Annotated in this window: 54 protein-coding genes (2 of these 54 cut by a window edge); 18 read left to right on the forward strand and 36 right to left on the reverse strand. The window is 62.2% G+C overall.

Features of this window, described 5'->3' with window-relative positions; genetic code table 11:
• Positions 1 to 656: the 5' portion of an SDR family NAD(P)-dependent oxidoreductase gene (locus U5A67_RS18370; protein ID WP_321815595.1), read on the reverse strand. It extends 109 nt beyond the left edge of the window; 656 of the gene's 765 nt are visible here — the first part of the coding sequence; its start codon is at positions 654 to 656; the stop codon falls past the left edge of the window.
• 149 nt (positions 657 to 805) lie between these two features.
• On the opposite strand from U5A67_RS18370, the gene U5A67_RS18375 reads away from it, so the two are divergent.
• The 3 genes from U5A67_RS18375 to U5A67_RS18385 all read left to right on the forward strand — a co-directional run bounded on the left by U5A67_RS18375 (position 806) and on the right by U5A67_RS18385 (position 3314).
• Positions 806 to 1726 (forward strand): LysR family transcriptional regulator, encoded by a 921-nt coding sequence (locus tag U5A67_RS18375; RefSeq protein WP_321815596.1) that lies wholly within the window; start codon positions 806 to 808, stop codon positions 1724 to 1726.
• Between the two features lie 143 nt (positions 1727 to 1869).
• Positions 1870 to 2871 (forward strand): alpha/beta hydrolase, encoded by a 1002-nt coding sequence (locus tag U5A67_RS18380; protein WP_321815597.1) that lies wholly within the window; start codon positions 1870 to 1872, stop codon positions 2869 to 2871.
• A 38-nt stretch (positions 2872 to 2909) separates the two neighbouring features.
• Entirely contained in the window at positions 2910 to 3314 is a 405-nt protein-coding gene (locus U5A67_RS18385) for a nuclear transport factor 2 family protein (RefSeq protein ID WP_321815598.1), read from the forward strand.
• Between the two features lie 95 nt (positions 3315 to 3409).
• On the opposite strand, the gene U5A67_RS18390 is transcribed toward U5A67_RS18385, so the two are convergent.
• The 6 genes from U5A67_RS18390 to U5A67_RS18415 are packed head-to-tail and all read right to left on the reverse strand — an operon-like array spanning position 3410 to position 11380.
• Complete coding sequence (locus U5A67_RS18390; RefSeq protein ID WP_321815599.1) at positions 3410 to 4078, reverse strand: PqiC family protein; 669 nt, start codon at positions 4076 to 4078, stop codon at positions 3410 to 3412.
• Positions 4075 to 5712, reverse strand: a complete 1638-nt coding sequence (locus tag U5A67_RS18395; RefSeq protein ID WP_205980827.1) for an intermembrane transport protein PqiB — start codon at positions 5710 to 5712, stop codon at positions 4075 to 4077. Before U5A67_RS18395 ends, U5A67_RS18390 begins: the two co-directional genes overlap by 4 nt.
• Positions 5705 to 7102, reverse strand: coding sequence for a paraquat-inducible protein A (locus tag U5A67_RS18400; protein ID WP_321815600.1), 1398 nt, complete (start codon positions 7100 to 7102; stop codon positions 5705 to 5707). The genes U5A67_RS18395 and U5A67_RS18400 overlap by 8 nt, the downstream gene beginning before the upstream one ends.
• Before the next feature lie 39 nt (positions 7103 to 7141).
• Positions 7142 to 8623 carry an efflux transporter outer membrane subunit gene (locus U5A67_RS18405; RefSeq protein WP_321959732.1) on the reverse strand — a complete coding sequence of 494 codons (1482 nt, stop codon included), beginning with the start codon at positions 8621 to 8623 and terminating at the stop codon, positions 7142 to 7144.
• A 17-nt stretch (positions 8624 to 8640) separates the two neighbouring features.
• On the reverse strand, positions 8641 to 10251 hold the full coding sequence (locus U5A67_RS18410; RefSeq protein ID WP_321815602.1) for an MDR family MFS transporter: 1611 nt from the start codon (positions 10249 to 10251) through the stop codon (positions 8641 to 8643).
• Complete coding sequence (locus tag U5A67_RS18415) at positions 10244 to 11380, reverse strand: HlyD family secretion protein (RefSeq protein WP_321815603.1); 1137 nt, start codon at positions 11378 to 11380, stop codon at positions 10244 to 10246. The genes U5A67_RS18410 and U5A67_RS18415 overlap by 8 nt, the downstream gene beginning before the upstream one ends.
• Between U5A67_RS18415 and U5A67_RS18420 the strand changes: the two genes are divergently transcribed.
• Both U5A67_RS18420 and U5A67_RS18425 read left to right on the forward strand, forming a co-directional pair.
• Positions 11379 to 12188 (forward strand): CerR family C-terminal domain-containing protein, encoded by an 810-nt coding sequence (locus U5A67_RS18420; RefSeq protein WP_241023119.1) that lies wholly within the window; start codon positions 11379 to 11381, stop codon positions 12186 to 12188. The two genes, U5A67_RS18415 and U5A67_RS18420, sit on opposite strands and share 2 nt — an antisense overlap.
• 95 nt (positions 12189 to 12283) lie before the next feature.
• Positions 12284 to 12940 carry a glutathione S-transferase family protein gene (locus tag U5A67_RS18425; RefSeq protein ID WP_321815604.1) on the forward strand — a complete coding sequence of 219 codons (657 nt, stop codon included), beginning with the start codon at positions 12284 to 12286 and terminating at the stop codon, positions 12938 to 12940.
• Positions 12941 to 12955: 15 nt separating this feature from the next.
• Here U5A67_RS18425 and U5A67_RS18430 read toward each other — a convergent pair whose 3' ends face one another.
• Entirely contained in the window at positions 12956 to 13351 is a 396-nt protein-coding gene (locus U5A67_RS18430) for a hypothetical protein (protein ID WP_205980834.1), read from the reverse strand.
• A gap of 264 nt (positions 13352 to 13615) precedes the next feature.
• Between U5A67_RS18430 and U5A67_RS18435 the strand changes: the two genes are divergently transcribed.
• On the forward strand, positions 13616 to 15205 hold the full coding sequence (locus tag U5A67_RS18435) for an aspartate:alanine exchanger family transporter (protein WP_321815605.1): 1590 nt from the start codon (positions 13616 to 13618) through the stop codon (positions 15203 to 15205).
• Between the two features lie 50 nt (positions 15206 to 15255).
• Positions 15256 to 16251 (forward strand): 2-hydroxyacid dehydrogenase, encoded by a 996-nt coding sequence (locus U5A67_RS18440; RefSeq protein WP_205980836.1) that lies wholly within the window; start codon positions 15256 to 15258, stop codon positions 16249 to 16251.
• On the opposite strand, the gene U5A67_RS18445 is transcribed toward U5A67_RS18440, so the two are convergent.
• The 5 genes from U5A67_RS18445 to U5A67_RS18465 all read right to left on the reverse strand — a co-directional run bounded on the left by U5A67_RS18445 (position 16239) and on the right by U5A67_RS18465 (position 18959).
• Complete coding sequence (locus tag U5A67_RS18445; RefSeq protein ID WP_321815606.1) at positions 16239 to 16568, reverse strand: hypothetical protein; 330 nt, start codon at positions 16566 to 16568, stop codon at positions 16239 to 16241. The genes U5A67_RS18440 and U5A67_RS18445 overlap by 13 nt on opposite strands.
• Positions 16565 to 16939: a phage holin family protein gene (locus U5A67_RS18450; protein ID WP_321815607.1), complete on the reverse strand. Its 375-nt coding sequence runs from the start codon at positions 16937 to 16939 to the stop codon at positions 16565 to 16567. Before U5A67_RS18450 ends, U5A67_RS18445 begins: the two co-directional genes overlap by 4 nt.
• A gap of 161 nt (positions 16940 to 17100) precedes the next feature.
• On the reverse strand, positions 17101 to 17961 hold the full coding sequence (locus U5A67_RS18455; RefSeq protein WP_321815608.1) for a mechanosensitive ion channel family protein: 861 nt from the start codon (positions 17959 to 17961) through the stop codon (positions 17101 to 17103).
• 218 nt (positions 17962 to 18179) lie between these two features.
• Positions 18180 to 18314, reverse strand: coding sequence for a hypothetical protein (locus U5A67_RS18460; RefSeq protein ID WP_277397883.1), 135 nt, complete (start codon positions 18312 to 18314; stop codon positions 18180 to 18182).
• Positions 18315 to 18482: 168 nt separating this feature from the next.
• Positions 18483 to 18959 carry a MarR family winged helix-turn-helix transcriptional regulator gene (locus U5A67_RS18465; protein WP_205980841.1) on the reverse strand — a complete coding sequence of 159 codons (477 nt, stop codon included), beginning with the start codon at positions 18957 to 18959 and terminating at the stop codon, positions 18483 to 18485.
• Between the two features lie 115 nt (positions 18960 to 19074).
• On the opposite strand from U5A67_RS18465, the gene U5A67_RS18470 reads away from it, so the two are divergent.
• The 4 genes from U5A67_RS18470 to U5A67_RS18485 all read left to right on the forward strand — a co-directional run bounded on the left by U5A67_RS18470 (position 19075) and on the right by U5A67_RS18485 (position 24327).
• Positions 19075 to 19902 carry a p-hydroxycinnamoyl CoA hydratase/lyase gene (locus tag U5A67_RS18470; RefSeq protein ID WP_205980843.1) on the forward strand — a complete coding sequence of 276 codons (828 nt, stop codon included), beginning with the start codon at positions 19075 to 19077 and terminating at the stop codon, positions 19900 to 19902.
• Between the two features lie 134 nt (positions 19903 to 20036).
• Positions 20037 to 21947 (forward strand): feruloyl-CoA synthase, encoded by a 1911-nt coding sequence (locus tag U5A67_RS18475; RefSeq protein ID WP_321815609.1) that lies wholly within the window; start codon positions 20037 to 20039, stop codon positions 21945 to 21947.
• Positions 21944 to 23728 carry an acyl-CoA dehydrogenase gene (locus U5A67_RS18480; protein ID WP_321815610.1) on the forward strand — a complete coding sequence of 595 codons (1785 nt, stop codon included), beginning with the start codon at positions 21944 to 21946 and terminating at the stop codon, positions 23726 to 23728. The genes U5A67_RS18475 and U5A67_RS18480 overlap by 4 nt, the downstream gene beginning before the upstream one ends.
• Before the next feature lie 20 nt (positions 23729 to 23748).
• A complete protein-coding gene (locus U5A67_RS18485) occupies positions 23749 to 24327 on the forward strand; it encodes a DUF3237 domain-containing protein (protein ID WP_205980848.1) in 579 nt (192 codons plus the stop codon).
• 132 nt (positions 24328 to 24459) lie between these two features.
• Here U5A67_RS18485 and U5A67_RS18490 read toward each other — a convergent pair whose 3' ends face one another.
• Together U5A67_RS18490 and U5A67_RS18495 are read right to left on the reverse strand one after the other, a co-directional pair.
• Positions 24460 to 24882 carry an organic hydroperoxide resistance protein gene (locus tag U5A67_RS18490; RefSeq protein ID WP_321815611.1) on the reverse strand — a complete coding sequence of 141 codons (423 nt, stop codon included), beginning with the start codon at positions 24880 to 24882 and terminating at the stop codon, positions 24460 to 24462.
• A gap of 80 nt (positions 24883 to 24962) precedes the next feature.
• Positions 24963 to 25211, reverse strand: coding sequence for a DUF4148 domain-containing protein (locus U5A67_RS18495; RefSeq protein WP_321815612.1), 249 nt, complete (start codon positions 25209 to 25211; stop codon positions 24963 to 24965).
• Between the two features lie 368 nt (positions 25212 to 25579).
• Here U5A67_RS18495 and U5A67_RS18500 point away from each other — a divergent pair, with 368 nt between their 5' ends.
• On the forward strand, positions 25580 to 26980 hold the full coding sequence (locus tag U5A67_RS18500; protein WP_321815613.1) for an amidase family protein: 1401 nt from the start codon (positions 25580 to 25582) through the stop codon (positions 26978 to 26980).
• A gap of 211 nt (positions 26981 to 27191) precedes the next feature.
• Positions 27192 to 28235, forward strand: coding sequence for an alpha/beta fold hydrolase (locus U5A67_RS18505; RefSeq protein WP_205980853.1), 1044 nt, complete (start codon positions 27192 to 27194; stop codon positions 28233 to 28235).
• Positions 28236 to 28334: 99 nt separating this feature from the next.
• Here the strand turns inward: U5A67_RS18505 and U5A67_RS18510 are convergent, their stop codons facing one another.
• Positions 28335 to 28901 carry a thioredoxin family protein gene (locus tag U5A67_RS18510; protein WP_205980854.1) on the reverse strand — a complete coding sequence of 189 codons (567 nt, stop codon included), beginning with the start codon at positions 28899 to 28901 and terminating at the stop codon, positions 28335 to 28337.
• Between the two features lie 353 nt (positions 28902 to 29254).
• On the opposite strand from U5A67_RS18510, the gene U5A67_RS18515 reads away from it, so the two are divergent.
• Both U5A67_RS18515 and U5A67_RS18520 read left to right on the forward strand, forming a co-directional pair.
• Positions 29255 to 31081: a cytochrome c biogenesis protein DipZ gene (locus U5A67_RS18515; protein ID WP_321815614.1), complete on the forward strand. Its 1827-nt coding sequence runs from the start codon at positions 29255 to 29257 to the stop codon at positions 31079 to 31081.
• Between the two features lie 144 nt (positions 31082 to 31225).
• The gene (locus U5A67_RS18520) at positions 31226 to 32218 is read left to right on the forward strand and encodes a dicarboxylate transporter/tellurite-resistance protein TehA (protein ID WP_321815615.1); all 993 of its coding nucleotides are present in this window, start codon (positions 31226 to 31228) and stop codon (positions 32216 to 32218) included.
• A gap of 71 nt (positions 32219 to 32289) precedes the next feature.
• Here U5A67_RS18520 and U5A67_RS18525 read toward each other — a convergent pair whose 3' ends face one another.
• From U5A67_RS18525 to U5A67_RS18545, 5 genes are all read right to left on the reverse strand, one after another.
• Positions 32290 to 32682 carry a 2-oxoglutarate dehydrogenase gene (locus tag U5A67_RS18525; RefSeq protein WP_321815616.1) on the reverse strand — a complete coding sequence of 131 codons (393 nt, stop codon included), beginning with the start codon at positions 32680 to 32682 and terminating at the stop codon, positions 32290 to 32292.
• Positions 32683 to 32758: 76 nt separating this feature from the next.
• Positions 32759 to 34573 (reverse strand): S10 family serine carboxypeptidase-like protein, encoded by a 1815-nt coding sequence (locus tag U5A67_RS18530; protein WP_321815617.1) that lies wholly within the window; start codon positions 34571 to 34573, stop codon positions 32759 to 32761.
• 563 nt (positions 34574 to 35136) lie between these two features.
• Positions 35137 to 36246 (reverse strand): S-(hydroxymethyl)glutathione dehydrogenase/class III alcohol dehydrogenase, encoded by a 1110-nt coding sequence (locus U5A67_RS18535; protein WP_321815618.1) that lies wholly within the window; start codon positions 36244 to 36246, stop codon positions 35137 to 35139.
• Positions 36247 to 36337: 91 nt separating this feature from the next.
• Entirely contained in the window at positions 36338 to 36613 is a 276-nt protein-coding gene (gene frmR, locus U5A67_RS18540; protein WP_205980862.1) for a formaldehyde-responsive transcriptional repressor FrmR, read from the reverse strand.
• Between the two features lie 82 nt (positions 36614 to 36695).
• Complete coding sequence (locus tag U5A67_RS18545) at positions 36696 to 37508, reverse strand: helix-turn-helix transcriptional regulator (protein WP_321815619.1); 813 nt, start codon at positions 37506 to 37508, stop codon at positions 36696 to 36698.
• Positions 37509 to 37705: 197 nt separating this feature from the next.
• Between U5A67_RS18545 and U5A67_RS18550 the strand changes: the two genes are divergently transcribed.
• Positions 37706 to 39466 carry an amidohydrolase gene (locus U5A67_RS18550; protein ID WP_321815620.1) on the forward strand — a complete coding sequence of 587 codons (1761 nt, stop codon included), beginning with the start codon at positions 37706 to 37708 and terminating at the stop codon, positions 39464 to 39466.
• A gap of 34 nt (positions 39467 to 39500) precedes the next feature.
• Complete coding sequence (locus tag U5A67_RS18555) at positions 39501 to 40688, forward strand: MFS transporter (protein ID WP_321815621.1); 1188 nt, start codon at positions 39501 to 39503, stop codon at positions 40686 to 40688.
• A 42-nt stretch (positions 40689 to 40730) separates the two neighbouring features.
• Here the strand turns inward: U5A67_RS18555 and U5A67_RS18560 are convergent, their stop codons facing one another.
• The 9 genes from U5A67_RS18560 to U5A67_RS18600 form a co-directional block, all read right to left on the reverse strand.
• Complete coding sequence (locus tag U5A67_RS18560) at positions 40731 to 41234, reverse strand: DoxX family protein (protein WP_321815721.1); 504 nt, start codon at positions 41232 to 41234, stop codon at positions 40731 to 40733.
• On the reverse strand, positions 41234 to 42016 hold the full coding sequence (locus U5A67_RS18565; protein WP_321815622.1) for a DNA-binding domain-containing protein: 783 nt from the start codon (positions 42014 to 42016) through the stop codon (positions 41234 to 41236). Before U5A67_RS18565 ends, U5A67_RS18560 begins: the two co-directional genes overlap by 1 nt.
• Positions 42006 to 42872, reverse strand: coding sequence for a DUF692 domain-containing protein (locus tag U5A67_RS18570; protein WP_415767869.1), 867 nt, complete (start codon positions 42870 to 42872; stop codon positions 42006 to 42008). The genes U5A67_RS18565 and U5A67_RS18570 overlap by 11 nt, the downstream gene beginning before the upstream one ends.
• Positions 42873 to 42935: 63 nt before the next feature.
• Complete coding sequence (locus U5A67_RS18575; protein ID WP_205980868.1) at positions 42936 to 43247, reverse strand: DUF2282 domain-containing protein; 312 nt, start codon at positions 43245 to 43247, stop codon at positions 42936 to 42938.
• Between the two features lie 249 nt (positions 43248 to 43496).
• Positions 43497 to 44681, reverse strand: a complete 1185-nt coding sequence (locus tag U5A67_RS18580) for a porin (RefSeq protein ID WP_321815624.1) — start codon at positions 44679 to 44681, stop codon at positions 43497 to 43499.
• 84 nt (positions 44682 to 44765) lie between these two features.
• The gene (locus U5A67_RS18585) at positions 44766 to 46904 is read right to left on the reverse strand and encodes a phosphocholine-specific phospholipase C (RefSeq protein ID WP_321815625.1); all 2139 of its coding nucleotides are present in this window, start codon (positions 46902 to 46904) and stop codon (positions 44766 to 44768) included.
• Between the two features lie 135 nt (positions 46905 to 47039).
• Positions 47040 to 47303 carry a hypothetical protein gene (locus U5A67_RS18590; protein ID WP_321815626.1) on the reverse strand — a complete coding sequence of 88 codons (264 nt, stop codon included), beginning with the start codon at positions 47301 to 47303 and terminating at the stop codon, positions 47040 to 47042.
• Between the two features lie 24 nt (positions 47304 to 47327).
• The gene (locus U5A67_RS18595) at positions 47328 to 49412 is read right to left on the reverse strand and encodes a LamG-like jellyroll fold domain-containing protein (protein ID WP_321815627.1); all 2085 of its coding nucleotides are present in this window, start codon (positions 49410 to 49412) and stop codon (positions 47328 to 47330) included.
• Positions 49413 to 49511: 99 nt separating this feature from the next.
• A complete protein-coding gene (locus U5A67_RS18600) occupies positions 49512 to 50405 on the reverse strand; it encodes a LysR substrate-binding domain-containing protein (RefSeq protein ID WP_205980876.1) in 894 nt (297 codons plus the stop codon).
• Positions 50406 to 50915: 510 nt separating this feature from the next.
• On the opposite strand from U5A67_RS18600, the gene U5A67_RS18605 reads away from it, so the two are divergent.
• Entirely contained in the window at positions 50916 to 51290 is a 375-nt protein-coding gene (locus U5A67_RS18605) for a DUF3331 domain-containing protein (protein ID WP_205980878.1), read from the forward strand.
• A 96-nt stretch (positions 51291 to 51386) separates the two neighbouring features.
• Here the strand turns inward: U5A67_RS18605 and moaD are convergent, their stop codons facing one another.
• From moaD to U5A67_RS18635, 6 genes are all read right to left on the reverse strand, one after another.
• Positions 51387 to 51644, reverse strand: coding sequence for a molybdopterin converting factor subunit 1 (moaD, locus tag U5A67_RS18610; RefSeq protein ID WP_321815628.1), 258 nt, complete (start codon positions 51642 to 51644; stop codon positions 51387 to 51389).
• 48 nt (positions 51645 to 51692) lie between these two features.
• Positions 51693 to 52238, reverse strand: a complete 546-nt coding sequence (locus U5A67_RS18615) for a molybdenum cofactor biosynthesis protein MoaE (RefSeq protein ID WP_321815629.1) — start codon at positions 52236 to 52238, stop codon at positions 51693 to 51695.
• Between the two features lie 53 nt (positions 52239 to 52291).
• Complete coding sequence (moaA, locus tag U5A67_RS18620) at positions 52292 to 53356, reverse strand: GTP 3',8-cyclase MoaA (RefSeq protein WP_321815630.1); 1065 nt, start codon at positions 53354 to 53356, stop codon at positions 52292 to 52294.
• Positions 53357 to 53544: 188 nt separating this feature from the next.
• Positions 53545 to 54552: a cytochrome d ubiquinol oxidase subunit II gene (gene cydB, locus U5A67_RS18625; RefSeq protein ID WP_205980885.1), complete on the reverse strand. Its 1008-nt coding sequence runs from the start codon at positions 54550 to 54552 to the stop codon at positions 53545 to 53547.
• A gap of 4 nt (positions 54553 to 54556) precedes the next feature.
• A complete protein-coding gene (locus tag U5A67_RS18630) occupies positions 54557 to 55945 on the reverse strand; it encodes a cytochrome ubiquinol oxidase subunit I (RefSeq protein WP_321815631.1) in 1389 nt (462 codons plus the stop codon).
• Positions 55946 to 56024: 79 nt separating this feature from the next.
• Positions 56025 to 56585, reverse strand: the end of a protein-coding gene (locus U5A67_RS18635) for an FdhF/YdeP family oxidoreductase (protein WP_321815632.1). The gene runs 1719 nt beyond the window's last position; the window shows 561 of its 2280 coding nt (coding positions 1720-2280); its start codon lies beyond the right edge, outside the window; the stop codon is at positions 56025 to 56027.

Consider the following 56585-nt stretch of genomic DNA (forward strand, 5'->3'; position numbering starts at 1 on the left):
AGACGGCCCATCGGGATCTGCGCGGCGAGGTAATCGGCGAGACCCTGGCGCTGGGCGGCGTCGTCGCCGGCGAGGTCGAGCAAACCAGGCGTGCGGGTCGCGCCGGGGCTGATCGTGTTCACGCGGATCTGGCGGTCCTTGAGGTCGAGAATCCAGTTGCGGGCGAACGAGCGCACCGCCGCCTTCGACGCCGAGTACACGCTGAACGCCGCCGTGCCCGCGCTGCCCGCCGTCGACCCCGTGAGGATCACCGATGCGCCTTTCGTCAGCAGCGGCAGCGCTTTTTGCACCGTGAACAGCACGCCCTTCACGTTGCGGTCGAAGGTGTCGTCGAAGTGCTCTTCGGTGATGTTGCCGAACGGCAGCATCGAACCGCCGCCTGCGTTGGCGAACAGCACGTCCAGGCGGCCCTGTTCTTCCTTGATCTGTGCGTACAGCGCGTCGAGTTCGTCGAGCTTCGTGGAATCGACGCGCACGCCGCTCGCCTTGCCGCCTGCTTCGCGGATGCTCTTCACGGCGGCATCGAGTTCGGCCTGACGACGGCCGGTGAGGTAGACGTGCGCGCCTTCGTCGGCGAAACGCTGCGCGGTAGCCAGGCCGATGCCGCTGGTTGCGCCGGTAACGAGTGCGATCTTGTTGTCGAGTTTGCGTGCCATGGTGTTGCTCCTTTCGTTTGGTTCGGTGTTCAGGGGAAGGGTGTGTTCGGTGTTGCGTGCTGCGATGTGAGAAGAATATCGACGGCCCAGGCATTTCGAAATAGAATTGATTGCAATCCAACGTTGCATAAATGAAAAGATGAGGGCAAATGGCGAAGCTGCCTGATTTCGAAGGACTGGCGATGTTCGCGAAGGTCGCCGAGGAGGGATCGTTCGCGGCGGCGGCGCGCGTGATGGGCGTGTCGGTGGCGACGGTCTCGCGCGGCGTGGCCCGGCTCGAGGACCGGCTGGGCGCGCGGCTTTTCAACCGCACGTCGCGCCAGCTCGCGCTGACCGAGTTCGGCCGCACGATCTGCGAAAAGGCCGGCGAGATTTATCGCCAGGCGGAGGAAGCGGAAAGCGCGGCGCGCGAGATGTCGGTGCAGCCGCGCGGGCTGGTGCGCCTGGCGGTGCCGATGTCGTTCGGGCTGCGCTGGGTCGCGCCGCTGCTGCCGGGCTTCTTTCGCGCCTACCCGGAGGTGTCGATCGACCTGCATCTCTCGGATGCATCAGTCGATCTCGTTGCCGATGGCTTCGATGCCGCGCTGCGTATCGCCGCGTTGCCCGATTCGTCGCTGGTGGCGCGGCGGCTGTGCGCGGTGACGCAATACGTGGTGGCGTCGCCTGAGTATCTCGCGCGCGAAGGGCGGCCCGCGCATCCGCGTGAACTGGTGGATCGGCCGTGCCTCTCGTACGCGTATCGCGCGCGTAGCGATGTCTGGCGTTTCACGAACGAGGCGGGCGAGGAAGAGCCGGTGATGCCGACCGGCCCGCTGCGCGTGACGAATTCCGATGCTTTGCTGCCTACGCTCCTGGAAGGACTTGCAATTGCCGAGTTACCCGAATTCATCGCCGGAGAATATCTGGCCGATGGCCGGCTCGAAGCGATCCTCACCGACTGGTCGCTGACGAAGGGCGGTTTGTACTTCGTCACGCCATCGGCGCGGGCGCGGCCCGCGAAGGTGTCGGCGCTGTCCGATTATTTCGCCGAGCATCTTTCCGATCCCACCTGGCGTTGGCCTAAAGTGTAATGCGAGGCCTATCATTGCATTTGTGCAACGATAGGTTTCAAACACTTCTATTTCGCAAATATCTCCCGATCCGTATTCTCCTTTCCATCGGCTGCACGACATCAGGTCGCTAGCCACTCAACCACCCGGAAAGGAGAATCACGATGACCACCCAAGCCACGCTGACCACGCCCAACACCCCGAACACGCCCGATACCGCAACCGTCGCCTTCCTCGCTGCGCTTAACAGCGGCACCGGCCCGGCCATCGAAACGCTCACGCCCGCCGAAGCGCGCGAGGTGCTGGCAGGCGCGCAGCGCAGTGTGGAAGTGGACGTTTCGGGTATCGACGTCACGCGTCGTGTCATCGAGCAGGACGGCCTGAGCGTGCCGCTCGTCATCGTCAAGCCGCAGCAGGCGCAAGGCGTGTTGCCCGTGTTCATGTTCTTCCACGGCGGCGGCTGGATTCTCGGCGATTACCCGACGCACGAGCGTCTCGTGCGCGATCTCGTGGTGCAGTCGGGCGCGGCGGCCGTGTTCGTCGAATACACGCTTTCGCCCGAAGCGCGCTATCCGGTTGCGATCAACCAGGCCTACGCCGCAACGAAGTGGGTCGCCGCGCATGGCGAGGCCATCGGCGTCGATGGGGCGCGGCTGGCGGTGGTGGGCAACAGCGTGGGCGGCAATATGGCTGCGGTCGTCAGCCAGATGGCGAAGGATCGTCAAGGCCCGGCCATCCGCTTCCAGGGCCTCATGTGGCCGGTGACGGACCACGCATTCGATAACGCCTCCTACGACGCTTTCGAAAACGGCTACTTTCTGAGCCGCGACATGATGAAGTGGTTCTGGAACGCCTACATCGCCGACGCGAGCGACGCAGGCGAGCGTAACCAGCGCAACGAGCGCTACGCATCGCCGCTGCGCGCCACGCTCGACGAGTTGAAGGGCTTGCCGCCCGCGCTGATCCAGACGGCGCAGTTCGACGTGTTGCGCGACGAAGGCGAGGCCTACGGTCATCGGCTCGATCAGGCGGGCAATGAAGTGACGACCACGCAGTACAAAGGCACGATCCACGATTTCGGCCTGCTCAACGTGCTCGCCACCGATGCCCCGACACGCGCCGCCATGCAGCAGATGGCAGCGGCATTGAAGACGCGTCTGCAATAAGAAGCGCCGCCATTAACGCCTTTTATATCGAGTCAATCATGAGTCATGCTAAACAACTGCTTGCCGCGTACGTCGAATCGATTCGCGACCCGCGTGCCGCCGCGGCCTTGTTCGCCGACGATGGCGTGCTGGAATTGCCGTATCTGAAATCGCTCGGCATCGATGGGCGTGCGCAGGGGCCGAAAGCGATCGAAGGTTTTATCGCCTCGCTACTCGCCAAAGTGCCGGATTTCGCGTTTAAAAACGTGCGCTATCTGATTGAAACGCCGGAGCAGGTTTTCGCCGAATATGAAGTCGAAGCGCTCGTGCCGTCGACGGGGAAAATCTATCGGCAGATGTACGCCGGGCGGCTGGTGGCGCGCGACGGCAAGATCGCGTTGTTGCGCGAGGCGCTGGATACGGTGGCGGCCGCCGACGCGTTTGCGATGACGCGCGCTGTTTGATGAAGCGAGCGCGCCGTCGATTCCGACAACGCGCTCGTGCGCGATTCACTACTGCCGATACTCAAACGCTTGCATCGTTAGCCGCGCGGATAGGACTAGACCGGACAGCGCAGCGATGCTCCTTTTGCCCGCCCGTCGCTCATTGCACGAATGCCGTGCGCAATGGATTGCGACAGCGCATCGACCGCATGACGATGACCCGCCACGAGGGCGTCGTAACCGTTGCTCACGGGCTCGTCGATTACGCTGCGGCAGGTCATCACCGTTTGCGTATCGAGTGCGCGCACGCTCCACACCGCGTCGACCAGCGCATGCGAGCCGGGCCACGATTCGAAGCGCTGCACGTTCACGCTCACGCGATAAACCGGCACGTTAGCCGGATGCGGCGAGCCATACACGTCGATGGTGTTCAACTGCCGCGTGAGATCGCCCGAGAGCGCGCGGCGGATTTCGTCGCCGGGCATCGACGCCCAGCGTTCCTGTTCCAGCACCTTCACCTGGGTGGCGTCGGTCTGCACGACAAGCTGCGTCTTCGCGACCTGCGGCGGTACATCGACCGGCGCAAGCTCGATGAGCCACGCCGGATTGCCCGCGCCAACCGGCGCGGCGGCCTGCGAAGTGCGTGCGCCATCGCCGCTCGGGCTCAGCGTGTAAAAGCGGCTGGCGGGCGAGGCGCAGCCCGCGAGCGTTGCCGCGAGGGCGAACGCCGAGGCGCACGTCGCAAGCGCGGTGGGAAGCCGCGGGTTAAGCCGGCGAAACGTCATGGCGTGTCTCCTGATTTGCCGCGCAGCAGCGATTCGGGGTGGCGCTCCAGATAATCCGAGAGCGAGTTGAGCGATTGCAGCGTGCGCGTGAGTTCCTGCAGCGCCTGATGCACGTCCGACTGCAACGGCGAGTCCTGCTGCAACGTGGACTGAGCGGCGCTGAAGGTCTTTTGCGCTTCGTCGAGCGTGCCCTTCATCTGCGGCAGCAGTTCGTTGTTGACCTTGCCGAACAACTGGTTCGCGCTCTTGAGCGACTCGTTCAGGTTATTGCCGATCTTGTCGAACGGAATCTGATTGAGCTTCTTCGTGATGTCGGCGACCTGCTGTTGCAGTTCTTCCAGCGAGTTCGGCACCGTCGGCAGTTCCATCGGGTCGCTGTCGAGGTTGTACTTCGCAGGCGGCGAATTCGGGAACACGTCGAGGGCGATGTAAAGCTGGCCCGTCAGCAGGTTGCCGTTACGCAATTGTCCGCGCAGGCCCCGCTCGACGAGGCGCTGAATGAACTCGCGACCTTGCGGCGATCCTGGCTGTGGCGTGGCGCCGCCGCGGTTCTTGCGCACGAGACGCAGCGGGTACAGATCCATCGTCACCGGCATGGTGAAATTGCGCTGCTTCGGATCGTATTCGATGCCGATATCCGTCACCTGGCCAAGCGCGATGCCGCGGAAATCCACCGTCGCGCCCACGGAAAGGCCGCGCAGCGACTGGTTGAAGTACATCACCACGCGTGACGGTGTGCCGTCGGGCTCACGCATGGCTTCGCTTTCGTCCGAGGCGAGCGTGAAGGTGGCGTTGTCGGGCGCCTGCGGGCCCATCGCGCGGCCAGTCGGCGCCTGAAACGCCAGACCGCCCGCCACGACAGTCGCGAGCGACTGCGTGTTGACCTTGAAACCGCTGGCGTCGAGCTTCACGTCCACGCCACTCGCGTGCCACCAGCGCGTATTGGTGCCCACGTACTGATCGTAGGGCGCGCGCACGAACACCTGCACGCTCACGCCCGCGCCATCCTTGTCGAGCGCATAGCCGGTGACCTGGCCGACCTGAATGCGCCGATAGAAAATCGGCGTGCCGATATCGAGCGAACCCAGATCCGCGCTATGCAGCGAGTAGCGATGACCTTTCTCGTCGATGGTCACGGCGGGCGGCGTTTCCAGTCCGGTGAAGTCGCTGGCGGTTTCGTCGGAACGGCCGGCATCGGCGCCAATGTACGAACCGGAAAGCAGCGTGCCCAGGCCCGATACGCCGCCCGCCCCCACGCGCGGACGCACCACCCAGAAGCGGCTGTCCTTGCGCGCGAAGTTCTCGGCGTCCTTGGTGAGCTCGACCGTCACCAGCACGTGCGAGAGGTTGGGCGAGAGCTTGATGGCGCGCACCGAGCCAATCTCGACTTCCTTGTATTTGACCTTCGTCTTGCCGGGTTCGAGCCCTTCGGCGGACAGGAACGTGATCGTGAGCGTCGGCCCGCGCATGGCGACGGACTTCACCACCAGCGCAATGCCGATCAGCGCCGCAATGAGCGGCACGATCCAGACGAGCGAGGGCAGCCAGCGTCTGGGCTGGACGATCTCGGGCTCGCTTGCGCCCGGAACGTGGTCGTCGCCGGAAGGCGTGTGGGTTCCTTTCGGACTAGTCATGCGGATGTTCCATGGTGTATTGCGAGGGTTCTTCAGCGACCGGCGCGGCGCGGGAAACCGGGTCCCAGATGAGTCGCGGGTCGAACTGCATCGACGCCAGCATCGTCAGGATGACGACCGCACCGAAGGCGATGGCGCCCGGGCCCGCGGTGACCGTGCCGAACGTGCCGAAGCGCACCAGCGCAACGGTGAGTGCGATGACGAAGATATCGAGCATCGACCAGCGGCCGATGACTTCGACAACGCGATAAAGCGTCGTGCGTTCCGCGGTGCGCCATCTGGAGCGCCGCTGCGAAGTCAAGGCGAGGAGCGCGAGCGCAGAAATCTTGAGCATCGGCACCATGATGCTGGCGATGAAAACGATGCTCGCGATCAGCCATTCGCCGGTCAGCCAGAAGTGGACGATGCCGCTCAGGATGGTGTCGCCGCGATCATGTGCGAGCGTCGCCGTGTTCATGATCGGCAGGACGTTTGCAGGAATGTAGAGAATCGCCGCGGCGCTCAGGAACGCCCAGGTGCGCCGCAGGGAGTCAGGCCGACGCAGGTGCATCGGCGCATGGCAGCGCGTGCAGCGCGGCTTGTGCTGCTTGTGTGACGTGTGAGGCGTGCGCGCGAGAAGCTGCCACGACTCCAGCTGACCGCAGACATGGCAGCAGGCCAGACCGGCGTCTTTGGCGGTGACGTGGCCCGCGGCACCATCGGCACCCTCGGCGCTGGAGTCGCGCGTTGAGCGCAACTTCGGCGCGTAATGGCCCGGGTCGTTATCGCCGCCGATTAGTGGTGCGCGCAACGAATCCGCTATCTCCCAGAGCCTGCGAAAATCGAACATCGCCACGACGGTCAGCATCAAGGTCAGCGCCGCGAAAGCGAACAGCGCGGTCTGCGGCATCACGCGCGAGATGCTCACCAGTTTGACGATGGCGACCAGAATGCCCACCATGAAGACTTCGAGCATGCCCCACGGCCGCACGAACCCGATCACGTGCATCACGTGGCGAAAGCCGGGCGGAACGACGCCTCGCCGGATCGGCAGCAGCAGATAGAGCAGCGCCACGATCTCGACGAGCGGAAACAGCACCGTCGCGCAGAACACCAGCGAGGCGACGGCGTACATGCCCTGGCTCCACAAGACCGCGAGCGCGCCGATCAGGCTCGATTCCGAGGTGATCCCGTTAGCGTCCAGCTCGATGATGGGAAACGCCTGCGCGATGATGAAGGTGACGAGCGCGGCGACGGTGATGGCGCACAGGCTGTCGAGTTGCGCGGCGCTTTCCCGGTAGAGCGTCGAGCCGCACCGCGAACAGCACGCGGTCTGGCCTCCGGGCAGGAGGCGAGGCCTGCGGAAAAGGGCGTCACAGTGGCGGCACGCTACGAGTGTGGGGTATGGCATCAAAGACAACGAAGGGCAAAATTCAACAACGGTCGGCGATCATGTTTGCGGCTGTTGCCAACCGAGGCCCAGGCTTTTCTGCAGCGAAACATAATCCTTGAGCAGTTCCGCTTGTCCCGCGACGACGTCCTGCTGGGCCGAAAACTCGGCACGCTGCGTGTCCAGCAGATCGACGAGACTGACGGTGCCCGCGCGATAGCGCTGCCGCGTCAGTTCCGCCGAATGCACCGCGGACTTCTGGACCTTCAGCAGCGTCGCCAGGTGTTCGCGCTGGTAGCCGTAGCGCGACAAGCCGTCGTTCGCATCCTGGAGCGCGCCCAGTACCGCCTTTTCGTAGTTCGCGATGGCTTCGTCACGCGACGCTTCTGCGCCGTGCACGGCGCCCAGCGTGCGGCCGAAATCGAACAGGTTCCACGAGAGATAAGGCGCACCCAGCCAGGTGGTGTTTTCCTTGCGGAACAGGTGGCCTGGATCGGCGGCGGAATAACTCAGATCGCCGTACAGCGTGACCTTCGGGAAAAAATCGGCGATGTGTTCGCCAATTTGCGCGTTGCTCGATGCGAGACGACGCTCCGCTGCGCGAATGTCCGGGCGCTGCGCGAGCATTTTAGCCGGATCACCCACGGCTACGTCAGTTGGCAGGTTCGGCAATGCACTCGCCTGCGCCAGTTCGGCGTCGAGCGCGCCCGGCGCCTTGCCCGTGAGCACGGCAAGCTCATCGAGCGAGATTTCCACCTGGGAGGCGAGCGGCGTGATGGTCGAGCGGGTGTTTTCGACCTGCGTCGTGAGGCGCTCGACATCGACATCGGCGGCCGTGCCGCCCGCGCGTCGCTGCTCCGTCAGCGTGAGACTTTTCTGCTGCAGTTCGGCCGTGCGCTGCGCGATGAGCAGGCGCTGCTGCTGGTCGCGCAAGCCGATATACGCCTGGGCGACTTCGGCGGCCAGCGAAACCTGGGCATCGGCGAGATCGGCATTGACGGCTTCGGACTGCGCATCCGCGGCTTCGATCGCGCGGCGCGTGCCGCCGAACAGATCGATTTCCCACGAGGCATCGAAGCCTGCGGTGTACAGCGAAAGCGGACCGCGTCCCGATGAACCCGCGCTCGAATCGGCCGACGACAGCGCGCTGAGATCGGGCTCGCGCATGCGTACTGTCGCGGCATCGGCGGAAAGCTTGGGCATTTCGGCCGCACGTTGCTGCTGCAACTGCGCGCGCGAGGCGCGCAGCCGTGCCTGCGCCGCGCGCAGATCCGGGTTATGGGCGAAAGCGGCCGCGATCAACGAATCGAGTTGCGCATCGTTGAGCGCCAGCCACCATTGATTCGGCGCGGGCGAGGTGGCGACGACGCCTTTCGCGGGAGCGCGCACGAAACTGGCGGCGCTGGCCGCTTCGGGCGCAACCGCAGGCGCGCCGTGATAATCGGGCCCAACCGTGCAGGCGGCCAGCAGGCACGCGGCGCATGCCACGGCGATTGCACTGACTGCGCTCACGCGAGGGCGGAGGGAATTGGTTGCCATCATGTTCGATTCAATACACTTCAATGAGCTTCTACCGGAGCCGCGCCGGGACGCGGATTCTTGAGCAGGAAGGCGAGCGGAATGCAGGCGAGCAAGGCGACGCCGAGCACCCAGAACGTTTCCGAATAGGTGATGACGATCGACTGCGTCTGGATCTGCGCAGCCAGTTGCCCCAGCGCCTGCAGCTTCGCGTAGGTCATGTCGCCGGTCTGCGCAAAAAAGCTCGCCGCGCTCGCGACGATATGTTCCTGTCCGATGATCGAGTTATTCGTGACGGCCTCGCGAAGCACGGCCGTATGGAAGGTTTCGCGCCGATCGATCAAGGTGCCGATAATCGCCAGGCCGACCGAGCCGCCGAGATTGCGCGCCATGTTGTAGATGCCCGCCGCGTCGCCGGATTCTTCGCGCGAGACGGTCGCCATGGCCGCCTGATTGAGCGGCATCATCGAGAGAATCTGCCCAATGCCGCGTAGAAGCTGCGACCAGGTGAAATCGTGGCCGACACTCAGCGCGGTCAGCGTGGTGTCGAGCATGCAACTCCACGCGAAGAGCAGCAGCCCCGTGATGACGAGCGCACGAATATCGAACTTGCCAAGCAGGCGCGGCAGGATCGGCATCGTCAGCATCGCGGGAATGCCGGAGAGCAGCATGACCATGCCCGATTGTTCGGCGTTATAACCGGCAACCTGACTCAGAAACTGCGGCAGCAGATACGAAATGCCATAGAGACCCGCGCCCACCATAAAGACAATCACATTCACGCTGGCGAAACGCATGTTGCGCATCAGCGAGAGGCGCAGTATCGGCTTTCTTGCGACATACTGCGAGATCCCGATCAGCACCATGCCGAAGAGCGACACAAAGGTGAGGCTGACGATCATCTGCGATTCGAACCAGCGTTCGCGCTGTCCTTCTTCCAGCACCACGGTGAGCGAACTGAGACCAATCGCGAGCCCGACGATGCCGATCCAGTCGGCCTTCAGGAATTCTTCCCAGTGCGGACGATCGGGGCCGAGCCCGTAAATCAGCAGGCCAATCAGCGCGAGGCACACGGGAAGGTTGACGAAAAAGCACCAGCTCCAGCTGATGTTCTCGGCCAGCCAGCCGCCGACCACCGGACCCAGCAACGGCCCGAGCAGCGCGGTCAGGCCAAACGCCGTCATGCCGATGGGCAACTGCGAAGGTGGCAGGCGCGTGCGGATAATGGTCTGCGCAGTCGGGATCATTGCGCCGCCCGTGAAGCCCTGGCCGATGCGCCCAATAATCATCACGGCGAGCGAGCCCGACCAGCCGCACATCATCGAAAAGCCGATGAACAGCGTCGCGTTGGCGAGCAGGAAGTTGCGCAGGCCGAACACGCGCGTGAGCCACGCGGCGAGCGGAATCATGACGATTTCGGACATCAGGTAGCCCGTGGAAATCCACGTGCCCTCGGTGCCGGTCGCGCCGATTTCGCCCTGAATCTGCGGCAGCGCCGAGTTCGTGATCGAGATGTCGAGCGTGGCGATCAGCGCGCCCAGCGCGCCCGCCGCAACCGCAATCCAGTCCGAGGCGCTTGCGCGCTCGCCCTGAGCATGCGGCGCGCTCGTCGTACTTACCGCACTTACCGAAGCCGTGCTTGCGTTACTCACGATGATTCTCGGCGTCGATGCGGTGCTCGTCGTCGCGCGAGGATCGGGTATCGACTTCGGCGGTCACGGACATGCCTGGCAGCAGCACCTTGCGCGTTTGCGGGCCGGTTTCCAGACGGATGCGCACCGGCACGCGCTGGACGATCTTCGTAAAGTTGCCGGTCGCGTTCTCCGCGGGCAACAGGGCGAACTGCGCGCCCGTGCCCGGCGAGAAGCTGTCGACGACGCCGTGCAGCTTGTGACCGGAAAGCGCATCGACGGAGATGTCCACCGGCTGACCGATGCGCATGCGCCCGATCTGCGTTTCCTTGAAGTTGGCTGTCAAATAGATGTCCGCGACGGGGACGACCGACAGCATCCGCGTGCCGGGCTGCACGAACTGCCCGACGCGCACCGTACGGTCGCCGACGCGGCCCGCGATGGAACTCGTCACCACCGTATGGTCGAGATCGAGCTGGGATTGTGCGGTGCTCGCTTTGGCGGCTTCGAGTTGTGCGCGCGCCTGACCGAGTTGCGCGGTCAGTGCGCCCACCTGCGAGCGGGCCGATTCGACAGCGGCGTGATCGGCGGCCAGCGTGGCCTGCGCCTGATCGCGCGAGCTTTTGAGTTCCGAGAGCTTTTCCGCGGTTTCCGCACCGGACGCCACGAGCGGCGTGTAGCGCGCGACTTCGTCCTGCGCATGGCGCAGGCTGACGCGCGCCACGTCTTCCTGGGCGAGCGCCTGGGCAATATTGGCGCGCTGCTGCGCGAGTTGGGCGTTGGCGTGTTCGATGTCGGCATTGCGCGCATCGACGGTGGCTTTGGCCTGTTCGAGCGCCGCCTGGTACTGCCGGGTGTCGAGCCGCACCAAAGGATCGCCGACCTTGACGACCTGGTTGTCCGCCACGAAGACATCGGTGATATAGCCGCTCACCTTGGGAGCGACCGTCACGCTATCGGCTTGCAGATAGGCGTCGTCGGTGCTCTCGATAAAACGCCCGACCAGCCACCAGTGGCCCGCCCAGCTTGCCCCGCCGATCAGCGCTACGACTGCGGCCCCAATCAGCATGCCGCGTTTCGAACCGCGCGTTTGCGCGCTTTGTTGTGTGTCCTGGCCTTCGCGGCCCGGCGCCCCTGCTGTCGTCGACATGGTGTGGAAAACCCCAATTTATTCCAATTGGACGAATTATTCCATCCGGAAAATATCTGTCAAGTGTTATATTTTGGAAGTTTTCCTACTGAATCTTTTTCCTATGTCTGAATCCCGGCGCCCGCGCCACCCGGCAGAAGGTGGCTACGCACGCGGCGAAGAAACCCGTAAAAAGCTGATCGACGCCGCCATTTCCCTGTTTGGCCAGTACGGATTCGCCGGTGCTTCGACACGGGACATCGCGGCCCGCGCGGGTGTCAACGCGCCTGCGCTGCAGTATTACTTCCAGAACAAGGAGGGCGTTTATCGGGCCTGCGCCGAGGCACTCGTCGACGATGCCCTGCAGGTTCTGGAGCCGGCGCTCGTGCAGGCGCAGGAGACGCTGAAAGGCGACAAGCCCCAGAGCGAACTGGTCGACGCCTTCATCGACCTTCAGTGCGCCATTGCCGATCTGATGTTCAGAAAGGGGCGCGAGACCGACCGCCGGCTTTTCTTTGCGCGCGAGCAAGGCGGCGGCGAGCCGGAAATTGGCTCGCAAGTGTTGCGCGATCGTCTGCGTACGCCGATGAACAAGGTGAACGCCGCCCTGATTGCGCGCATCACAGGACGTGAAGAAAACGATCCGCTGACCATCGTGCGCATGATCAGCATCTGGGGGCAGTTTTTTGCGTTCCATGTCGCGCGCGAGTCGACGTTGTCGATGCTTGGCTGGGACGAGATCGACGGTGAAAACGCGGAGTTTGTGAAAGCCACCGTGAGTGCGCAAACCCGCTCGCTGCTGCATTCCTGGCAAGTCGAGGCCAGATGAGCGGCGTTTCTCCGGTTCGTTAGATCGTGGAAGTTTTATGATGGAGAGCGGCAAATCCCGGATGCTTTTTGTGTTGCTGCACAGGAGATCTCACGATGTCGCTCGCGCTCTACGGTCATCCTTTTTCCTCGTACACGCAGAAGGCGCTGATTGCGCTGTACGAGAACGCCACGCCGTTTGAGTTTCGCGCCATCGGGCCGGACTCGCCGCATTCGGCCGAGTGGTTGCGGCGCTGGCCGCTGCGCAAATTCCCGCTGCTGCTGGACGGCGAACGCCATGTCGCCGAGTCCAGCATCATCATCGAATATCTTCAGCAGGCCCATCCCGGGCCCGTGACGCTATTGCCCGCCGACCCGCAAGCGGCGCTCGACGTGCGTTTTCTCGACCGTTTCTTCGATCTGCATGTGATGACGCCGATGCAGCGCGCCGTCGATGGCGCGTTGAGCGGCGACGCCGCGCGGCGTGAAGAAGGCCTGGCGTGGGCCGCGCAGAAACTCGATCTGGCCTACGCGTGGCTCGACGAGGAACTGGCTGGCCGCACGTGGGCGGCAGGCGAGGATTTCACGCTGGCCGACTGCGCGGCGGCGCCTTCCTTGTTCTACGCGGACTGGACCCATCGCATTCCCGAGGCGTTTGCGAATTTGCGCGCGTATCGGGCGCGCTTGCTGGCGCGTCCTTCGTTTGCGCGCGCGGTGGAAGAGGCGCGGCCGTATCGGCCGTTCTTTCCGCTCGGTGCGCCCGATCGCGATTGATGCAATGCGGCGACGCTAACCGACGAGACGCGCCCAGACATGGCGTAAGCGCCGCGCCCGGTCTTCGAACAGAAATGACGCGCCCAGCGTAATCAGCCCCGAAACCATGCCGGTGAGCAGCGCTTCGGGAAAGACGTAATGGCTGGGATGCGAGTAGGTATCGCCGATGGCCGTCAGCGCGCCCATGACCAATGCGTTGCCATAACGATTCGAATAGAGCTTTGCCAGCGGCGTGAACGTGAGCAGCACGGCCAGCAGGCCGGTGAAGAGGCCGGTCTTGAACGCCAGCGCCCAATGCGCGGCGCTCATGATGTTGGTCCAGCTGCCGGGCATGCAGGTCATGCAGGCGCTGGTCGGTTGCCAGAAACGCTGCACGAACAGGCGGATACGGCGCTTCCAGTCGGTGGACATCGGCAGGTCTCCAGGCGCGGGCTGGCGGCATGATCGATAAGCCATAAGCCGCCGTCCGACTTGAAGCATGCTACACCAGCGCGCGCCGCGCTCAAGCCGTGCACGTGTATGCAAACATCGGCAATCCGCATGCGCGCTGGGCGCGTCTTTCCAATTCCGCGCTTTCAATTGAGCGCTTTAAACGCAGCGCGCGAAAGAATGGTCTGTAATGCGAGGCAGCGAGAGGCGGTTTCAGCCTCCGGTTCGTCGACAAGGATGCCTTGCATGGACGCGATCAAGACGCTGCTGGAAACCCAGCCATTGCTCACGCTCTTCGTGACAGTGGCGCTGGGCTATGTGGTGGGCGAGTTGAGCATCAAGGGCGTGTCGCTGGGTTCCGGCGCGGTGTTGTTCGTCGGGCTTGCAATAGGCGGATGGGCGCCGAAGTCCGCGCCGCCTGCCTTGCTCGGCACGCTCGGCCTGCTGCTGTTTCTTTACGGCATCGGCATTCAATACGGCGACCAGTTCTTCAAAGGGCTGACGAGCGCCAACGGACTCAAGGCCAACGCGGCGGCGATCCTCGGTGTGATCGGCGCGGGTTTCGTGGCGATCGCACTGGTGCCCTTGTTCGGCGTGCGGCTCGATCAGGCGCTGGGCATGTTCGCGGGTTCGGGCACGAGCACCGCCAGTTTGCAGGCCGCCATGGCCGCGATGAAAAGCGATGGCGCGACGGTGGGTTACAGCGTTTCCTATCCTTTTGGCGTGGCCGGGCCAATTCTGTTTCTCTATGCGCTCGGCGCCGTGCTCAAGCCCAAAATCGTGCCGCCGCCGCCCAGGCTGATAGAGACTGCCGAAATCGCGCTCAGGAACCCCGATCTGATCGGCCTGAAGCTGTCGGAATTGATCCAGCGCCTGCCGCACGGCGTCTTTGTCGCGGCGGTGCGGCGCGCTCATCACAACCAGCAGCCCGAAGCCGATCTCGTGCTTCAGGCCGACGACGTGCTGCTCGCCACCGCCACCGATCCGCTGCTGCTACGCGACACCACGGCTTTATGCGGCGAGTTGCAGCCGGGCCGCATGACCAACCATCGCGAAGATCTGGCCTATATGCGGGTGTTCGCGTCGAGCCGGCTGGTGGTCGGGCATGCGCTGCGCGATCTGCGTTTTCCTGATGGCGTTGCCTGTTCGATTGCGCATGTGCGGCGCGGCGATGTGGACATGATGCCGGGCCAGGAGTTGATCCTCGAATTCGGCGACCGCGTCGGGCTGCTGGCCAATCAGGTTCACCACAAAAGCATGCGCGCGTTCTTCGGCGATTCGATCAAGGGGACCGCTGAACTGAGCTTTATTTCGATCGGCGTGGGCGCGGCGCTCGGGCTGATCGCGGGCGTGATTCCGGTGCCGATTCCAGGCGTTGGCCACCTGACGCTCGGTCTGGCGGCGCTGCTGCTGGTGGCGCTGTGTCTCGGACGCGTGCGGCGTTTTGGCCCGTTCGTCTGGACCATGCCGCTCACTGCCAATCTGGTGCTGCGCAATTTCGGCCTGACGATCTTTCTGGCGCAGGTGGGCATGGCGTCCGGGCCCAAGTTCTTTGCGACAGTCGGCACAACAGGCGTTTCGTTCCTGCTGTATGGGCTGGTCATTGTGCTAGCGTTGCTGATCATCACGGCGGTGTGCTGCCTGTGGATTTTCCGTCTGCCGTTCGACGCGGCGATGGGCGTACTCAGCGGCGCGACCGGCAACCCGGCGATTCTGGCGTTTGCCAACCGCGTGGCACCGACGGATCTTCCGGACGTCGGCTACGCGATGATTTTCCCGTCGATGACTATTGTGAAAACTCTGTTCGTGGAGATCGCCGTCGCGTTGATGCGCTGACGCATTGACGACGAAGCCGTATTTCACGAATCTTTATCCGGAGCAAGTAGATGGATATCGCCGTATTCAGTGCCAAACCTTATGACCGCGAGTTTCTCAATGCCGCGAATGCCGGTCACGGCCATAAACTCAGATATCTCGACGATCCACTCAATGAGGATACCGTAGGATTGGCGGCGGGCCATCGCGCGATCTGTATCTTCGTCAACGACAAGGCCGACGCCGGTATTCTCGAAACGCTCGCGCGCGGCGGCACGGAACTGGTCGCGTTGCGCTGCACCGGTTTCAATAATGTCGATCTCAAGGCCGCTGCGGATATCGGCATCAAGGTGGTGCGCGTGGTCGATTACTCGCCCAATTCGGTTGCCGAGCACGCCGTTGCGCTGCTGATGGCGATCAATCGCAAGGTTCATCGCGCCTATAACCGCACGCGCGATTTCAATTTCGCGCTCGACGGGCTGATGGGTTTCGACCTGTGCGGCAAGACCGTTTCCGTGATCGGCACGGGCAAGATTGGCCGTGCGTTTGCGCGCATCATGGTGGGCTTTGGCTGCGATGTGATTGGCTACGACGCCTATCCTTCGCCGGAATTCGAAGCGCTGGGCGGACGCTATGGGCAGCCGGGCGAAATTGGCCTGAACGCCGATATCGTTTCGCTGCATTGCCCGCTGACGCCACAGACCTACCACGTCATCAACGCCGATACGCTGGCGCGCGCCAAGCGCGGCGCGCTGCTCATCAATACGAGCCGTGGCGGACTGATCGACACCGAGGCGGCGCTGGCGGCGCTCAAGAGCGGGCAACTGGGCGGGCTGGCGATCGACGTGTACGAGCAGGAAGCGGATGTGTTCTTTCGCGATCTCTCCGGCACGATCATCGACGACGATGTCCTGCAACGCTTGATGACGTTCCCGAATGTGATCGTGACCGGGCACCAGGCGTTTCTCACGCGCGAAGCCGTTTCGACGATCTGCGAAACGACCTTGCGCAGCATTGCCGAGTTCGAGCAAGGTCAGCCTCTGACCAACGAAATTCACGCGGAATGATGCGGGCGCGTCGAACGCGCGGACTGGATGCGGACGTTGTGCGCGATCCAGCCCAGCCAGCCGGAGCGCGCCATCATCGGCAGGACGCGCTTCGGCCCGAACACCACCGTGCCGAGTAGCGCCGATCCCAGCAGCGTGACGCGCGGCGCGCCAGCCAGCGCGCGGCCAAGATTCGCGATCGACAGCGACTGACCGCGCGGCGCGGCAAGTCCCAGCCGCAAGCCGATATTGGCGAGCAGCAGTTCTGTGCGTGCCATTTCCATGCGGGTGAGCAAGGCGGCTTCGCGCGCGTGGCGCAGGCGGGTACGTCGATTCATTTGAGCGCCTCTTTGACCGTTTCGACATCGGCTCGCAACTCGTCGCGCAGTACTCCGAACGATTGTGCGTGCCGTTGTGCGCGGAAAATCAGCAGCGCGGCGAGCGAGAGCAGGAGCCAGACCGCAGCGATGCCCCAGACTACCGCGAGGAAATACGCCGTATTCCACGCCGAGGCAATCAGCGCGAAACAGAAGAACGACAGCGTGAAGAGCAGGGTGACCGCCAGTGCCACCAGCGCGAGCATTTCGCGCATGATGCGTGCACGTGTCTCGGCCAGTTCGATCATGAACAATTCCCCGTAGTCCGTCATACGGGCGATGAGGAACCGCGACACATTGCGCCAGCGGTCGAGCTTTGCTTGCATCGACATGGCCATCCTCCCGCAAAATGCTGCGCTGCGAATGCGCTGTTTAGCAGCGGGTCGCGCACCGGTCTTGCGCGACGCCCGAAACGGTCGCTATTGCCTCAACTGCCCCCAACGGCGCGGCGCTCCTGATGCGCGAGCGCGCGCTTTTTATACGGCGCTTCCCGTTACGAATGCGATAGCGCCGCGTTCATTTCATCGCGCTCATGCCGCGCGGGCGTGCCCGTCACCGCCAGTCCTGCGCTGTCCAGCGCCTCGCGTGCGTGGGCACGCAGATCGTCGGCGGCGTAGGCCGCATCGGCGTTGCGCACCCATGCGGCGATGCGCAGCCGCACGCCTCCCTTCGACGGATAACTCTCGACGGCAACGGTCGGCGCGAGCGTGTTGCCGGCCAGCACGCGCGGCTCGCCGGCAACCATTTTCTTGAGTTCGCCGATGGCGGAATCGACCTGATCGCGGCGCGCGAGATCGACCGTCACGTCGACACGCTGAGTGCCGCCGCTGCTGTAGTTGATGACGGGATTGCTCCAGATCTGGCTGTTCGGCACGAACACGTCGTTGCCGTCGCCGCGCTCGATGCGCGTGGTGAACAGGCCCACTTCGCGCACGATGCCCGCTGCCGCGCCGCTGCCTTCGATCACGTCGCCGGCGCGGAACGGCCGCAGCATCAGCAGCATGATGCCGGCCGCGATGTTCTGCAGCGTGCCCTGCAAGGCAAGGCCGATCGCCAGCCCGGCCGCGCCGAGCGCAGCCAGCACGCTGGCGGTTGCAATGCCGATTTCGCTCAGCGACGCGACGATTGCGATCACCCGCACGGCCCACGCGGCGATGCCGGCGAGCATGGGCGCGAGCGTCGGGTCCGCGTGCGAGCGGGCGAGCATATTGGCGAAAAGCTGGGCAATACGGTTCGAGATCCACCAGCCGATCGCGATGATGAGCACCGCGACGATCAGATGGAGAACGTCGTGCGTCACCGTCGCGAGCAGCGACGGTTGCAGATGGAAGAGCCGATTGAAGAATTCGTCCATGGTTCAGGGCCACCGTTGTGATGGCACTGACACAGCAGGCGGCGTGCCCGTGAACGGGGCCGCAACAATGGACAGGGCGCGCATGCGAATCTGCGCGCCCGAAAAACCGGCGTTCTACAGGCACACACGACGCAAACGCCAGAAGCACAACGCTTCCGGCGCGCGGTGATGCCTTACAGCAAGAGCACGAATACGGGCAGACTCTGCCCGCGGGCCGCTTAGTAGCGGCGCTGGGCTTCTGCGAGCAGTTCGCAGTATTCCAGGTGGCGGTTGAGCGCCTTCGTGCCAAGGCGGCTGAGCGCCTCAACAGCGTGATTCACGTTAGACGAAAGTGCAGCGATGAGCGCAGCCATGATGTCCTCGATTCGATCAGGGTGATTACCTAGGGGTTTTCCCTATTATAGGCTCCCCTTCCTGGAATGCAAGGACGATGTGTTGCAATGCGACATTCTTGCGCGTCGATGCGTCCCCAGAATGTCCTGCGCGGCGCGCGGCGACGCTGCACATCGCTTCGAGCCGCTTCAGGCCGCCCGCAGATTCCGCACGCACGCATGCAGCAAGCCGTGCAGCGCCTGCGCAGTCTGGGCATCCATATCGTCGAGCATGGCGCCTTCCACGTGATCGGCGGCGGCGTCGCAATCCGCGAGCAGTCGCACGCCCGCATCGGTCAGCGAGAGCAACACGATGCGGCGGTTCAGCGGATCGGCGGCGCGCGTGACCCAGCCCTGCGCTTCCATCGTCTTCACCACTTCGTTGGCCGATTGCGGCGTGATGAACGAGCGCTCGGCAATCTGCGCATTCGACGATTGACCGCGCGCGCGCAACACCGAAAGCGCCGTGTACTGCGGCAACGTGAGACCGTGGCGCGCGAGCGCTTCGGCGAGGCGGCGCGACACGATGCGGTCGAGCTGGCCAATCAGATAGCTCAGGCGCATGGGCGGCACGGCGTGCGGGCTGGGTTCGGCGACAGGGGGCGTGGGAGCAGTTTTACGGGTCATCGACGTGACGTTCAGGGTTTGTACCAACGACATCATATTCTACTTTACATATCAGGTAGCCTGATAGTAAATTGAGATCAAGCCGCGAGTGCGGCAATGTCCACGGAGAAAGACAATGAGCTACGAAGGTCGCTGGAAAACGGTCAATGTTACGGTGCAGGGCGGGATCGCGTGGGTGGCATTCAATCGCCCCGAAAAGCGTAACGCAATGAGCCCGACGCTCAATAAGGAAATGATCGACGTTCTCGAGACGATCGAACTCGACCCGGAAGCGCAGGTGCTCGTGCTGACCGGCGAAGGCGATGCCTGGACGGCCGGCATGGACCTGAAGGAATACTTCCGCGAAGTCGATGCGGGCCCGGACGTGCTGCAGGAACGTATCCGCCGCGACGCGAGCCGCTGGCAATGGCAGTTGCTGCGCATGTATTCGAAGCCGACCATCGCGATGGTCAACGGCTGGTGCTTCGGCGGCGGGTTCTCGCCGCTGGTGGCCTGCGATCTGGCGATTGCCGCCGACGAAGCCGTGTTCGGCCTGTCGGAAATCAACTGGGGCATTCCGCCGGGCAATCTGGTCAGCAAGGCGATGGCCGATACGGTGGGTCACCGCCAGGCGCTGTACTACATCATGACGGGCGAAACGTTCACGGGCCCGCAGGCCGCGCAGATGGGCCTAGTCAACAAGAGTGTGCCGCGTGCGCAACTGCGCGAGGAAACGCTGGCGCTGGCCGCAAAGCTGCTCGACAAGAATCCGGTAGTGCTTCGGAATGCGAAGCATGGCTTCAAGCGCAGCCGCGAACTGACGTGGGAGCAGAACGAAGATTATCTGTACGCCAAGCTCGATCAGGCGAACTATCGCGACAAGGAAGGCGGCCGCGAGCAGGGCCTCAAGCAGTTCCTCGACGACAAGAGCATCAAGCCCGGTCTGCAGGCTTACAAGCGCTAAACGCGCATCCGCAGTCCACGCAAAAAGAAGCCACGCCGCTCGCGGATACCCGCAGAGACAAAAAGCACGAGCGGCGTCCCAACCGGGATAATCAGGACTAGCAGGACAAAGCTGGAACAACCAGGAGACAGGTTTTGGTATCGGACCACAACCACGCAGGCGGCGCACCCGGATACCGGGGCGTGGCCATCGGTTCCGTCTCGCCGCGTATCGAGCGGCGCGGCGAGTGCTGGTATCTGGAGGCGGGCGAGCCGCTGGGCGCCTATCCCGAGCGCTTCACCGACCGTCTTGAGCGCGGCGCGCTCGACCACCCCGACCGCCTGCTCGTGGCACGCCGCGACGCAAACGGCGCATGGCAGGGCGTCACTTACGCGCAGATGCTCGAACAGGCGCGCGCGATCGGCGCGGCGCTGTTGCAGCGCGGCCTGAGCGCGGCGCGGCCCGTTGCGATTCTTTCGGGCAACGGCATCGAACATCTGCAGATGGCGTTTGGCGCGATGTGGGCCGGCATTCCGTATGCGCCCATTTCGCCAGCCTATTCGCTGTTTTCGGGCGATTACGGCAAGCTGCGCCATGTGCTGGAACTGCTCACGCCGGGCCTCGTTTTCGCCGACGATATCGACGCTTACGCGCAGGCACTGGACACTGTGCTGCCCGCCGATGTCGAACGGGTGAGCGCCGCGCCTTCGCAACGCGCAAGTGCGCCCGTCACGCGTTTCGCGGCGCTGCTCGACACGCCGCCGCAAGCCGCCGACGCCGCGCACGCGGCAATCGACGGCGACACCATCGCCAAGTTTCTCTTCACTTCGGGATCGACGCGTCTGCCCAAGGCCGTGCCCACCACGCACCGCATGCTTTGCGCGAATCAGCAGATGCTGCTGGAGACGTTCCCGCAATTCGGCATCGAAGCGCCCGTGCTGGTGGACTGGCTACCGTGGAATCACACGTTCGGCGGCAGTCATAACGTGGGCATCGCGCTGTATAACGGCGGCACGCTTTATATCGACGACGGCAAGCCCGTGCCTGGCAAGTTCGAGGAAACGCTGCGCAATCTGCGCGACATTGCGCCGACGATCTATTTCAACGTGCCCAAAGGCTGGGAAGAACTGACCGTCGCGCTCGAAACCGATGCCGCGCTACGCGAGCGCTTTTTCTCGCGTGTGAAGATGTATTTCTTCGCGGGCGCAGGACTTTCGCAGGCGGCGTGGGAGCGGCTCGAACGCGTGACGCTCGCGCATTGCGGCGAGCGCATTCGCATCATGGCGGGGCTGGGCATGACGGAGACGGCGCCCTCGTGTCTGTTCACCACGGGGCCGGTGGCGCGCGCCGGTTATATCGGCCTGCCTGCGCCGGGATGTCTGGCCAAGATTGCGCCGGTGGATGGCAAGCTGGAAGTGCGTTTTCGCGGCCCGAACGTGATGAGCGGGTATTGGCGCGCGCTGCCCGAGCATGCCAAAGACGTGTTCGACGAAGAGGGTTATTACCGCACCGGTGACGCCGTGCGCTTTGTCGATCCGCAGCAGCCGGAACTGGGTCTGGCCTTCGATGGCCGCATCGCCGAGGACTTCAAGCTGGCGTCGGGCACCTTCGTGAGCGTCGGGCCGATGCGCGCGCGCATCATCAGCGAAGGCGCGCCGTATGTACAGGACGCCGTCATCACCGGCATGAATCGCGACGATGTGGGCGTGATGATCTTTCCGCGCCTCGATGCGTGTCGCAAGCTCGCGGGGTCCGGCAATCAGGCGAGCGCAGCGGACGTGCTCGCCGCGCCTGCCGTGCGTGCGTTCTTCGCGGCGCTGGTTGCGCGACTGAATGCGAGCGCTACGGGTAGCGCAACGTATATCGCGCGTCTGCGTTTGCTGGCAGTGCCGCCTTCGCTCGATCTGGGCGAGGTCACGGATAAAGGCTCGATCAATCAGCGCGCGGTGCTGCAACATCGCAATGCGCTGGTCGAAGCGATGCACGCACCCGATGCCGATGATCCCGATGTGTTGCTTTCGGCGCCACGTAACGTTGCCGTTGCGCGGCAGGAAAACGTCTCATGACATCGACGTATCGGGCGCCGTTGCGCGATATGCGCTTCGTGATCGACGAATGGCTGGACGCCGCCGCATGGTGGCGCGAAGTTCCCGCATGGGCCGATCTGGATGCACAGACCGCGCAGCAGGTGCTCGAAGAAGCGGCGCGCTTCGTGCAGGAGCGCGTCGCACCGCTCAACGCGAGCGGCGACACCGAAGGCTGCCGCTTCGAGCACGGCGAAGTGACGATGCCAGCGGGTTTTCGCGAGTCTTACGCGGCGTATGTGGAAGCAGGCTGGCCGACGCTCGCGCTCGATGTCGAGAGCGGCGGTCAGGGCTTGCCGCAACTGCTCGACGTGGCCTTGCAGGAAATGCTCGCGGGCGCGAATCACGCGTGGCTGATGTCGCCGGGACTCACGCATGGCGCGACGGCCTGTCTCGCCGCATATGGTTGCGCGCGCATCCAACGTGACTGGCTGCCGAAGGTCGCAAGCGGCGCGTGGCTCACGACGATGTGCCTCACCGAGCCGCAGGCGGGCAGCGATCTCGCGCTGCTGCGAACACGCGCCGTGCTTGATGTATCCGACGCGGATGGCGATCGATACCGCATCGACGGCACGAAGCTCTTTATCACGGGCGGCACGCACGACCTGACCGACAACATCGTTCATCTCGTGCTCGCGCGTTTGCCCGATGCACCTGCGGGCACCAAAGGTCTATCGCTCTTTGTCGTGCCCGCGTGGCTGGACGATGGACGAACACGCAATGGCGTGCATTGCGAAGGCATCGAAAAAAAGCTTGGGCTCAAGGCGAGTCCCACCTGCACGATGCGATTCGAAAACGCGCATGGCTGGCTGGTGGGAGAGGCGCATCGCGGCCTGGCGTGCCTGTTCGTGATGATGAATGCGGCGCGCCTGCAGGTGGCGATGCAGGGTGTCGGTCACGCGCATACGGCGTGGCAGCGTGCATCGGACTATGCGCAGGAACGCGTGCAGATGCGTGCGATCAGCGCGCCGCCGAATGCGGACCATGACCCGCAGCGGCCCGCGCCTATTGCGTTTCATCCGGCCATGCGGCGCATTTTGATGGAATTGCGGGCGATGGTCGAAGGCGAGCGCGCGATCGGCTATTGGATTGCGCATTGGCTCGATATTTCCGCGCATCACGCCGATCCTGCTGCGCGTGGCGAAGCGCAGCGGCTGGCTTCGCTGCTTACGCCGGTTGCGAAAGCGTTTTTTACGGCCAATGGTTTCGCGGCCGCGTCGAATGCGCTGCAGGTGTTCGGCGGCTACGGCTATATCCACGAATATGGCATCGAGCAAACGTTGCGCGATAGTCGCGTGAGCATGCTTTATGAAGGCACGAACGAGATTCAGGCGATCGATCTGCTGATTCGCAAGATACTCGCCGACGATCAGGCGGCTCTGGCGCTCTTGCTCGCACATGTGCGCGCAGAAGCACAGCAGAGCGAAGGCGGTGCGCAACTCGGCGCGCTGGCCGACGACGTGGAGCGCGTCACCCATCGCATCGCGCGCCATCATGCCGAAGATTCCGAAACCGCCTACCGTGTCGCTGACGATTATCTCGCGCTGATCGGCTGGCTGCTGCTGGCGTTCGCCTGGACGCGCACGTTGCGGTTGGCATCGTCACCGGAGCGCACGGTTAGCGACGATCCCTTTTACGCCCAGAAGCGCGAGACCGCGCGTTTTTTCTTCGACTATCCGCTGGCGGCGTTCGCGCATCGTCTTGCATTGGTCGAAGCGGGTTGCGCTGCGCCGTTGCCGCATATCGCGCCGGCATTGCTGTAATTTATTACAAAGGATACCGAATGAACAAGTTATTCCGGCGTCTGTTCGCCTCCGCGTTCGTGACCTTGTGCGTGGGCCAGTCGCTCGCCGCCGAAGCCGATACACCCAACGTCACCTTCGATCCGCCCAAACCGCATCTGACTTATATGGGCCGCTTCAGCGTCGATTTGACTGCGCCGATCTGGGAACTCGGGGCGAGCAACGATGCGGGCAAACGCCGCATCATTCCGATCACGGGTGGACACGTGGAAGGGCCGCTCGTGAAGGGCGAAATCCTCAACAACGGCGCGGACTGGCAGGTCGTGACGAAAGACGGCGTGGCGATGATCGACACGCGCTATCTGCTGAAGATGGACGACGGCGAATATGTCTATCTGCAGACGCGCGGCATGCGTTACGGTCCCGCCGATGTGCTCGCCGATGTTGCCAAAGGCAAACCTGTCGACCCGTCGAAGTATTACTTCCGGCTTTATATGAACTTCGAAACGTCGTCGAAGAAATATGCGTGGCTCAATCGCGCGATGGCCGTGGGTTACGCAATGCGGCTAGGCAATGCGGTGGTGTACGACGCGTATCTGCTCGATAGCGCGGCGCAGTAAATATCGCATCATATTTCCAGCGCTGCTGGAGGTCCGGACGGTCGAGCAATGCCTGATCGGTAATAATACGCGCCGCCTTTCGATACGGATTACGTACGAAAGGCGGCGCGCACTGATTGGAAGCCGATTCGCTTACGCTTCAGCTACCGCAATTTCCACATCGATATTGCCGCGCGTGGCCTTCGAATACGGGCAGGTCTGGTGCGCCATTTCCACAAGACGCTGCGCCACTTCGCGTTCCACGCCCGGCAGACTCACATTCAGACGCGCGCGCAGCGAATAGGCGTCGTCGCTTTTCACAAGGTCGATTTCCGCATCGACCGCCGTTTCGCGCGGCAGCGCCACCTTCAGGCGCCCGGCCGCCAATCCCATCGCCCCAATGAAACAGGCCGACCAGCCCGCGCCGAACATCTGTTCCGGGTTGGTGCCCGGCGCGCTCGCTCCAGGCGGCGCGAGCTTGACCTCGAGGCGGCCATCGTCGCTGCGGGCGGCGCCGTCGCGACCGCCGGTGGTGTGGGTCTTGCCGGTATAAAGGACTTGTTCTGCGTGGCTCATGATGATTTCCGGGTAGATTGATAGTCTGTTTAATCGCCTGGTTAAAGCGCTATGCAAACTGAATTGATTCGCGAGGTGAATCAGCTACCGCGATAGAGATTGCGCAGGGCGTCGAGTTGGCCGTTCTGTTCGGCATTCACGAGTTCCTGACGCACCTGGGCGCGGGTGATCTTTGCGTTGGCGTTTTGCTGAACCGGCGTCCACGCTTGCGCTTGTGCTGCTGCCTGCGTGGCGGTATCGGCGGATGCAGGCACGGCTGCGAACGAAGCGGAAGCGGCAACGAGTGCGGCACCTGCGGCAAAAGCCAGAGCGATCTTCGAAACTTGCATGACGTTCTCCTTGAATCAGTAGATGAGAAAGGGACTACCGCTTGATCGACCTGCCTGGCCGTCCTTGTTCACGGCTTGAAGCGTTGTCTGCGGCGTTGACGTATTAAAACCAGCGGACGTATCTGGCATGTTTCGCCAACGTGCCGTATTGCAATTCCCTGTATCTGGGCAACGCGCAGATACATAGAGACACAAACCCGGCCACCCGCGCGGCGTCAGGCCCACGCGGCCCGATGCGAACGCACGCTGGACACAATCCAGATACATGCGGCTGCTTCAATCGCTTCCACGAACCCGAAGCCGGGCGCTCACCACCTGTGAACTCAAGGCTTCAGTCATTCATTTCAGTCATACATCACGGAGGATTCATGTCTGAACTCTGGCAATTGACGGCAGCTGAACTGGCAAGACATATCAGGTCGCGTGAAGTCTCGGCGCGCGAAGCAGCGGAATCGGCGCTTGCGCGGCTCGATGCGGTGAATCCGATCATCAATGCGGTCGTGGCCGTCCATCCGCAAGAAGTGTTGAAACAGGCCGATGCCGTCGATCAGGCCATCGCACGCGGCGAAGATCCGGGGCCGCTCGCAGGCGTGCCGGTCACCACCAAGATCAACGTCGATCAGGCGGGCTTTGCGACCACCAACGGTCTGCGCGCCCAGCAAAACCTGATTGCCGAATTCAATAGTCCCGCCGTCGATAACCTCGTGCGTGCGGGCGCGGTATTGCTTGGGCGCACCAATTCGCCCACCTTCGCGCTGCGCTGGTTCACCTCGAATCAGGTGCATGGCCGCACGCTCAATCCGCGCGATGCGTCGCTGACGCCGGGCGGATCGAGCGGGGGCGGCGCGGCTGCCGTTGCGGCGGGCATCGGGCAACTGGCTTTGGGCACGGATATCGGCGGGTCGGTGCGCTATCCGGCGTATGCGTGCGGCGTGCACGGCTTGCGTCCGACGCTGGGCCGCGTGCCGGCGTTCAATGCTTCGTCGCCGGAACGGGCGATCGGCGCGCAACTGATGTCGGCGGCGGGGCCGATGGGCCGCACGATCGAAGATCTGCGCCTCGGGCTGGTGGCGCTGGCCGCGCCGGATCTGCGCGATCCGTGGTACGTGGCGCTGCCCGTGGAAGGGCGCGAAGTGCCGCGTCGCGCGGCGCTGTGCGTGCGTCCTGGCGGCCTGAATACGGTGAAGGAAGTCGAAGACGCACTGCGCGACGCCGCAAATCGTCTGCGCGACGCGGGCTGGCAAGTCGAGGAAATCGACGATGTGCCGTCCATACGCGAAGCCGCGCAGCTTCAGGAGCGGCTGTGGCTGGGCGATGGTTTCGACGCGCTTGCCAGCGCCGTGGAAAAGGATGGCGATCCGGGCGCGGCGGCGGTCATCGCGGCGGCGCGCGAGAAAGTGCGCGGCCTGCCCGCCGATGTCATCAGCCAGTCGCTCGTGCGGCGCACGACGCTCGCGCGCCAATGGCGGCTCTTTCTCGATCAATACGCGGTCGTGCTCATGCCGGTGTCGAGCGAGTTGCCGTTCGCCAGCGATCTCGACATGCAGGGCAAGGACGGTTTCGATCGGGTCTGGGAAGCGCAACTGACGCTGCGTGCGCTGCCGGCCGTGGGCCTGCCGGGCCTCGCCGTGACGACGGGCCTCGTGAACGGCGTGCCGGTGGGCGTGCAGATTGTCGCCGCGCATCATCGCGAAGATCTGTGCCTGCTTGCGGGCCGGGATATCGAAGCGCGTGGCGTGCCCGCGTCGCCGGTCGATCCGCGTGCTTGATTGAAGCCGTGCATGAAGCCACGCATGAAACCCGTGCAGGCGCGGCAATTTTGATTCGCTGTGTGTACGTAAAGCGGGCAGACACATTGGGATACATGGCGTCTGCCCGCTTCCGATATAAATGCCCTGCAGCCCGCCGGCTGCCTGTTTGACGAGGCCGAGTCATCCCGATGTCGCCTCGTACCTGTCGATCAACAAGGAGAAAAGCGTCATGTCAGATCCCGTCAATGTCCGGCGTCGTCGGATACTCGGCACTACGTTGGCGAGCCTGAGCCTCGCGGACCTGGGCCTGAGCAGTCTGGCCCACGCGCAGTCCCAGGACGGCGCCGCGTCGAACACGCGCACGGGCAGCGGCGTGTCGTTCGGGCCGATCCAGCAGATCGATGCGGGCGTGCTGAATGTGGGCTACGCGCAAGCCGGTCCGACGAACGGTCAGCCGGTGATCCTGCTGCATGGCTGGCCGTACGACATTTACAGCTTCGTCGAAGTCGCGCCGATGCTCGCGGCCGCCGGTTATCGCGTGATCGTGCCGTATCTGCGCGGCTATGGATCGACGCGCTTTCTGTCTGCCGACACGCCGCGCAATGGCCAGCAGGCCGTCACGGCCGTCGATATCGTCGCGCTCATGGACGCGCTGAAAATCGATCAGGCCATTTTGGGCGGCTACGATTGGGGCGGTCGCACGGCCGGTTGTATCGCCGCGCTGTGGCCCGAACGCGTGAAGGCGCTGGTTTCCGTGAGCGGTTATCTGATCGGCAGCCAGGCAGCGAACAAGAATCCGCTGCCGCCGAAGGCCGAATTCCAGTGGTGGTATCAGTTCTATTTCTCGACCGAGCGCGGCGCGCAAGGCTATGCGGCGAACCGCGATGCCTTCAACAAGCTGATCTGGCAACTGGCCTCGCCCAAATGGAATTTCGACGATGCCACCTATGAGCGCAGCGCCGCGTCGTTCCAGAACCCGGATCACGTGGCGGTGGTCATTCATAACTACCGCTGGCGTCTGGGTCTGGCGCAAGGCGAGGCGCGCCTCGATGCCATCGAGCAGCGTCTGGCCACCGGTCCGACGATTTCGGTGCCGACCATCACGATGGAAGGCGACGCGAACGGCGCGCCGCACCCGGACCCCGCAGCCTATGCAAAGAAGTTCACCGGCAAGTATCTGCATCGCAATCTGACTGGCGGGATCGGTCATAACCTGCCGCAGGAAGCGCCGAAAGCATTCGCCGAAGCGATCTTGCAAGTGACACATCTGTAAGTTGTATTCGCAACAAAAGCAAAGCGCGCCATTTTTTTAATGGCGCGCTTTTTTATCGACCGGACTCCTTAGGAATCCAGTCTTTTTATTTCCTGACGATTAACCTTGCTTCGCATCGGTTCCCAGCAGGGTGCGAATCGTCTGCTCGGTTTCATCGTAATTGCCTTCGCCAAAATGGCTGTAGACCAGCTTGCCATTCTTGTCGATCAGATAAAGCGCGGGCCAATACTGGTTGTTATAGGCATTCCAGGTGGCATACGAATTGTCCTGCGCAACCGGATACTGAATGCCGAAGCGCTGGACGGCTTTCTTCAGATTGTCGGTATTGCGTTCGAACGGCAGTTCGGGCGTATGCACGCCGACCACCACGAGACCCTTGTCGCGATAGCGCGAATACCACTCCTTCACATAAGGCACGGTATGCGCGCAATTGATGCAGTCGAAAGTCCAGAACTCGACCAGCACGACCTTGCCGCGCAACTGCTTCAGATCGAGCGGCTGGCTGTTGATCCAGGTGTTGATGCCGGTGAAGTCGGGCGCGGGTGCGCCGTTCTGCACGGCAGCGGGTTCGGTGGCGGCGGGGCTGGCAGTCGAAGCGAATACGGCATAGGCGGCAGTGGCGGCCAGCGCCGTGGCGACGGCGGCAATCTTGAGACGTTCGAACATGACGGAATCTCCATGAAGGGTTGGGATGCGAGCCTATTGGACCGCGCACACGTATCTGCTACATGTCCCGTCCCCGTGACCTTTGCAACGCAGTGTGTCGCCGTTCGTGGCGGATACACGGCGATACAAAACGCTGGCTTCATGTCCCGAGTTCCCTGGCTGTCCTGGACCGTGTGTATCCGCATGTGTCCCATCCGCTGCGCGACACATGACGATGCGCTGCACGCGGTTTCCCGACATGCCTCCGATACATCAGGACATTGAAATACGGTTCATGGCAGGGGCGTCGCGTTGCTTCCGAATTTTCCGAATCGCCCCCTGATTTCGATGTGGATCTGTCTGGAGACCGTCTCATGTTACTGCTCGTGGTTGCCTTCATTGGCGGTGCGTTCACCGTACTCAGTCCGTGCATCCTGCCGGTCGTGCCGTTTGTTTTCGCGCGTTCGGAGCAGCCGTTCGTCACCGGCCGCCTGCCGATGCTGGTCGGGCTTGCGGGCACCTTTGCGCTGCTCACCGGGCTGGGCGCGGCGGGGCTCGACGGCGCGGCGCAGTTGAGCCAGTACGGGCGTTATGTAGCGCTGGCGCTCTTTGCGGTGTTCGGCGCGGCCTTGTTGTTGCCCGCGCTGGCCACCCGGCTCGCGCAGCCGCTGACGGGTCTTGCAGATCGCTTCATGACGCGCTCGAATGCGCAAGGCGCGGCGGGGCAGATCGGTTCGGCGCTGTTGCTCGGCGCGGCGACGGGATTGCTGTGGGCGCCTTGTGCCGGGCCGATCCTCGGTTTGATCCTCACGGGCGCGGTGCGTCATGGCGTGAGCTGGCAGACCTGGGTGGCGCTTGGCGCGTATGCGGTGGGGGCGGCTTGCTCGCTGGCAATCGTGGCGAGTCTCGGCAAGCGGGCGATGGATGCGCTCAAGCGTTCGCTCGGTGTCGGCGAGCATGTGCGCCGCGCGTTGGGCGCGCTCGTGCTGGTGACCGTGGGCGCGATTGCATTCGGGCTCGATACGCGCGTGCTGGTGCATTTGCCCGGTTCGCCGACGCAGGATCTGGAAAGCCGCTTGACGCAGCGCTTGAGTGCGCCGGTGGCTCAGCCTGTTGTAAAGCGCAGTGTCAGGCCCAGCGTCGCGCAGCAGACGCAGCGCGCGAATGCAGCGCATATCGTGCGGGTTTCGGCATCGGTGCCTTCGAATGAGGGTGTTTCGCTGCCGGTGCAAGGCACGTTGCCGTCGCTCGACGGGGCATCGGCGTGGTTGAATTCGGCGCCGCTCACACCGCAGTCGCTGCGCGGCAAGGTCGTGGTGGTCAACTTCTGGACGTACTCGTGCATCAACTGTCTGCGCACGCTGCCGTATCTGAAGACGTGGGCGCAGCGCTATCAGAACGACGGGCTGGTGGTGGTCGGCGTGCATACGCCTGAATTCGGTTTCGAGCACGATCAAGGCAACGTGAAGCGCGCCTTGGCGGACCTGAATATTCACTACCCGGTGGCGCTCGATAACGACTATCGCATCTGGAATGCCTTCGGCAATGCGTACTGGCCGGCGTTTTATATCGTCGATGCGCAAGGCAAGGTGCGTTTTCACCACTTCGGCGAGGGCGGGTACGCACAGGCCGAACAGGCGATCCAGCAACTGCTCGCCGAAAACGGCCGTGCCGCTCAAGCCGATGCCGATGTCCATGCTGCGCCGCAAGTGAACGCGAGCGGCGCGCAGGCTCCGGCGGATCTTGCCGATACCGGCTCCGGCGAAACGTATCTGGGTTATCGCGAAGGACGCGGTTTCGCTTCGCCGCAATCGTTGCAGGCCGATACGGCCGCGAGTTACACGCTGCCCGCCGATCTGCCGCTCAACGCGTGGGCGCTCGACGGACGCTGGACGATTGGCGCGGAATCGGCGGTCCCGGCGGCTGCGCAGGCGGGCGTGGCGTATCGCTTTCATGCGCGCGATCTGCATCTGGTGGTGGCGCCTGCGGCGGATGGCAAGTCGGTGCGCTTTCGCATCACCATCGACGGAAAGCCGCCGGGCGCTGCGCATGGCGCCGATGTCGCCGCCGATGGCACGGGCGTCGTGACCAGTGCGCGGCTTTATCAACTGGTGCGCCAGCGCGGCGCGATTGGGGACAAAACATTCGAGATCCGTTTTCTGGACGCGGGGGCGCGGGTTTATACGTTCACGTTTGGGTGAGTCGGGTCGGGGCGCGAACAGAAATACGCATGAGACGATCGGGCATGTTGTTGAAACGGCCCAGCATTCGCGCCGCGCCCGCCCGCGCATAAAGTCACTCCATCGACGGCGGCCTTCGCTGCCTCAAGTTTCGGGAGTGATGTCATGTACGCATGGATGACAAAACATGAACCGATGCCGGCTGGCTTTTTCGGCATCGCAGTCGGGACGCTGGCGCTGGGCGGCGCATGGCGGGTGGCGGCGAAGTTGTGGGAAGTGCCAGCTTTTGCGGCGTCGGCGCTGACGGTGCTCGGGCTGGTGGTGTGGGCCGCCGTGATGGCGATGTACGCGCTCAAGTGGGTCGCCCATCGCGAGGCGGCGCGCAAGGAATGGCAGCACGAAGTTCAATCGTCCTTCGTCGCGCTGGCGCCGGTTTCGACGATGCTGGCCGCGCAGGCGCTCAAGCTCTGGTCGCACGATCTCGGTCTGGCGTTGTTCGTGGCGGGCGCGGTGGCGCAGATCGGCGTTGGCGTGATGTTGCACGGGCGGCTCTGGCAAGGTGGACGTAACGCGGAACTCGTCACGCCCGCAATTTATCTGCCGACGGTGGCGGCCGGTTTCGTGGCAGCAGCAACGGCCGCGTCGTTCGATTTGCCCGAACTGGCGCTGATGTTCTTCGGCAGCGGCGCGCTGTCGTGGCTTGCCATCGAATCGAAGCTGCTTAATCGCGCCGCGCTGGCGGCACCGACTGCGCCGGCCCTGCGTCCGACCTTCGGCGTGCAACTTGCGCCGCCGGTGGTAGGCGGTGTCGCATGGATGGCGATCATGAACAGCATGCACGTGTCGCTGGCGGGCGCAGCAGGATTCGTGGCCTACGCGCTGCTGGGCTACGGTCTGTATCAGGCGCTTCTGTTGCTGCGTCTGCTGCCGTGGATTCGTGCTCAGGCTTTTGCACCTTCGTACTGGGCCTTCAGCTTTGGCGTGGCCGCACTGCCGACGCTCGCGATGCTCATCGCCCAGCATGGCGGCCCGCTCTGGGAACATGAACTCGCATTCGCTCTGTTTGCTGCTGCGAATGGCGTGATTGGACTGCTGTTCGTCAAGACTGCTGCGTTGCTTTGGGAAGGTAAGCTGCTGCCGGCGCGTGTGCTGCAATAAGCGACCTGACACCCAGCGCGAAATGGCCTCACCCGACGGTGAGGCCATTTTTTTTGCGCTACGGTTTTACATTACTGCTGTTGCTGCTTTTGCAGATATTGGCGCACGTCGTTGATCGATACGCGGCCCGTGTGCGCCGTATCGATCTGATCGAAATGCTGCGCAATAAAGCCCAGGCCGTTGGTTTGCGCCTGGGTCTTGCTCACGGTCGCGCCATCGCTCAACACGGTATTCGCGCCAAGGCGGGCTTCAATGCGCTTTTGCGCTTCCTGCTGCAATTGCGTGCCAGTAGATGGCGTTACGGCTTGCGGACGGTTCGTCGGGAAGAACGGTCCGTCCACGCCATGGCCGCCCTTGGGCAACTGGACCGGCGCGACGGATTGCGTTGCTGCCTGCGCCGTGCCGGTCACGGCGAATCCCACGATGAGCGGCGCGATACGCCAGAGCTTGTCGGATAGATACATGATCACTCGCATTCAGAGGGTTGCATCGATTCGTTGTGCGGCCCCTGGTGCCGGGCCGCGCGTGCGTATGCCGTGATTAAGGCTGTGCGGCAGTTTGCGCAATCGCCGTGGTCGAACCGGCGGGGTCTTCGTCGGGCCACGGCGAAGGCAGCGTCCACACCGAAAGCGCTTGCGGAATCGGCTGGCCTGCGTAGTACTTGATCAGATCGCTTTTCATCTTCGGGCGCGCGACATCGTCGAGATAAATCATGTGTCCGCCCTGGAAGAAGTTGACCTCCAGATTCGCGCTCAATCCCGCTACGGTTTGCAAACGCGCGAGCTGCTTTTCCGTATTGAAGAACGGCGTGGCGAGATCGTGATAGCCGTTTTCGGACAGCACCTTCAATTGCGGATTGAGCGTGATTGCGCCGAGCAGATCGGGCAGGGTATCGGGCAGTGGCTGGCCGTCGTGCGAGAAGTCCCAGACTTCGATAATGCTGTCGTTCAGCGGCATATACGTCGCGTTAGGCGCGCTGTAGCCGAGATAATCCGGCAATTGCGTGGCCAGCGCAGTCGTGAATGGCTGCGAGATCAGGATGTCCGATGGATCGCCATCGGCCTGCAAACGCGGATCGGAATTCGGCAGCGAAACGCGTCCGTCGTAGCGGCCAATCGTGGTGCCCGGGATCAACGAGTAGTTGAACCCATTCACGTTGAAATAGCCCTGCAAAGCCTGCTGCGAGAGACTCGACGGCCAGCGCCACGAATCCAGCGTGCGCGCTGGCGGCAAAACGGGCGTGCCGAGTGCGTCGGGAATGCCTAGCTGGCTGAGTACCCACGTCTGCGAGTATTTCTTGAAGTGGTTGTACTGGCCCGTTGCGAAGATTTCCGATTGCAGCGCGAATAGTCCCTGATCGATCAAAGGCGGCGAAACCTGATTGAAATACGCCGCCACTTCCGCATAACCGGGGTAATAGCCCGCTAGCGTATCGGTATCGAGTTGCAGACCGGCCGTGGAATCCGTGATGGCCGTGGCTTCGATCGCATCGGCGAAATAGTTGAGAATGGCCGATTGCAGCACGATGCCGCTCAGTTGCACGCCCGCGGTTTCCAGCGCGAGCGCGAGCATGTCGGTGCGTGGCGTGCCGTACGATTCGCCGTAGAGATAGATCGGCGAACTGCTGCGGTTATTCGCGGCCAGATAGCGCAGGATAAAGTCGCGCATCACGTCCACATCGGTATCGCAGCCCCAGAACTTCTGGTTGGTGTTCGGCAGGATCGCTTCGGAAAGGCCGGTGCCGGGCGGGTCGATAAAGACCATGTCCGTGGTGTCGATCAGGCTCTCCGTGTTATTGACGACCGGAAAATTCGGCCAGTTCGTTAGCAGCGGATCAGGCGTGGCGACACGCGTGGGCGCGAACGAACCAAGCCGCAACCAGATCGAGGAAGAACCCGGGCCGCCGTTATAGATGAAGGTGACGGGGCGCGGCGAACCGTTGGTCGAAGGCGCGGTATAGGCGACATAGGACATGGTGGCATCGGGATTGCCGTTGGCATCCGATGCCGTCAAATGCCCGGTGGTGGTCGTGTAATTGATCGTGGTTTTGCCGGAATTCCATTGGTAGTGCATGACGGCCGCTTTTTCCGCGACCTGGCTGGCGGACAGGCCGTCTTTGGCATTTAGCGAATAGGCGATAGGGTCGGTATAAGGTTGATTGGCATTCGAATTGGCGCTGGCGTTTTGCTGGGCGGCGGCCACCTGTTTCATTGCCGTGGCCGAGGCGCCTGATCCGCTATCGCCGCCACCGCATCCCGCCAGTATCAATACGCTCAGGATCAACGCGCCAGACCCGGCGAGGCGCAGGCGGGCGCGGCGGCTGAGATTGAGGTTACTACGGCTGTCCGCATTCATATCTGTCCCTGTGAATGGTGAATACCGCAAGCAGATAAGCCGCGTTTGCCGGAAGGGAACGTTTTTAAAAGCCAATACGGTCCCGCGTCGGCGCATACTGCGGCTGACAATTAACTTTCTATATCCGACATTTTTAATACAATTTGTCGCGATGAAAATTAATCAGGATGCCTATGAAAAAACAAAGCCAGTGCGGATAAAAAGACAAAGGGAAGCCCATGAAGCCTGAACGGCCTCTAGAGATTCCCCGCGGAAAGATTTGGTAATGAAAGAATGCAGAGGAAAAATAGAGCGTGTTGCAGCGCTTTGTCAAACACTGTTACACGCTATGCTGCATGGATGAATGAATGGCTTTAAATATGCTTTAAAGCGATCAATTAAATTGCGGAAAAATAAATTGCCAGGACATCGCCCATTTCGACCGCAGTCGTTGCATAGACAATCAGATCGATATGGCGATGAAAAGAGGGAAACGTTGGCCGCTTTGCCCACCGTCACTTATGACAGTGGGCAAAGGGTAGCGGCACGAACGACGTGCCGCGTGCAGGCTTGCGTGGTGACGCTTAGTAGTGAACCACGGTGCGGATCGACTTGCCTTCGTGCATCAGGTCGAAGGCTTCGTTGATACCCGCGAGATCCTTCGTGTGCGTGACGAACGGTGCAAGCTGGATCTTGCCGCTCATGGCGTCTTCGACCATGCCCGGCAGTTGCGAGCGGCCCTTCACGCCGCCGAACGCCGTGCCCAGCCAGCGGCGGCCGGTCACGAGCTGGAACGGACGCGTGGAGATTTCCTGGCCCGCGCCCGCCACGCCGATCACCACCGACTGGCCCCAGCCGCGATGCGCGCATTCCAGCGCCGCACGCATCACATTCACATTGCCGATGCACTCGAAGCTGTGATCCACGCCCCAGCCCGTCATCTCGACGATCACTTGCTGGATGGGCTTTTCGTGATCCTTCGGGTTCACGCAGTCGGTCGCGCCAAAGGCCTGCGCGAGTTCGAACTTGCCCGGGTTGGTGTCGACGGCAATGATGCGGCCGGCTTTCGCGAGCTTCGCGCCCTGGATCACCGCGAGACCAATACCGCCGAGACCGAACACGGCCACGGTATCGCCTTCCTGGACCTTGGCGGTGTTCTTCACCGCGCCCAGACCCGTGGTCACGCCGCAACCGAGCAGGCAGACCTGTTCCGGGTTGGCATCCGGATTGATCTTTGCCAGCGAGACTTCGGCCACGACCGTGTATTCGCTGAACGTCGAGCAGCCCATGTAGTGATAGACCGGCTGGCCGTTGTAGCTGAAGCGCGTCGTGCCGTCCGGCATCACGCCCTTGCCCTGGGTGGCACGCACGGCCACGCACAGATTGGTCTTGCCGCTCTTGCAGAACAGGCATTCGCCGCATTCGGCGGTGTAGAGCGGAATGACGTGATCGCCGGGCTTGACGCTGGTGACGCCTTCGCCCACTTCGACAACGATGCCCGCGCCTTCATGGCCCAGCACGGCGGGGAAGAGGCCTTCGGGATCATCGCCGGAAAGCGTGAAGGCATCGGTGTGGCACACGCCGGTATGCGTGATCTTAACCAGCACTTCGCCCTTGCGGGGCGGTTCGACGTCGATCTCGACGATTTCGAGGGGCTTGCCCGGCCCGAATGCAACGGCTGCACGTGATTTCATAGCAATCCTGGTGAGTAAGTCAAAAGGTCCGGACCCGCTCGGGCGGCCGCCGGCGCGATGAATGAACAGTCAGCGAACGATCGACGCTGGATCAGCGCAGATAGGAACGCACGAGAGAAACGACTTCGTCAATGGATTTTTGCGAGGTGTCGTTGGCGCTGGCGAGGCTCGAAAACTCCTCGCGCAGATGGCTTTCGAGCACCCCGGCCATCAGGCCGTTGATGGCGCCGCGCATGGCGGCAATCTGCTGAAGGATGGGCCCGCAATCCGTGCCTTCTTCCAGCGCGCGCTCGAGCGCGTCCAGCTGGCCGCGCACGCGGCGAACCCGGGCCAGAACACGTTTTTTTTCTTCGACGGTGTGGGGCATGATGGCTCCCGGTCACATACTGGACGGGAGTATGCCACAAGTACTGCGGGGGAGTATACGCGGAGTGACGTTTTGTAGCGGCTTATTCAGACGAATGCGCCCACTGCAGCAGTTCCCATTTCGTACGCACATTGAGTTTGGCGAACGCACGCTTGACATAGGATTCAGCAGTCGAGAGCTTCAATTCCAGCATCTGCGCGCTTTCTGGAATGGTCTTGCCGCTCAGCAGGCTACGGCAAATCTCGCCTTCACGGCGCGAAAGACGGATTTCCTCGCGCGCGATGCGTTCTTCGAAACGCGATACGGGCGTGCCCTCGCGGCGCGGCGTGCTGATGCGCCTTGCCGAGGCCGTTCGCGAATGCATTTCGCACAGCGGAAAGAGGAATTCCCCCATCTGCTGCAATACGGCCAGTTCCCGCAGCGAAAACGCCGCGCGACCTTCGCAGCGCGCGAGGCCCAACGAATAGCGCTCGTTACGCGTGCCGTGCGAAATCACGCATTCCTGCGCGATGCGCGCGGGCATGAAAATCTCTCTGCGCAAGCCGTCGTCGGTGAGGGCCCCCACGTCGCGCTGGATCAGCAACTTGCCGGTCGAACCGCGAATCGACACAAAGAGCGGATCGCGATCGCAATAACTCGCGTAGTAGCGATCCATGATTTCGCAGATCAGCGCGTATTCCTCGCCGGTGCTGCCGATCCATTCCGTCGTATAGCCGGAAGGGCTGCGGGCATCGGGGCGCAATCGTTCGAGATGAATGGCGTCGGCCTGAATATCGCCGGTGACGAACTGGCCGAGCGAGCGCACGAAATCCGGCGTGCCCACCCGTCCGACAAGATCGCCCAGTGCGCGGGGCGAAATGGTGAGCGTCTGGAAATCGTGGGTGTCGGGGGCCATTGCGTCGTGCCTGCGGGTCGGGAATAGCGCCACCTTAACCGACCAGAAATGCGCTGTCTGCCAGGACAACCCAGGACAACCCAGGGCAACCCAGGGCAACACCGGCAGCATGCCCCCCCAAAACAGGGCAGACCGCGCAATTACGGCTGGATACATTTCGCGCCACATCGAACGATTACGACTCAAAGGAGCGACAGGTGGCGACACAAACTCACAACCTCACTTCCGGCCACGATCTCGGCGTACCGTTTGCAGACATCGTGTTCCGCAACGCCAGGGTGTATACGGTGGACCCGCACAAACCTTGGGCCGATGCCGTCGCGGTGCGCGGCGATCGTATTGTTTTTGTGGGCGACGAAGCGGGGCTTGCGCGCTTTATCGGCGGAGAAACGAAAGTCGTGGACGTGGGCGGCCGTCTGATGCTGCCGGGTTTCGTGGAATCGCACTGGCATTTTTCGACCACGGCTTTTGCTTTTCAGGCGTTCGTGAATTACGAAGATCCGCAGAAAGTCCTCGCGGCCTTAGCCGACTATGTGAACGGCCATCCGGAAGAAAAGAGCATCACGGGCATGGGCTGGATTCAGGCTACGATTCCGCCGGAAATGCTGCGTAAGGAAACGCTCGATTCCATTTGCGCCGACAAACCGGTTTGCCTGCTTTCGACCGATTTCCACAGCATGTGGGTCAATTCGAAGGCGCTTGAAATTGGCGGTATCGACGCCGATACGCCGCCTGTGGAAGAAGGTTCGAGCTGGTTCGAGAAAGATCCGGTGACGGGCGAACCGACCGGCCTGGTCGTCGACGGCGCCGCTTATTCACTGCTGATGCGGCGCATTAGCGATGCGGGGTATCTGCCCACCGGTATCGATCTGTACCTGCAATCGATTGGCGTATGGCAGGAAAAACTGGTGGCTGCCGGCATTACGACGGTATTCGATGCAGGTTTTCTGGACCCGAGCGGCGATCAGACGCTGCTCTATGAAACGCTGCAGACGATGGAGCGCGCGAACAATCTCAAACTGCGCGTGGTGGGCAGTTACGCCGCGCTCGGGCCGGTCGAGGACCCCGTGGGCACGCTGGTGGAATATCGCGCGAAATACCAGTCGCCGCTTGTGAAAGCGCAGGCGCTCAAACTCTTTCTCGACGGCACGGAAGCGAATCACACGGCCTATCTTCTCGCACCGTATGCGGACCGTCCGCACACCTGCGGCGAGCCGACCATGCCCATCGATCAATTCAAACAATATTTGCTGCAGGCGGATAAGGAACGTATCGACGTCATGGTGCATTGTGTCGGCGATGCGGCCGTGCGTACCGCGCTCGATGGATTCGAACTCGTGAACGCCACCAATCCGCCGCGCGAACGCCGTCACGTCATCACGCATGCGTTTCTCACCCATCCCGACGATATCCCGCGTTTCCGCCGTCTGGGTGTGATGGCGAATACGCAATTGCAGTGGGGTGTCGTCGACGTCTACACCGAACTCATTCGCGAGCATTACGGCACGGAGCGCTGGAGCAATATGTACAAGTTCCGCACGTTTATTGAAGAAGGCGTGACGGTTTCGATCGGCATGGACGGGCTGGCGTGCCAATGCCGTTGCCAGCATCGGCCGGTCGAGCATATCGAATCGGGTCACACGCGCCAGCTTGCAGGCGAACCCGACGCGCCTGTTTTCCCCGATATCAACGAACGTTTGAGCGTGCCGCAACTGATTGCCGCATACACGATCAACGGCGCGTACCAACTGCGCATGGAACATGAAATCGGCTCGCTGACCGTGGGCAAGCGCGCCGATCTGATCGTACTCGAAGACAATCTGTTCGAAGTGAAAAAGCACGATATCGGCCGCGTCAATATCGGCGTCACGATGATGAATGGCGCAGTGACGTATGCGCAGGGCGCGCTGGGCGAGCAGTTGCAAAGCGCAAGCCTCAAAGCGATGGAATGCGCGTGATTCAGGCAAGGACATTCCATTCGGAGGCCGCATCGTGAATCAAGCTTCGTCTGAATCTGTTTCGCAAAACAGCGCTGTCTTTTTGCTGGCGATGCTCGCCCTCGGCACGGTCGCGCCGACCGTGTTCTGGGGGCTGCCCGCGATCGTCGGGCAGATCGCGCAGCAATGGGGATTCGGTGCGGCGCAACTGGGCATTGCGGTGCTGGGCGAGGTGTTCGGCATGGCGGCGGGCACCTTGTTAATGGCGTCGGTGCTCGCGCGCCAGCCGGTGCGCATCGCGCTCGCCGCGACGATTCTGCTATCGGCACTGGCGAATTTCATCACACCGCTTGCGCACACGCTAACGCTTTTTATCGTCGTGCGCGCCGTGGCGGGGATCGGATCGGGTGCGATGAGCGGTATCGCTATGACGTGCCTGTCCTATACGAAATCCGCGGAGCGCAACATCGGCTGGCTGGTGTTGTTGCAGGTGCTCTGGAGTATGGCCTTGCTCGGCTACGTGCTGCCCGTCGTCGGCGGGATGGCGCATGCAAGCGGCACGTATGTGTGCATCGGTGTGTTGTCGCTCGCGTTTCTTCCGGCGGTTGCGCTGTTCGGGAAACAGGAGGCCTTTGTCGATGCCGATGCCAGCGAAGGTGCGCATGTCGATCTACGCGGCGTGATCTTGCTGCTCGGCAGTTTGTTCGCGCTGTATTTTGGCGTGGGCGTGCTGTGGACTTTCCTCGAGCAGATTGGCATGCGTTCCGGCCTGAGCGAAGCGCGTGTGGCAACCACACTGGTGATGGCGAACCTCGTGAGTCTGGCCGCATGCGTGGTGATGCCGCGACTCGGGCGGGGCAACGGTTTGCGGCGCTGGGCCGTCGTCAACATCGGCGCATGCGTGGTGTCGGCGGCGGCGTTGACGATGCCGCAAACGCCCGACCGTTTTGCGCTTGCCGCGATCGTCTTTATCGTGGCCTGGACGGGCGCGGCCACGCTGATCTTCGCGACGATGCCGCGCGTGGATACGGTCGGGCGTTATGCAACGCTTTCGCCGGGGGTGCTCTCGCTGGGATTCGGCATTGGCTCGGCGGCGGGCGGCGAGTTGATCGAAATGCTCGATGCGCGTGCAGCGGTGGGGCTCGCCTGTGTGTTCTGTTGTGCGTCTTTACTGCTGTATATGAGCCTTGGGCGCGCTAACAGTACGGCAGAAGAAGCGCTGTCACGCGTAAGCCAAAGCTAGGCCTTAAAGCAAGGCGCGGTGGCGATGCCGCCGCGCCTCGATTCAGGACCGGCTGTTGCGATCGCCCAGCAGCCAGTCGATCGAAATCGCGCCCGGCCCCCAGGCCGCAATGCCCAGCGCCATAGCGGCCCACGTGATGTGAATGGGCCAGCCATCGGGAACCGTCAATTCGATAATGCAGGTCATCAGGAACAGGCCCACCGCGGCGAAACGCGTGCCCAGGCCGAGCGCCAGCAACACCGGAAATCCAGTTTCTCCGCATGCGGAAAGAAAGGCGAAAATCGCTGGCGCAGGAAAAGGATAAGGACCGCCCGGCAAATGCAGTTTAAATTCGTCGGTGAATAAGGTAATGGCCGTATCGTTGAGATGAAGAAAGCCACTCCATTTGAGGATGCCGGATCGCCAGAACGGCACGGCAAGCGCCACGCGTAGCAGCAGTTGCACGAGCCACGGTTGCGCGAGCTTTTCGATTATGTGACGCGCCCGCGCGATCGTCTTTGTAACGACAGCAGGCAAGGACGGTTTGAGGTCTTGCTGGGTCGACATCATGATGGTGCTCCGGGACGAATGGCAGTGAAAACGCCGGCAGAAATCATCGCCTGCAGATTGGTCTGAATATCGAAGGACTCATCGTCGGCGAAAGCGGTTTCAATGGCTTCGCCGAGCGATAAACCTGAAATAAGCGCGAGCAGGAAGGCCGCGCCGCCGACGGGCAGGCGCGAAACGATTACGTCCTGATCGGGACGTGTGATGAGCGCATCTTCCGCATCGCTCGAATGCAGCGGCTCGACAGGGCCTTCGCGTCGATTCATTGCGAAGATGGAAACCGCAGGAAAGCGCGAGCGGACAATGCGCGTTGCCGGATGCGCAACGAAGCGCACTTGCGCGAGCAAGCCGCTGTCGATACGAGCCAGATCGTGTGCCGATAAAGGCCCGGCATCTGCTGCGTGATAAGCGTCGAGCCATGCACGTTCGACGCGGGCAGTATCGGCGAGCCAGGGCATCTCGTGCGCGTATTCGTACGATTCGATAAAGGACGGGAAGTCTCGCCCGTATTCGAATAGCAATGGCGAAGACGGCGGCGTGGCACGCACGTGAAAGCGCGCCATCGCGCGGAAAAACTCAATACCCGTGATGCGCTGAACGGCCGGATAAATCGCGGCGAGCGCGTCGATCAAACTCACCGTCACGTTGTTGCGATAGACGTTGTACCGGTTGACGACGCCTTTGCCATGCGCGGCGATCACGTCATCCGGTGCGCAGATCGCTGGATCGATCAAGCCCGGTGTGAAAGCCGCCGGATACGACGTGTGCGGTTCAGGCTTCATGGCAATCTCGCTCGTGATGAAAGAGAATCTGATCGGTCATGATTTGCCGCGCCGTTTCGGCCTGCGCACGCAATTGCGAAAATGCAGGCAGATCACTGTCCCATTCGATCAGCGTAGGAACGGCGCCCGTTTGCCCGATCACCTTGGCGTAAAGATCCCAGACGCAATCGGCAACCGGGCGATCATGACTGTCGATCAGTAGTGGTGCGTTCTCATCGTCGTGTTGTTCGCTGTGACCGGCCAGGTGAATTTCACCTACGTATTCGAGCGGAAAGGCCGCGAGATAGTCGTGCGCCGAATAGCCGTGATTCACTGCGGAAACAAATACGTTATTCACATCGAGCAACAAGCCACAACCGGTTCTTTGCGCGACTTCGCGCAGAAAGTGGGTTTCGCTGATCGTCGACGATGCGAACATCACGTAGGTGGATGGGTTTTCAAGCAGGATCGGTCGGCCAATGACGTCCTGCATTCTGTCGATATGCGCGCATACGTGGTCGAGCGTTGCGCGGCAATAGGGCAGTGGCAGCAGGTCGTTGAAGAATGTGCCGCCGTGCGAGGACCACGCGAGATGTTCGGAAACGAAGGCCGGTTCGTAACGCGCAACAAGATCGCGAAAGCGCGCAAGGTGCGTGGCATCGAGCGCATCCGGTCCGCCAATCGACATGCAGACACCATGCAACGAAAGCGGATAACGCTCGCGAATGGCGATGAGTGCGCGATGCGGCGGCCCGCCCGCGCTCATATAGTTTTCGGCATGCACTTCGAAGAAGCCTTCAGACAAGCCTTCTTCGAGAATCGCATTCAGATGCGCGGGTTTGAAACTGGTGCCCACGAGAGCAGAACGGCCGGGCATGTTCAACGCCATTGATCGGATTAAATCGCTCATGATCGTCCCACTCCCATGGATCACGCAGAATCAGGACTTCATCGGCATGAGCGAGCCGTGGCCGCCGCCCGGCACCTGGATGCTCGTGCAGGTGCCGCCTTGAACGAACTTCCACGAGTTGCCCTGGAAGTCCATTGCCGAGGTGCCCTGGCAGGTCGTGCCAGGGCCCGCTGCGCAGTCGTTTTGCCCTTTCAGCGCGACGCCGTAGCACTTTTCCTTGTGCGCTGCGATAGCGGCGCTGGCTTCGGCCTGAGTGAGCGGCGCTGCGTGGACGGTGGAGGCGAGCAGGCTTGCAACAGCGCCAGCGAGCAGGGCGGCATTGACGTTGAGCTTGGCGGACATGAGTATTCTCCGGTGGTAGAGGTAGTGGGTATCCGTCGCGGATACACCAGCTAATTCGCAGCCCTCCTGCCACGGGTTACAGCGCACACGAAAATTTTTTATTGGGTTGTCCGGGTGGTTTGTAATGTTGCCGCAAGCATCGCAGGACGCGATGGTCGAATAGCGAGCGAACCACACGCGTTGATGCGCAAATGAAAAAACCGCGCATCCCAGATGCGCGGTCATTCATTCCGGAGTGTGCTACGTCGATCAGAACTTGTGGCGAATACCCACGGTCGCGATGGCCTGCACGGTGTTGTTCGATGAATAACCGTAAGAGCCAATCGATGCTTCAGCCGGTGCGGTGCCGCCCTTGCCGTTGCCCTGCGTGCCGCTCGCGTGCTGCCATGCACCCATCAGATAGACATCGGTGCGTTTCGAAAGCGAATAATCCGCGCCGGCGGAAACCTGATGATATGTCGCGGACGTATTGCCATCAGCCTTCGTATAGATATAGCCAAGGCCAAGCAGCAGCGCAGGCGTGGCCTGATAGCCGACATACGCGCCGCCCACGTTATAGCGTTGCGTGCTGCCAAAAGCCGATTGCGCATCAGGACGATACTGCGCGTTGCTATAGCGCAGATTCATCTTCACCGGTCCCATTACGTACTGAACTGCAACAGAAGCAATGCCAATCGACTTCGCTGTGATATAGCCATTGTTCAGCGGAGTATTCGGATCGAAGTTACCGTCGAAGGTGCCGTCCGAGGTGCTGCTCCAGCCCGTGCGCTTGACGCTCGATGCTGCATTGGCCGCGTAGAAGTAGCCTGCTGCCGCGCTGAACTGGCCGATCGAGTACGTGGCCGCGCCCGACCACGTCTGGCCGGAGCCCGTTTGACCCGCCACGCCGCCGAGTGCGTAAAGGCCTTCGAACTGGAAGCCCGAGAACACCGGCGAAACGTATTTGATTGCGTTGTTCGTGCGCGAGCTGTTGTCGTTGTTATCGACGTCGCCCGGCGTGGAGAACATGCTGCTGAAGTCGTTATCGGCGGTAAGCGGCTGGATCATATCGACGAGCGGATCATACTGGCGCCCGAGCGTCACCGTGCCCCACTGGTCGCCGGAAAGGCCCACGAATGCCTGTCGGCCAAACATACGGCCGCCCTGGTGGAAGCCGCCCGAATTCGGATTGAAGCCATTTTCAAGCTGGAAAATAGCCTTGAGACCGCCGCCCAGATCTTCGGCGCCCTTGACGCCCCAGCGGCTGCCCGAGAGATTGCTGTCGGCCATGCCCCAGCGATGCTCGCCTTGCGAATTCGCGTGGCTCACATACTGGATCGACGTGTCGATCACGCCGTAGAGCGTGACGCTATCGGCTGCGAAGGCAGCCGAACTTGCGGCCGAACCGGCGCCGAGCAGGGCAAGCGAAAAACAGGAAAGGCGAAGCGTGTTCATCTGCGAGTTCATCGGTTATGTCGTTGTGTGACTGTGGTTGAGGTGAAACGGTCTTTTCATCGCGTATAGCGGGGACAGCGAGGCTTAATTGGCTGCGCCCATCGCCGGATCGCTCACGCTGTCCTTGCCGGTTTCGACGCGGCCCGCGAAGCGGCGCGTCACGCCGTTTTCGGCGGCGAGCGTGAAGTCGTACCAGCCGTTCGATGCCGTGAGCGACCAGTACGGCTCGACCTGCATACCGGCGGGCACGCTGTAATTCCAGGGGCCATCGGCGCGATAGGCGTTGCTCGTGACCGTCACGCTCGTGGTGGCCGTGCCCGTGTTCATGATGGTCAGATACACGGAGTTGTTGGTTTCGTCGTAGCACACGCGCACTTCGGGCTTCGGACCCGTTGCGGCCGCAACGACATTGCCCGTGAACGCGCGATGAAAGCCGTTCGGGCCGAGCACCCAGAGGTTATAAGCGCCGTTGTCCGTCGATACCGGCGTCCAGATATCCGAGAGTTCCTTGCCCGCTTCCACGGTGTAGCGGCGCGGCGCGCGATCCAGATGCAACTGGTCGTAGACATGGAACACCGCACCAGCGCTGCCCGTATTGCTGAATACGAGCCACACGGCGCTGTTCTGTGTATCGACGTTGGCGCTCGTATGCAGGTGATAAGGCAGTGCGCGCGAGGGGCGCTGCATCAGCGCCTGCTTCGGCATCGTCTGCGTGGCGACCGATGGCACCGGCACCGATCCCAATGCGCTTTGCTGCGCACTTTGCGCGTCCGCAGCGGCTTTGGTCGGCGCGGACATCGCGGCGGGCGTGGCGTCGTTTGGCGTCGCAAAGTTGAAGCACGAAGTGAGATCGCCGAATACCGTGCGTCGCCACGGGCTGATATTCGGCTCGCTCACGCCAAAGCGCGCTTCGAGAAAACGCAGCACGGAAGTGTGATCGAACACCTGCGAATTGACGAAGCCGCCCGTGCTCCACGGCGACACGACGAACATCGGCACGCGCGGGCCAGGACCATAGGGCAGGCCGTCGGGTTTGAGCGGCGACGAATCGCCGGGCGGGTTCGGCACCGTGAAGTATTCGTACTGCGTGGTGACGGTGGATTTGCCCGCATACGTGCCGTCGCCGTTGGGCGAAGGCGCGTCGGGCGGCGGCATGTGATCGAAGAAGCAGTCGTTCTCGTCGTAGTTCACGATGAGCACGGTCTTGCTCCAGACGTCTGGATTCGCGGTCAGCGTGTCGAGCAGCAGTTGCAGGTAATACGCGCCCTGGCCGGGTGTGGATGCGCCCGGGTGCTCGCAATAGGCTTGCGGCGAAACGATCCAGCTCACCTGCGGCAATTGACCGGCGGCGATATCGTCGCGCATGGCCTGCAGGAAGCCGCCATCGGGCATGGTATTGCCGATGCCCTTGTAAAGCGGCGAGAGCGCTTCCATTGCCGCCGTATAAGGCGCATTGGGCGAACCCGGCACGGTCTCGTTGACCTTGCGGAACGAGGCGAAGCCGGCGAGCGGGTTGTCGGTGTAATTGTCGGGCTGGTTTTCATAGACTTTCCAGCTCACACCGGCCGCTTGCAGACGTTCCGCGTAGGTGGTCCATGTTAGCCCCGTTGCGGACGATCCCAGCCCGTCCCAGCCGTTGTTATTCACCACGGCGTAGTTCGAACCGGTGGGGCCGTTCGTGCCGGTCCACATGAAGATGCGATTCGAGTTCGTGCCGCCGTGCAGCGAGCAGTGATACGCGTCGCAGATCGTGAATGCATTGGCCAGCGCGAAATGAAACGGCAGGTCGGCGCTTTGCAGATAGCCCATCGACACATCGCCTTTCGACTTCGGCCATTGCGTCATGCGGCCGTTGTCCCAGGCGTTGTGCGAATCGGTCCACGAATGCGCGCCGCCTGCCAGCAGTGCGTTCCCTTTCGTGCTGTCGAGATAGAAGGGCAGCACCGTGCGGCTGCCGTCGCTTTGTTGCCAGACGTTCGCGCCGCCCGGTTGCGGAATCGTGAAGCGATCGGCGAAACCGCGCACGCCGGGCAGCGTGCCGAAGTAATGATCGAACGAGCGGTTTTCCTGCATGAAAATCACGACATGCTGCACGTCGTTGATCGTGCCGGTGGTGTTGTTCGCGGGAATCGCGAGCGCACGCCGGATCGCGGGCGGAAACAGGCTGAGCGAGGCGCCCGCCGCGGCGGCGCGCAGGAAATGACGGCGATCCATTGAAGTCATGATGGGCAGTGGTGTCGATGTGGGCGCGCGCGCAGGCAGACGCGACCGGGCGGGCCGGCGCGCGTCGCGCTGATGCGTGCGCTGATTCGTAGATTGATCGGCGATCTGTCGCGCGGGCTGCGAGGCCCGCGACGCTCAAGGTGCGCAGTCCAGTTGCGTGTTGAGCAAAGGCTGCGATGCCGTGGTGCCCGAGGCCGCACAGGCCCCCGATGCAGGCGCGGCGACGATCGCCACCGGCGCACTCGCGCCGCCTGCACCGGCTGCCGCAGCGTTAGCAGTTGCTGCAGTGCCGCTGGCGTTGCTGCCCGCACCGTCGCCGCAAGCCGAGAGAACAGCGAGCAGCGTGAAAGCGCCCAGGTTGCGCACGCGATGCAATGGCTTCATAGCGTCTTTATTCATCGTGGAATCTCTAGAACGAATCCCTTAGGGCAGGAGCGTGGATAGCGGCTTGCCGGAACCGTAGACAGTCTGCAATTCGGCTTCCGTCACCGTGCGCGACCAGAACGCGAGATCGCCGAAAGACTGCACATCGGGCGGCGTCGCTGCGCATTTGCCGGCGGTATAGGGCGCGGTGTCTTTGCAGGCGTTCATGTAGTACTGCCCCGTGCCGTCCTCGTTCAGGCCGAACGATCCGAGACCCGGCAGCTTCGCCACATTCGCCGTCACGGACGTGCTGTACTTTTGCTCGCCCAGCACCGGATCGAATACGTAACCCGTCATCGTCTTGCCCGTCGTGTCGATGGTGAGCGCGACATACGCCCATTTGTTGGCGGTGACGGTTGCCGAATTCATATCGTTGCGCGTACTACCATCGCCGATATTGAAGCGCACGTTGCAGCTCGTGCTGGAGCCCGGGAACAGGCCGATTGCAATGCCCGCATTGCCGCCGGAGTAGTAGTTCTTGTTCGACAGGATCGGCGTGCCGTTGCCCGTGAGGTTCTGGCACGAGGTCATGAACCAGAAGCCGAGCGTGAACTGCGCCTGCTTCGTGACGTCGTTGGTCTGCTGCAGTCGATAGCCGTCGAAGCCATTCGTATCGACGATGCTGGTGTCGATCTTTAGACCCTTGCCGCCGAATGTATCGGTGGTGAGCGCGCCGCCATCGGCGTCCGAGGCCCACGCGGCGAGCGTGCTTGCGCCCATTTTGTCGATTGCCGGCAGCGCGCCGAACGGGTAGTAGGTGGCGAGGCCGTTCGTGAGCGTGGTGGCGAGTGCGGGCGGCGGCGCCGGGGGCGGTGGCGGCGCGACATAGGCCACGCGGATCAGCGATGCAGCCGGCGCGGTGCCCGCCGCCACGGTGTAATTGAACGTATAGGCGCCCGTTGTGCTCACACCCAGATTGCTGTCCGTATAGGTGGTCGTGCCGGCGGGCAGCGCGGCGATCTGCTGGCCGTCGCGCAGCACGGTGATCGCGCCGCTGCTGGGCGCGGTCCACGTGAGCACGGTGCTGGCGTTATCGCTGCCGGTCACGCCCAGCAGTTGCGATACCGGCTGCTGGCCAGTGAGTTCGCCGCCGTCGAGCGCATAGCTTGCCGCGGCGGGCAATGCGCCGCGCCAGGCCAGCAGCGTGGGCGCGATATCGGCGATGCTGGCACGCGTATAGAGATCCGCGAGCGACGTGGGCGCTGCGCTGCTGCCCTGACGCCCGTTGCTTTGCACATTCATGCCGATAAAGCTGGTGGATTCCGGCGCGAGCGGCAGGCCGTCGGTGCCGCCCGCCGCGTTCAGACCGTGACTCGCGCTGACCATCACGAGCCAGTTTTCGTTGCTGCGCTGCGCTGTTTCGGCGATCAACGTGCCCACGGCGCTATCGAGTTGCGCGAGCGTGCTGGCGTAGTTCGTCGAGTTGACGCCCCAGTTGAGCGCCGCGTCCTGCGCCGAATGATATTGCGCGACGACTAACGTATAGCCGTTGTCGATCATGCTGACGCCTTGCTTCGTTACGCAGCTATCGACCGATGCGCAATTGACGACGCTATCGAGGAAGCCCGCGTTCTGCTCGGGCGCGAGGATCGCGGCATAGCCCGGCGAATCCACGGCCGCGCCCAACGTGCCCGCACCCGCCGATTTGAGCATGGAGAATACGGTGGGCGCATGCAGCGCCTGCCCGGAGGCATCGGAATTGATCTGATGACGATCGGCCCAGGTGCCGGTCACGAGCGTGGCCCAGCCCGGCGTATCGAGATTCGGCTGCTGGCTGAGCGTGCTGTTCACCCCGCCGCTATAAGCCGGTGCGATCTTGAGTCTGGCGAGGTTCGGCAGCTTGCCTGCCGCGATGGCCGTTGTGAGCGCGTTGTACGTCACGCCGTCGAGCTCGATCACGAGCATCTTGTTGACGGGCGTGGTGGTGGTACTGCTGTTGTTGCTCGTCGCGCTGTTGGCGGTGCTCGAATTGACCTGCGTACCAGGCGATTGCGCCGCATCGCCTCCGCATCCTGCCAGCGCGCCTGCGAGCACGAGCCCGCATAGCGCCTGCACCGCTGTTTGCGCGGTTGCCTGCCTCGTCATCGTGTGTCCCCTGGTGTTCGTAGCGCCGGACAGTCCGGCGAGTGCAGGGAATCTTACGAAGCAGGTAAGACGGGCTTATTTCGTTTTACCAAAGATTACCTATGGGTGTATCGGCAATTTTTGGGTGAGGGGTAATGTCTCGGTGAGCGTCGCCATGAAGGCGCTGATGATGCGCGTGTTCGCGCGGCTGCGCAGATGATAGAGATATTCGTGGACCACCGGGCCTTCCGGCGCGATCGATACCGCCACCAGCGATGCGCCGCGCGGCACTTCGCCCGAAGGCATCAGCGAGCAGCCCAGGCCGTGACGGATCGCTTCGCAAATGGCTTCGCGTCCGCCAATTTCGATGAGCGCGGCGGGCTCGATGGCGTGACGCGCGAGCGCGGCTTCGGTGGCGTCGCGCGTACGCGAACCGGGTTCGCGCAGCAGCAGCGTTTGTGTTTCGAGCACGCCGAGTTCCACCTGGCCCTTGCCTGCGAGTGCATGATCGGGCGCGACGACGAGCACGAGTTTATCGTCGGCGATACGGTGGCATACGAGGTTGGGATCATCGACGACATTCGACGAGACGGCCACATCGACGCGAAATTCCATCAATGCTTCGAGCACGCCCTGCGAGTTGTCGATCTCGATGCCAAGCTGCACATGCGGATAACGCCGCCGGAATGCCGCGATGGTGGGAAGAATGTAATAAGGACCCGTGGCGCCGATGCGGAAACTCCCTGCAAAGAGTTCGCGCTCGTTGCGTAGCGTGAAGTCGATGTCGTGCTCGGTCTGCATCATGCGATCGATCATCGGCATGAGTGCTGCGCCGGTCTGCGTGAGATCGAGACGGCTGCCGCGCCGGTAGAACAACTCGACGCCATATTGCTTTTCGAGTTGCTGGATGCGCGAGGTGACAGTGGGCTGGCTTACTTCGAGCCGCCGGGCGGCAGCGGTGATGCTGCCTTGCCGGACGGTCTCGTAGAACGCTGCAAGTAACGAAGCAAGCATGATCGGCGCGTAAAATGGCCGTCACTTTACTGTGTTATTGCGACGTTTTTGTTACGGCGCGGTAAGACTTTTTGAATGCTGCGAGTGTTTTTCCAGAATTCGAACGCCTTGATTCGAAAATGCAAGCCCGGCGCTCGAATGCACCAGGACCTCGCGGAAGTGCCCAACGAGCGGCCGTCCGTAGTCAGACGAATACGCTGCCAGGAGCGCTCGAACAGCGTCAGGCCGAAACTGTACTCCTTTGAACCCGCCCGGAGTGTGATGCCTGGGGCGGTCTGGCGGGCACTACGATCCACGGTATCGCTGAGCGATTGCAATGTATTCGTCAGAGCTAAACAGCCTGACGAATACAAACAGACCGATTCATCGTATCGGGACGAAATAGATCATTTTCGTGATTCGAGTGCTAGCATGCAACTCAGCGCAATGGCTTCGCTCGCTCCGGAAATACAGGTCGTACGAATCAGTCCCAATTCGAGCCCTAACCCCGCATTGAAGGAAAGACACGCCATGCAGCAACTCAATACCGGCAATGCCTGGCAATACACGCTCACGCTGCTCGGCGGCGGCTCCGTGCTTCATGGCCTTGACGCCGCACACCACGAAACCGTCGACGCCGTTCCCGCGCGCCGCGCCAATCTGGCTTTCGTCGACGTGTGCAAGGACAATCTCATTTCCGTGTCGTGGAGCGATCCCACCAGCGGGCACTACACGGAACAACTGTGGCGCCTGTGCATTGCGCGAAAACGCGGCATCTGCGCGCTCACGGGTTCCGATATTCAGCGCGGCGACAAGATTTACCGGCCTTTTTCACGCGGCGCAGCGCCTGGTAATGCGAATTGGGCCGTGTTGGCCTCGGCGCTCGACGTCGATTTGAAGGGCTGAAAAAAATCCCCAAAGCGGGGCTTTGGGGAGAGTGGAAGTCATTTCTGAATGATCGGCTGTGCGTGCCGTGCAATACCTTGAGACACCTTGCGATGATTAACCGCCTGTCACTGGCGGGAAGAATGCCACTTCGCTGTCCTGTCTGAGCACGAACATATCGGCCACCATTTCGTGATTCACCGCCACGCGTACCGGGCGCGCGCTATCCAGCACTTCGGCTTCGTGTGGCCCGCGTGCAATCAGCCGGTCGCGCAGACCGCTGATGCTGATAAGCGGCGCCTCGATCTCCAGCGTTTCCTGCGCCATGCCCAGCTTCTCGCGGATGCTGGCGAAATACTTGATGGTCAGTTTCATTGAGTCAGTCCAGTCGTTTCGATCAAGATCGTTGTGTTCTGCGCGCTCTTAACCCCAGCGCAGCATGGCCTGCTCGTCGCGCGAACGCGCGTCGACCCAATGCGCGCTGCCGTCGCGGCCGATTTCTTTTTTCCAGAAAGGCGCGTGCGTTTTCAGGAAGTCCATGATGAATTCGCAGGCCTCGAAGGCGGCCGATCGATGAGGAGCGGCCACGACGACCAGCACCACGGGATGCCCAAGTGCGATGCGTCCCACGCGATGCACGATCTTCACGGCATCGAGCGACCAGCGCGCCGATGCCTCCTCGACAATGCTCCAGAGCGAATGCTCGGTCATGCCGGGATAATGTTCGAGTTCGAGCGCAACGACATCGTCGCGGTCGCCGCTATGGCGCACGATGCCGATAAAATCCACGATGGCGCCCACGTTCGGATTGCGCATGATGGGCGCGACTTCGGCAACCACGTCGATGGACGTCGCTTGCACGCGCACCTCAAATCCCGCTGCGATGCTGCCTGATACCAGAGCGGATTCGGCGCCGGGCGCGTTATCGACGTGGTGCGAGGTATCCTGCGCTGAATGTGTGGTCATCATGGGCGTTCCTCGATAAATGATGCGGCGAAGTCAGCCGCCGCTTCAGCGCCTATTCAGCCGCCAACGAGCGACATGCGCACCGTAGGCCACGTCTTGCGTTGCCCGCTGCGCCGCCGGTCTGCATTGAGTTCCGAATAATGATCGTCGCGCGCGTGCCAGCGGGTGTTGATCGCGTCGATCAATTGTTCGCTGGAGGTCGTTTCGCCAAGCCAGGGTTTCAGGTCGGCGCCTTGCGTCGCGAACAGGCACGTGTAGAGCTGCCCGTCTGCCGATACGCGCGCACGCGAGCACTTGCCGCAGAACGGTTGCGATACGCTGGCGATAAAACCCACGGTGCCTTGACCATTCGCGATCCGATAATTCACTGATGTCGCCGAACCATCGGAATCGTCGAGTGCAATCAGTGGAAATTCGCTTTCGACGATTGCGCGCATATCGCGTGCAGTGAGCACCGTGCTATTCGACCAGCCCGCTGCGCCGCCCACATCCATGAATTCGATAAAACGCACGGCGATATCGCTATTCATGAGGTGGCGCACGAGCGGCAGAATCTGGCTATCGTTCACGCCGCGCTCGATGACGGCATTGACCTTGACTGGCGCGAGGCCCACGGCTTGCGCTTTTTCTATGCCGTCGAGAATGCGCGCGACCGGCATATCCACGTCGCTCATACGGCGAAAGATGGCGTCGTCGAGTGCATCGAGGCTTACCGTGACGCGCGAGAGACCGGCATCGCGCAGTCCACGCGCACGCGCGGCGAGTAGCGAGCCATTGGTGGTGAGCGCGATGTCGAGCGGCGCGCCGCGCAGTGTCGTGATGGCCGCGAGCCGCTCGATAAAGGTTTCCAGGCCGCGGCGCAGCAAAGGTTCGCCGCCCGTGATGCGGACCTTTTCGACGCCCAGCGCGACGAACGCCCGCACGAGCTTCAGCATCTGCTCGAACGAAAGCCGTTCCGATGCCTGCAGGAAGCGGTAATTCGAATCGAATACCTCGCGCGGCATGCAGTACGTGCAGCGAAAGTTGCACTGATCGATGACGGACAGGCGCAGATCGCGCAGCGGACGGGCAAGGCCGTCACGTGCGGGCTCGGCGATGATGGCTTCAGCGATGGCGTTCACTTTCCTGGTCGGACCCGTTAAATACAGTCGGACTGAACGATATCGGCGTTGCGTGGAGTGCGAACGGCAGTGCGGCGATATCGTTTCAGCAATGACCGACAGCATAGGGCCGCGCTGCGCCGCCGTCGGTGCACAGTCCGCGACGGTTTGAAGCAGTACAGTTGGGTGAGCGCCGGAACGCGTGGGTATCAGTGATAACCGTGATCGCCTTCGCGCACCTTGCCGCGGAATACGCGGTATTGCATGGCGTTATAAACGAGGATGATCGGCAATACGATCACCGTGCCAACCAATGCAAAGAGTTGGCTCGAATGACTCGACGACGCATCCCAGATCGTCAGCGAAGGCGGAATGATATACGGCCAGATGCTGATCACAAGACCGGTATAACCGAGAAAGCAGATCGCCAGCGAAAGAATGAAAGGCATTGCTTCGTGACTGAGATTCAGCGAACGATAGATGCCCCACACGCACAGCACCACCAGGATCGGCACCGGCAGGAAGTAGCCCAGATCGCCGCTGAGAAACCAGCGGTGGCGCACGGCGGGCAGGCCCAGCACGGTCCACAGGCTGACGATCGCAATCGCCAATAGCAGGATCGCCACGAGCGGGCGCATGACCATGCGCATTTTGCGCTGCAACTCGCCGTCGGTTTTGAGGATCAGCCAGCCGCAACCTAAAGTCGCATAGGTGAGCAGCACGCCAAATCCGCAGAATATGCTGAACGGCGAGAACCAGTCGAAAGGGTCGCCGGCGAATTTATCGTCGACGATCTTGATGCCCTGCAAAAGCGATCCCAGTGTGATGCCCTGGCACATCGCTGCCATTGCCGATCCACCAATGAAGGCGAGATCCCACGCATGCTGCGTGCGCGTGGCCTTGGCGCGCAATTCGAATGCCGCGCCGCGAAAGATCAGGCCCACGACCATCAAGATGAGCGGCATGTAATTGGCGGGCAGCAGTGTCGCATAGACCACGGGGAACGCGCCGTACAGGCCTGCGCCGCCTAGTACGAGAAACGTTTCATTGCCGTCCCACACCGGCGCAACGGTGTTGAGCATCACTTCGCGTTCGGCTTTGCCTTCGAAGAAGGGAAACAGCAGACCAATGCCGAGATCGAAACCGTCGAGCATCACATAGATAAACACACCGAGGCCGATGATGGCGGCCCAGATCACAGGAAGGTCGATTTGCATGGCCTTAGTCCCCCACCACGGCGTCGAGTGCGCGATTGTGCAACCCCGGATACTTGAGCGATTCCGTGCTTTCCACGCCGGTTCCCGGGCCTTTACTCATCATTTTCAGCATGTAATAGACGCCGGTGCCGAACACGAGGAAATAGACGATCACGAAGATCAGCAGCGAGACACCCGCCTGCTGTGCGCCGATAGGGGAAACCGAATCGATCGTACGCACCACGCCATAAACGGTCCACGGTTGCCTGCCCACTTCGGTGGTGATCCAGCCCGCGAGCAGCGCGACGATACCCGATGGACCCATACAGAAAACCAGCCACTGAAACCAGCGCGCTTCATAGAGTTTTCCACCGCGCCGCAATAGCAAGCCGAGCACGGCGGTGAGCAGCATCAGCATGCCGAGGCCCGCCATCAAGCGAAAAGTCCAGAACACAATGGGCGAGAAAGGCCGGTCTTGCGGCGGAAACTCTTTGAGGCCGCGAATTTCCCCATCCCAGCTATGCGTGAGAATCAGGCTGCCAAGATGGGGAATCTGAATCGCGTAGCGAGTGACTTCGGCATTCATATCCGGCAGGCCGACGAGATTGAGCGCGGTGCCGCCGTGCTCGGTTTCCCATAGACCTTCGATCGCGGCGATCTTCGCGGGCTGATATTCGCGCGTATTGAGGCCGTGCGCATCGCCCACCACGATCTGGATGGGCGCCAGAAACAGCAGCATCCAGAGCGCCATCGAAAAGCTGCGCTTGACCGGCACATCGCGACGCCCCTTGAGCAGATGCCACGCACCGCAGGCCGCGACGATAAAGGCGGCGACGATAAACGCCGCAATCGTCATATGTGCGAGCCGGAACGGGAAGGACGGATTGAAGATGATCTTCCACCAGTCCACCGGCACGATGCGGCCATTCTGGATCGCATAGCCTTGCGGCGTCTGCATGAAGCTATTCGACGAAAGAATCCAGAAAGTGGAAATGAGCGTGCCGATCGCCACCATCACCGTCGCAAAGAAATGCGCTTTGGGGCTCACGCGATTCCAGCCAAACAACATGACGCCGAGAAAACCCGCCTCAAGGAAGAACGCGGTCAGCACTTCGTAAGTCAATAGCGGACCGGTAATATTGCCCGCTATCGTGGAGAAGCCACTCCAGTTGGTGCCGAACTCATAGGCCATCACGACGCCCGACACCACGCCCATGCCGAACCCCACGGCAAAGATCTTCACCCAGAAGCGATACATGTCCTTATAAGCGACATCGCCCGTAAGCAGCAGACGCCATTCCAGCACCGCGAGAAAGCTCGCCATGCCGATGCTGATGGCAGGAAACGCAATATGGAATGAAACGGTGAACGCAAACTGCAGCCGGGCCAGATGAAATGCGTCGAAGATATTCATGATTCTTGTGAACTCCTGGTGACGATTGCATTTGCGTGTCACGCACCAGCTAAGGACTGGCTGGCCCGGCTACATTTCATCACGGCTGCGTCGACGCGCGCACTACATGAACTGGCACTGATTTGTATGAAGGTGTGCCGCTTTCCTTGTCGATATAGTCGAGCGGAACCAACACGTTCGCTTCTGGATAATAGGCGGCGACCGAGCCTTTTGCGATGCTGTAAACGATGGCGGTGATGTTCTTGAGTTTGAGCACGCGCCCCGACGTCACCGTTTCGATATCGACGAGATCGCCGTGTTCGATGCCGTGGGCGGCCATATCGTCGGCGTTCATGAAGAGCACATCGCGCCTCCCGAATACGCCGCGATAGCGATCGTCCATCGCGTAGATGGTCGTGTTGTACTGATCGTGGCTGCGTATCGTGATGAGACGCAGGACGTTTTCCGCGCCCAGCACGTCGGCGTCTTCCTTGACGCCGTCGTAGACCGAAAACTCGGCTTTGCCCGAAGGCGTGTGCCACTGGCGTTCGGTGGGCGGCAGCGGCAGGCGAAAGCCGCCTGGCACGCGAATGCGCCGGTTGAAATCCTCGAAGCCGGGCACGGTGCGCTCGATCAGTTCGCGAATCTTGTCGTAATCGGC

Origin of the sequence: Paraburkholderia sp. J69-1 (assembly GCF_905220255.1) — a bacterium.
GTDB lineage: Bacteria > Pseudomonadota > Gammaproteobacteria > Burkholderiales > Burkholderiaceae > Paraburkholderia.

Coding starts and splice junctions, on each gene's coding strand:
- U5A67_RS18375 (WP_321815596.1), top strand. CDS start 806: ATGGCGAAGCTGCCTGATTTCGAAGGACTGGCGATGTTCGCGAAGGTC.
- U5A67_RS18380 (WP_321815597.1), top strand. CDS start 1,870: ATGACCACCCAAGCCACGCTGACCACGCCCAACACCCCGAACACGCCC.
- U5A67_RS18385 (WP_321815598.1), top strand. CDS start 2,910: ATGAGTCATGCTAAACAACTGCTTGCCGCGTACGTCGAATCGATTCGC.
- U5A67_RS18390 (WP_321815599.1), bottom strand. CDS start 4,078: ATGACGTTTCGCCGGCTTAACCCGCGGCTTCCCACCGCGCTTGCGACG.
- U5A67_RS18395 (WP_205980827.1), bottom strand. CDS start 5,712: ATGACTAGTCCGAAAGGAACCCACACGCCTTCCGGCGACGACCACGTT.
- U5A67_RS18400 (WP_321815600.1), bottom strand. CDS start 7,102: ATGCCATACCCCACACTCGTAGCGTGCCGCCACTGTGACGCCCTTTTC.
- U5A67_RS18405 (WP_321959732.1), bottom strand. CDS start 8,623: ATGATGGCAACCAATTCCCTCCGCCCTCGCGTGAGCGCAGTCAGTGCA.
- U5A67_RS18420 (WP_241023119.1), top strand. CDS start 11,379: ATGGTGTGGAAAACCCCAATTTATTCCAATTGGACGAATTATTCCATC.
- U5A67_RS18415 (WP_321815603.1), bottom strand. CDS start 11,380: ATGTCGACGACAGCAGGGGCGCCGGGCCGCGAAGGCCAGGACACACAA.
- U5A67_RS18425 (WP_321815604.1), top strand. CDS start 12,284: ATGTCGCTCGCGCTCTACGGTCATCCTTTTTCCTCGTACACGCAGAAG.
- U5A67_RS18430 (WP_205980834.1), bottom strand. CDS start 13,351: ATGTCCACCGACTGGAAGCGCCGTATCCGCCTGTTCGTGCAGCGTTTC.
- U5A67_RS18435 (WP_321815605.1), top strand. CDS start 13,616: ATGGACGCGATCAAGACGCTGCTGGAAACCCAGCCATTGCTCACGCTC.
- U5A67_RS18440 (WP_205980836.1), top strand. CDS start 15,256: ATGGATATCGCCGTATTCAGTGCCAAACCTTATGACCGCGAGTTTCTC.
- U5A67_RS18445 (WP_321815606.1), bottom strand. CDS start 16,568: ATGAATCGACGTACCCGCCTGCGCCACGCGCGCGAAGCCGCCTTGCTC.
- U5A67_RS18450 (WP_321815607.1), bottom strand. CDS start 16,939: ATGTCGATGCAAGCAAAGCTCGACCGCTGGCGCAATGTGTCGCGGTTC.
- U5A67_RS18455 (WP_321815608.1), bottom strand. CDS start 17,961: ATGGACGAATTCTTCAATCGGCTCTTCCATCTGCAACCGTCGCTGCTC.
- U5A67_RS18460 (WP_277397883.1), bottom strand. CDS start 18,314: ATGGCTGCGCTCATCGCTGCACTTTCGTCTAACGTGAATCACGCTGTT.
- U5A67_RS18465 (WP_205980841.1), bottom strand. CDS start 18,959: ATGACCCGTAAAACTGCTCCCACGCCCCCTGTCGCCGAACCCAGCCCG.
- U5A67_RS18470 (WP_205980843.1), top strand. CDS start 19,075: ATGAGCTACGAAGGTCGCTGGAAAACGGTCAATGTTACGGTGCAGGGC.
- U5A67_RS18480 (WP_321815610.1), top strand. CDS start 21,944: ATGACATCGACGTATCGGGCGCCGTTGCGCGATATGCGCTTCGTGATC.
- U5A67_RS18485 (WP_205980848.1), top strand. CDS start 23,749: ATGAACAAGTTATTCCGGCGTCTGTTCGCCTCCGCGTTCGTGACCTTG.
- U5A67_RS18490 (WP_321815611.1), bottom strand. CDS start 24,882: ATGAGCCACGCAGAACAAGTCCTTTATACCGGCAAGACCCACACCACC.
- U5A67_RS18495 (WP_321815612.1), bottom strand. CDS start 25,211: ATGCAAGTTTCGAAGATCGCTCTGGCTTTTGCCGCAGGTGCCGCACTC.
- U5A67_RS18500 (WP_321815613.1), top strand. CDS start 25,580: ATGTCTGAACTCTGGCAATTGACGGCAGCTGAACTGGCAAGACATATC.
- U5A67_RS18505 (WP_205980853.1), top strand. CDS start 27,192: ATGTCAGATCCCGTCAATGTCCGGCGTCGTCGGATACTCGGCACTACG.
- U5A67_RS18510 (WP_205980854.1), bottom strand. CDS start 28,901: ATGTTCGAACGTCTCAAGATTGCCGCCGTCGCCACGGCGCTGGCCGCC.
- U5A67_RS18515 (WP_321815614.1), top strand. CDS start 29,255: ATGTTACTGCTCGTGGTTGCCTTCATTGGCGGTGCGTTCACCGTACTC.
- U5A67_RS18520 (WP_321815615.1), top strand. CDS start 31,226: ATGTACGCATGGATGACAAAACATGAACCGATGCCGGCTGGCTTTTTC.
- U5A67_RS18525 (WP_321815616.1), bottom strand. CDS start 32,682: ATGTATCTATCCGACAAGCTCTGGCGTATCGCGCCGCTCATCGTGGGA.
- U5A67_RS18530 (WP_321815617.1), bottom strand. CDS start 34,573: ATGAATGCGGACAGCCGTAGTAACCTCAATCTCAGCCGCCGCGCCCGC.
- U5A67_RS18535 (WP_321815618.1), bottom strand. CDS start 36,246: ATGAAATCACGTGCAGCCGTTGCATTCGGGCCGGGCAAGCCCCTCGAA.
- frmR (WP_205980862.1), bottom strand. CDS start 36,613: ATGCCCCACACCGTCGAAGAAAAAAAACGTGTTCTGGCCCGGGTTCGC.
- U5A67_RS18545 (WP_321815619.1), bottom strand. CDS start 37,508: ATGGCCCCCGACACCCACGATTTCCAGACGCTCACCATTTCGCCCCGC.
- U5A67_RS18560 (WP_321815721.1), bottom strand. CDS start 41,234: ATGTCGACCCAGCAAGACCTCAAACCGTCCTTGCCTGCTGTCGTTACA.
- U5A67_RS18565 (WP_321815622.1), bottom strand. CDS start 42,016: ATGAAGCCTGAACCGCACACGTCGTATCCGGCGGCTTTCACACCGGGC.
- U5A67_RS18570 (WP_415767869.1), bottom strand. CDS start 42,872: ATGCCCGGCCGTTCTGCTCTCGTGGGCACCAGTTTCAAACCCGCGCAT.
- U5A67_RS18575 (WP_205980868.1), bottom strand. CDS start 43,247: ATGTCCGCCAAGCTCAACGTCAATGCCGCCCTGCTCGCTGGCGCTGTT.
- U5A67_RS18580 (WP_321815624.1), bottom strand. CDS start 44,681: ATGAACACGCTTCGCCTTTCCTGTTTTTCGCTTGCCCTGCTCGGCGCC.
- U5A67_RS18585 (WP_321815625.1), bottom strand. CDS start 46,904: ATGACTTCAATGGATCGCCGTCATTTCCTGCGCGCCGCCGCGGCGGGC.
- U5A67_RS18590 (WP_321815626.1), bottom strand. CDS start 47,303: ATGAATAAAGACGCTATGAAGCCATTGCATCGCGTGCGCAACCTGGGC.
- U5A67_RS18595 (WP_321815627.1), bottom strand. CDS start 49,412: ATGACGAGGCAGGCAACCGCGCAAACAGCGGTGCAGGCGCTATGCGGG.
- U5A67_RS18600 (WP_205980876.1), bottom strand. CDS start 50,405: ATGCTTGCTTCGTTACTTGCAGCGTTCTACGAGACCGTCCGGCAAGGC.
- U5A67_RS18605 (WP_205980878.1), top strand. CDS start 50,916: ATGCAGCAACTCAATACCGGCAATGCCTGGCAATACACGCTCACGCTG.
- moaD (WP_321815628.1), bottom strand. CDS start 51,644: ATGAAACTGACCATCAAGTATTTCGCCAGCATCCGCGAGAAGCTGGGC.
- U5A67_RS18615 (WP_321815629.1), bottom strand. CDS start 52,238: ATGATGACCACACATTCAGCGCAGGATACCTCGCACCACGTCGATAAC.
- cydB (WP_205980885.1), bottom strand. CDS start 54,552: ATGCAAATCGACCTTCCTGTGATCTGGGCCGCCATCATCGGCCTCGGT.
- U5A67_RS18630 (WP_321815631.1), bottom strand. CDS start 55,945: ATGAATATCTTCGACGCATTTCATCTGGCCCGGCTGCAGTTTGCGTTC.